Annotated in this window: 52 protein-coding genes and 4 tRNA genes (2 of these 56 cut by a window edge); 38 read left to right on the forward strand and 18 right to left on the reverse strand. The window is 71.1% G+C overall.

The genetic code is table 11. The features are described from left to right. A protein-coding gene (tig, locus tag QMG39_RS14965) for a trigger factor (protein WP_281886391.1) crosses the window boundary here: on the forward strand, nt 1-1311 show its 3' portion. Its footprint begins 135 nt before the window's first position; 1311 of the gene's 1446 nt are visible here — the last part of the coding sequence; the start codon falls outside the window, past its left edge; the stop codon is at nt 1309-1311. A gap of 70 nt (nt 1312-1381) precedes the next feature. On the opposite strand, the gene QMG39_RS14970 is transcribed toward tig, so the two are convergent. Beyond that, entirely contained in the window at nt 1382-2107 is a 726-nt protein-coding gene (locus QMG39_RS14970) for a hypothetical protein (protein ID WP_281886393.1), read from the reverse strand. A gap of 172 nt (nt 2108-2279) precedes the next feature. Between QMG39_RS14970 and QMG39_RS14975 the strand changes: the two genes are divergently transcribed. The 5 genes from QMG39_RS14975 (at nt 2280) to clpX (ending at nt 6911) form a co-directional block, all read left to right on the forward strand. Then, a complete protein-coding gene (locus tag QMG39_RS14975) occupies nt 2280-3434 on the forward strand; it encodes a sensor histidine kinase (RefSeq protein WP_281886394.1) in 1155 nt (384 codons plus the stop codon). Beyond that, nucleotides 3392-4108: a response regulator gene (locus tag QMG39_RS14980; protein ID WP_281886395.1), complete on the forward strand. Its 717-nt coding sequence runs from the start codon at nt 3392-3394 to the stop codon at nt 4106-4108. Before QMG39_RS14975 ends, QMG39_RS14980 begins: the two co-directional genes overlap by 43 nt. An 88-nt stretch (nt 4109-4196) precedes the next feature. After that, complete coding sequence (locus QMG39_RS14985) at nt 4197-4793, forward strand: ATP-dependent Clp protease proteolytic subunit (protein WP_281886396.1); 597 nt, start codon at nt 4197-4199, stop codon at nt 4791-4793. 30 nt (nt 4794-4823) lie between these two features. Further along, nucleotides 4824-5495, forward strand: a complete 672-nt coding sequence (locus QMG39_RS14990; protein ID WP_281886397.1) for an ATP-dependent Clp protease proteolytic subunit — start codon at nt 4824-4826, stop codon at nt 5493-5495. 138 nt (nt 5496-5633) lie between these two features. Then, complete coding sequence (gene clpX, locus QMG39_RS14995) at nt 5634-6911, forward strand: ATP-dependent Clp protease ATP-binding subunit ClpX (RefSeq protein WP_281886398.1); 1278 nt, start codon at nt 5634-5636, stop codon at nt 6909-6911. Here the strand turns inward: clpX and QMG39_RS15000 are convergent. From QMG39_RS15000 to sepH, 3 genes are all read right to left on the reverse strand, one after another. Continuing rightward, nucleotides 6893-7876, reverse strand: a complete 984-nt coding sequence (locus QMG39_RS15000) for a phosphotransferase (RefSeq protein WP_281886399.1) — start codon at nt 7874-7876, stop codon at nt 6893-6895. The two genes, clpX and QMG39_RS15000, sit on opposite strands and share 19 nt — an antisense overlap. 19 nt (nt 7877-7895) lie before the next feature. Next, nucleotides 7896-8180, reverse strand: a complete 285-nt coding sequence (locus tag QMG39_RS15005; protein WP_281886400.1) for a hypothetical protein — start codon at nt 8178-8180, stop codon at nt 7896-7898. A 102-nt stretch (nt 8181-8282) separates the two neighbouring features. Next, the gene (sepH, locus tag QMG39_RS15010) at nt 8283-9464 is read right to left on the reverse strand and encodes a septation protein SepH (RefSeq protein WP_281886401.1); all 1182 of its coding nucleotides are present in this window, start codon (nt 9462-9464) and stop codon (nt 8283-8285) included. Between the two features lie 198 nt (nt 9465-9662). Here sepH and QMG39_RS15015 point away from each other — a divergent pair, with 198 nt between their 5' ends. Next, nucleotides 9663-9956 (forward strand): DUF4193 domain-containing protein, encoded by a 294-nt coding sequence (locus QMG39_RS15015; protein WP_281886402.1) that lies wholly within the window; start codon nt 9663-9665, stop codon nt 9954-9956. A gap of 9 nt (nt 9957-9965) precedes the next feature. Here QMG39_RS15015 and QMG39_RS15020 read toward each other — a convergent pair whose 3' ends face one another. Continuing rightward, nucleotides 9966-10421 (reverse strand): DUF3093 domain-containing protein, encoded by a 456-nt coding sequence (locus QMG39_RS15020; protein WP_281886403.1) that lies wholly within the window; start codon nt 10419-10421, stop codon nt 9966-9968. 39 nt (nt 10422-10460) lie between these two features. On the opposite strand from QMG39_RS15020, the gene dut reads away from it, so the two are divergent. The 5 genes from dut (at nt 10461) to dxs (ending at nt 17355) form a co-directional block, all read left to right on the forward strand. Continuing rightward, entirely contained in the window at nt 10461-10937 is a 477-nt protein-coding gene (dut, locus tag QMG39_RS15025; protein ID WP_281886404.1) for a dUTP diphosphatase, read from the forward strand. Next, nucleotides 10934-11560, forward strand: a complete 627-nt coding sequence (locus tag QMG39_RS15030) for a DUF3710 domain-containing protein (RefSeq protein ID WP_281886405.1) — start codon at nt 10934-10936, stop codon at nt 11558-11560. Before dut ends, QMG39_RS15030 begins: the two co-directional genes overlap by 4 nt. Beyond that, on the forward strand, nt 11557-12327 hold the full coding sequence (locus QMG39_RS15035) for a DUF3159 domain-containing protein (RefSeq protein ID WP_281886406.1): 771 nt from the start codon (nt 11557-11559) through the stop codon (nt 12325-12327). Before QMG39_RS15030 ends, QMG39_RS15035 begins: the two co-directional genes overlap by 4 nt. 159 nt (nt 12328-12486) lie before the next feature. Further along, complete coding sequence (gene acnA / locus QMG39_RS15040; protein ID WP_281886407.1) at nt 12487-15297, forward strand: aconitate hydratase AcnA; 2811 nt, start codon at nt 12487-12489, stop codon at nt 15295-15297. A gap of 129 nt (nt 15298-15426) precedes the next feature. Further along, complete coding sequence (dxs, locus tag QMG39_RS15045) at nt 15427-17355, forward strand: 1-deoxy-D-xylulose-5-phosphate synthase (protein WP_281886408.1); 1929 nt, start codon at nt 15427-15429, stop codon at nt 17353-17355. Nucleotides 17356-17427: 72 nt separating this feature from the next. On the opposite strand, the gene QMG39_RS15050 is transcribed toward dxs, so the two are convergent. The 4 genes from QMG39_RS15050 to QMG39_RS15065 all read right to left on the reverse strand — a co-directional run bounded on the left by QMG39_RS15050 (nt 17428) and on the right by QMG39_RS15065 (nt 22648). Then, nucleotides 17428-19566, reverse strand: a complete 2139-nt coding sequence (locus QMG39_RS15050) for a 3-hydroxyacyl-CoA dehydrogenase NAD-binding domain-containing protein (RefSeq protein ID WP_281886409.1) — start codon at nt 19564-19566, stop codon at nt 17428-17430. Nucleotides 19567-19574: 8 nt separating this feature from the next. Beyond that, nucleotides 19575-20792, reverse strand: coding sequence for a thiolase family protein (locus QMG39_RS15055; protein WP_281886410.1), 1218 nt, complete (start codon nt 20790-20792; stop codon nt 19575-19577). 76 nt (nt 20793-20868) lie between these two features. Beyond that, nucleotides 20869-22065, reverse strand: a complete 1197-nt coding sequence (locus tag QMG39_RS15060) for a ribonuclease D (protein WP_281886411.1) — start codon at nt 22063-22065, stop codon at nt 20869-20871. After that, nucleotides 22058-22648: a DUF3000 domain-containing protein gene (locus tag QMG39_RS15065; RefSeq protein ID WP_281886412.1), complete on the reverse strand. Its 591-nt coding sequence runs from the start codon at nt 22646-22648 to the stop codon at nt 22058-22060. Before QMG39_RS15065 ends, QMG39_RS15060 begins: the two co-directional genes overlap by 8 nt. 79 nt (nt 22649-22727) lie before the next feature. Here QMG39_RS15065 and QMG39_RS15070 point away from each other — a divergent pair, with 79 nt between their 5' ends. Next, complete coding sequence (locus QMG39_RS15070; RefSeq protein WP_281886413.1) at nt 22728-23984, forward strand: alpha/beta hydrolase; 1257 nt, start codon at nt 22728-22730, stop codon at nt 23982-23984. Nucleotides 23985-23994: 10 nt separating this feature from the next. On the opposite strand, the gene QMG39_RS15075 is transcribed toward QMG39_RS15070, so the two are convergent. Next, nucleotides 23995-24435 (reverse strand): SufE family protein, encoded by a 441-nt coding sequence (locus tag QMG39_RS15075; protein WP_281886414.1) that lies wholly within the window; start codon nt 24433-24435, stop codon nt 23995-23997. Between the two features lie 43 nt (nt 24436-24478). Beyond that, nucleotides 24479-25378: a sulfurtransferase gene (locus QMG39_RS15080; RefSeq protein ID WP_281886415.1), complete on the reverse strand. Its 900-nt coding sequence runs from the start codon at nt 25376-25378 to the stop codon at nt 24479-24481. Nucleotides 25379-25519: 141 nt separating this feature from the next. On the opposite strand from QMG39_RS15080, the gene zapE reads away from it, so the two are divergent. The 4 genes from zapE to QMG39_RS15100 all read left to right on the forward strand — a co-directional run bounded on the left by zapE (nt 25520) and on the right by QMG39_RS15100 (nt 30272). Further along, nucleotides 25520-26572, forward strand: coding sequence for a cell division protein ZapE (gene zapE, locus QMG39_RS15085; RefSeq protein ID WP_281886416.1), 1053 nt, complete (start codon nt 25520-25522; stop codon nt 26570-26572). Between the two features lie 266 nt (nt 26573-26838). Continuing rightward, nucleotides 26839-28065 (forward strand): ammonium transporter, encoded by a 1227-nt coding sequence (locus QMG39_RS15090; protein WP_281886417.1) that lies wholly within the window; start codon nt 26839-26841, stop codon nt 28063-28065. Nucleotides 28066-28206: 141 nt separating this feature from the next. Continuing rightward, nucleotides 28207-28665, forward strand: coding sequence for an LpqB family beta-propeller domain-containing protein (locus tag QMG39_RS15095; protein WP_281886418.1), 459 nt, complete (start codon nt 28207-28209; stop codon nt 28663-28665). Next, entirely contained in the window at nt 28665-30272 is a 1608-nt protein-coding gene (locus tag QMG39_RS15100) for a DUF5671 domain-containing protein (protein WP_281886419.1), read from the forward strand. Before QMG39_RS15095 ends, QMG39_RS15100 begins: the two co-directional genes overlap by 1 nt. A gap of 5 nt (nt 30273-30277) precedes the next feature. On the opposite strand, the gene QMG39_RS15105 is transcribed toward QMG39_RS15100, so the two are convergent. Then, nucleotides 30278-30350, reverse strand: a tRNA-Val gene (locus QMG39_RS15105). Between the two features lie 157 nt (nt 30351-30507). On the opposite strand from QMG39_RS15105, the gene QMG39_RS15110 reads away from it, so the two are divergent. From QMG39_RS15110 to QMG39_RS15125, 4 genes are all read left to right on the forward strand, one after another. Then, nucleotides 30508-30580, forward strand: a tRNA-Gly gene (locus tag QMG39_RS15110). Nucleotides 30581-30633: 53 nt separating this feature from the next. Next, nucleotides 30634-30704, forward strand: a tRNA-Cys gene (locus tag QMG39_RS15115). A 27-nt stretch (nt 30705-30731) separates the two neighbouring features. Next, nucleotides 30732-30803: transfer RNA gene (locus QMG39_RS15120), tRNA-Val, on the forward strand. Nucleotides 30804-30884: 81 nt separating this feature from the next. Continuing rightward, the gene (locus QMG39_RS15125; protein ID WP_281886420.1) at nt 30885-31514 is read left to right on the forward strand and encodes a MarC family protein; all 630 of its coding nucleotides are present in this window, start codon (nt 30885-30887) and stop codon (nt 31512-31514) included. A gap of 60 nt (nt 31515-31574) precedes the next feature. Here the strand turns inward: QMG39_RS15125 and QMG39_RS15130 are convergent, their stop codons facing one another. Further along, nucleotides 31575-33638: a glycosyl hydrolase family 28-related protein gene (locus QMG39_RS15130; RefSeq protein ID WP_281886422.1), complete on the reverse strand. Its 2064-nt coding sequence runs from the start codon at nt 33636-33638 to the stop codon at nt 31575-31577. 375 nt (nt 33639-34013) lie between these two features. On the opposite strand from QMG39_RS15130, the gene thrS reads away from it, so the two are divergent. Further along, nucleotides 34014-35936 carry a threonine--tRNA ligase gene (thrS, locus tag QMG39_RS15135; protein WP_281887311.1) on the forward strand — a complete coding sequence of 641 codons (1923 nt, stop codon included), beginning with the start codon at nt 34014-34016 and terminating at the stop codon, nt 35934-35936. Then, nucleotides 35936-36502: an HIT family protein gene (locus tag QMG39_RS15140; RefSeq protein WP_281886423.1), complete on the forward strand. Its 567-nt coding sequence runs from the start codon at nt 35936-35938 to the stop codon at nt 36500-36502. Before thrS ends, QMG39_RS15140 begins: the two co-directional genes overlap by 1 nt. Nucleotides 36503-36575: 73 nt before the next feature. Here QMG39_RS15140 and pdxY read toward each other — a convergent pair whose 3' ends face one another. Together pdxY and QMG39_RS15150 are read right to left on the reverse strand one after the other, a co-directional pair. Then, on the reverse strand, nt 36576-37427 hold the full coding sequence (pdxY, locus tag QMG39_RS15145; RefSeq protein WP_281886425.1) for a pyridoxal kinase PdxY: 852 nt from the start codon (nt 37425-37427) through the stop codon (nt 36576-36578). A gap of 8 nt (nt 37428-37435) precedes the next feature. Then, nucleotides 37436-38776 (reverse strand): aminotransferase class I/II-fold pyridoxal phosphate-dependent enzyme, encoded by a 1341-nt coding sequence (locus tag QMG39_RS15150; protein WP_281886427.1) that lies wholly within the window; start codon nt 38774-38776, stop codon nt 37436-37438. Between the two features lie 123 nt (nt 38777-38899). Between QMG39_RS15150 and pdxS the strand changes: the two genes are divergently transcribed. The 11 genes from pdxS (at nt 38900) to QMG39_RS15205 (ending at nt 49741) form a co-directional block, all read left to right on the forward strand. Further along, nucleotides 38900-39790 carry a pyridoxal 5'-phosphate synthase lyase subunit PdxS gene (gene pdxS / locus QMG39_RS15155; RefSeq protein WP_281886429.1) on the forward strand — a complete coding sequence of 297 codons (891 nt, stop codon included), beginning with the start codon at nt 38900-38902 and terminating at the stop codon, nt 39788-39790. 55 nt (nt 39791-39845) lie between these two features. Further along, nucleotides 39846-40433: a pyridoxal 5'-phosphate synthase glutaminase subunit PdxT gene (gene pdxT / locus QMG39_RS15160; RefSeq protein ID WP_281886431.1), complete on the forward strand. Its 588-nt coding sequence runs from the start codon at nt 39846-39848 to the stop codon at nt 40431-40433. Nucleotides 40434-40470: 37 nt separating this feature from the next. After that, nucleotides 40471-40992: a DUF1697 domain-containing protein gene (locus tag QMG39_RS15165; protein WP_281886433.1), complete on the forward strand. Its 522-nt coding sequence runs from the start codon at nt 40471-40473 to the stop codon at nt 40990-40992. 95 nt (nt 40993-41087) lie between these two features. Then, nucleotides 41088-41849, forward strand: a complete 762-nt coding sequence (locus QMG39_RS15170) for a YebC/PmpR family DNA-binding transcriptional regulator (RefSeq protein WP_281886436.1) — start codon at nt 41088-41090, stop codon at nt 41847-41849. Between the two features lie 5 nt (nt 41850-41854). Further along, the gene (ruvC, locus tag QMG39_RS15175; protein WP_281886438.1) at nt 41855-42454 is read left to right on the forward strand and encodes a crossover junction endodeoxyribonuclease RuvC; all 600 of its coding nucleotides are present in this window, start codon (nt 41855-41857) and stop codon (nt 42452-42454) included. Beyond that, a complete protein-coding gene (gene ruvA / locus QMG39_RS15180; RefSeq protein ID WP_281886439.1) occupies nt 42451-43071 on the forward strand; it encodes a Holliday junction branch migration protein RuvA in 621 nt (206 codons plus the stop codon). Before ruvC ends, ruvA begins: the two co-directional genes overlap by 4 nt. Next, entirely contained in the window at nt 43068-44099 is a 1032-nt protein-coding gene (ruvB, locus tag QMG39_RS15185; protein ID WP_281886441.1) for a Holliday junction branch migration DNA helicase RuvB, read from the forward strand. The genes ruvA and ruvB overlap by 4 nt, the downstream gene beginning before the upstream one ends. 102 nt (nt 44100-44201) lie before the next feature. Beyond that, a complete protein-coding gene (gene yajC, locus QMG39_RS15190) occupies nt 44202-44582 on the forward strand; it encodes a preprotein translocase subunit YajC (RefSeq protein ID WP_281886443.1) in 381 nt (126 codons plus the stop codon). A gap of 60 nt (nt 44583-44642) precedes the next feature. Continuing rightward, nucleotides 44643-46382 (forward strand): protein translocase subunit SecD, encoded by a 1740-nt coding sequence (gene secD / locus QMG39_RS15195; RefSeq protein ID WP_281886445.1) that lies wholly within the window; start codon nt 44643-44645, stop codon nt 46380-46382. Next, on the forward strand, nt 46382-47398 hold the full coding sequence (gene secF, locus QMG39_RS15200; protein ID WP_281886447.1) for a protein translocase subunit SecF: 1017 nt from the start codon (nt 46382-46384) through the stop codon (nt 47396-47398). The genes secD and secF overlap by 1 nt, the downstream gene beginning before the upstream one ends. 81 nt (nt 47399-47479) lie before the next feature. Next, complete coding sequence (locus tag QMG39_RS15205; RefSeq protein WP_281886449.1) at nt 47480-49741, forward strand: RelA/SpoT family protein; 2262 nt, start codon at nt 47480-47482, stop codon at nt 49739-49741. On the opposite strand, the gene QMG39_RS15210 is transcribed toward QMG39_RS15205, so the two are convergent. From QMG39_RS15210 to QMG39_RS15220, 3 genes are all read right to left on the reverse strand, one after another. Then, nucleotides 49728-50306, reverse strand: coding sequence for a hypothetical protein (locus tag QMG39_RS15210; RefSeq protein ID WP_281886451.1), 579 nt, complete (start codon nt 50304-50306; stop codon nt 49728-49730). The two genes, QMG39_RS15205 and QMG39_RS15210, sit on opposite strands and share 14 nt — an antisense overlap. A gap of 100 nt (nt 50307-50406) precedes the next feature. Next, nucleotides 50407-51639, reverse strand: coding sequence for a DUF349 domain-containing protein (locus QMG39_RS15215; protein WP_281886452.1), 1233 nt, complete (start codon nt 51637-51639; stop codon nt 50407-50409). 89 nt (nt 51640-51728) lie between these two features. Further along, on the reverse strand, nt 51729-52514 hold the full coding sequence (locus QMG39_RS15220; protein ID WP_281886454.1) for a peptidylprolyl isomerase: 786 nt from the start codon (nt 52512-52514) through the stop codon (nt 51729-51731). Nucleotides 52515-52627: 113 nt separating this feature from the next. On the opposite strand from QMG39_RS15220, the gene QMG39_RS15225 reads away from it, so the two are divergent. From QMG39_RS15225 to alaS, 4 genes are all read left to right on the forward strand, one after another. Then, nucleotides 52628-54046, forward strand: coding sequence for a replication-associated recombination protein A (locus QMG39_RS15225; protein WP_281886456.1), 1419 nt, complete (start codon nt 52628-52630; stop codon nt 54044-54046). Between the two features lie 201 nt (nt 54047-54247). Beyond that, on the forward strand, nt 54248-54877 hold the full coding sequence (gene rpsD / locus QMG39_RS15230; protein ID WP_281886458.1) for a 30S ribosomal protein S4: 630 nt from the start codon (nt 54248-54250) through the stop codon (nt 54875-54877). Between the two features lie 169 nt (nt 54878-55046). After that, nucleotides 55047-55343 carry an ATPase gene (locus QMG39_RS15235; protein WP_281886460.1) on the forward strand — a complete coding sequence of 99 codons (297 nt, stop codon included), beginning with the start codon at nt 55047-55049 and terminating at the stop codon, nt 55341-55343. Between the two features lie 61 nt (nt 55344-55404). Further along, nucleotides 55405-56583, forward strand: partial view of an alanine--tRNA ligase gene (gene alaS / locus QMG39_RS15240; RefSeq protein ID WP_281886461.1) — the start only. It continues 1476 nt past the right edge of the window; only the first 1179 of its 2655 coding nucleotides appear in the window; it begins with the start codon at nt 55405-55407; its stop codon lies off the right edge, out of view.

Raw genomic sequence — 56583 nt, forward strand, 5'->3', positions numbered from 1 at the left:
CGCAAGGGCAAGGTTCCGCCGCCCATCATCGACCAGCGCGTCGGCAAGGGCGCCGTGCTCGAGCACGCCGTGAACGAGGGCCTCGACGGCTTCTACCGTTCCGCGATCGAGGAGCACAAGCTCCGCCCGCTCGGCCGCCCGGAGGCCGACATCGTCGAGTGGCCCAGCGACAAGGACTTCTCGGGCGACCTGCTGCTCGCCATCGAGGTCGACGTGCGCCCCGAGATCGAGCTGCCCGAGTACGCCGGCGTCGAGCTGACCGTCGACGCGGTCGAGGTCGGCGACGACGAGGTGGCCGAGGAGCTCGACCGTCTGCGCACCCGCTTCGGCACCCTCATCACGGTCGACCGTCCCGCCACCACCGGTGACTTCGTCACCCTCGACCTGGTCGCCACCATCGACGGCGCCGAGGTCGACACCGCCTCGGGCGTCTCCTACGAGATCGGCTCGGGCGAGTTGCTCGAGGGCATCGACGAGGCGCTCGACTCGCTCACCGCGGGCGAGACCACGACCTTCGAGTCGAAGCTGCTCGGCGGCGACCACCAGGGCGAGACCGCCGAGATCACCGTGAACGTCACCGCCGTGAAGGAGCGCGAGCTCCCCGAGGCCGACGACGACTTCGCGCAGATCGCGAGCGAGTTCGACACCCTCGACGAGCTCAAGGCGAGCCTCGTCGAGCAGGTCTCGAAGTCGAAGGTCTTCGGCCAGGGCACCCAGGCCCGCGACCTGCTCGTCGACAAGCTCCTCGAGCTCGTCGAGGTGCCGGTCGCCGAGTCGGTCATCGAGGACGAGGTGCACCGCCACCTCGAGGGCGAGGGTCGTCTCGAGGACGACGAGCACCGCGCCGAGGTCACCGAGTCGAGCACCAAGGCCTTCAAGACGCAGATCGTGCTCGACGCGATCGCCGAGAAGGAGTCGGTGCAGGTCAGCCAGGAGGAGCTCAGTCAGTACCTCGTCCAGGGCGCCGCGCAGTACGGCATGGACCCGAACGAGTTCGTGCAGGCGCTCAGCTCGAACGGCCAGATCCCGGCCATGGTCGGCGAGGTCGCGCGCAACAAGACGCTCGCGATCGTGCTCGGCAAGGCCGTCGTGAAGGATTCCAACGGTGCCGTCGTCGACCTGAGCGAGTTCACCGCGGTCCCCGGTCAGGACGACGAGGCGGATGCCGCTGAGGGCGACGCCGTCGTCGAGGAGACCGTCGCCGAGGAGCCGGCCGCCGCGGAGCCGGCCGCCGAGGAGGCCCCGGTCGAGGAGGCTCCCAAGAAGAAGGCGCCGGCCCGCAAGAAGGCCGCCGCGAAGGACGCCGAGTAGGCGACACCCGCACGATCGAGAGGGTCGGATGCCAGGGGGCATCCGGCCCTCTCGCCGTCTCCGGCCCCGGTCAGGCGCGTGCTGCGTCGACCCGCGCCACCGTGGAGTCGACCGACTCGTCCGCCTCGAGCGCGGTCGTCCAGGCGCCGCGGCCGCCCCGGAGGATCGCCATCGCGGCCCCGGTGAACGCGATGAGGCCGAGCACCATCGAGGCGTAGGTGATCCATACGCCCGAGAGGAAGTTCGGCAGTCCGAACTCGACGACGACCCACACGAGCAGCGCGATCGGCACCCACACGGGTGCGATGCGCGATCGGAGCATCGCGATGCCCGTGAAGACGACGCCGAGCACGGTGCCGAGCAGGCCGAACGCGAGGTAGGGCAGGAAGGCGCCGCCCTGGGAGGCATCCGCCGCGGCCACCGCCGCAGCCGTGTCGCCCGTCTCGGTGGCGTACACGGCCATCTCGCGACCCACGAGGGACGCCCCCGCGAACACCGCGTGACCGAAGGCGCCGAGACCCGAGAGCACCGCGCCGATCGTGCCGGTGACGCGGGCGCGATGCACCGTCGCATGGGCGAGTCCGACCAGTCCGATGGCCCAGCACACCTGCGACAGAGCGAACAGCTGCAGGCCGAGCGCGGCGGTGGGCGACTCCGCGAGCAGGCGGATGTACTCCGCGTTGTCGTCGGGGAACTCGGGCTGCAGCAGCAGCCCGACGAACGCCAGCACGATGCCGGCGACCAGCGAGACGGCGACGACGACTCGTCGCAGGGCGGGCAGTGCGGTGCGGGACATGAGGACCTCCTCGATCGCGGGCCGCGGCCGTTCCGCGACCCCTGACGGGAACGTAGGAGGGCCGGCGCGTCACGGTCTGCCGCGCCGCGTACCGGGCCGGTCCACCCGCGTCGACACGAGGAGTCGACCCGGGTGGATTCCCGCGCGACGCGCCGGGCGCTAGCCTCCGATCATGGAGCGTTCCCGCCATCGAGATCTCGCGGTCGACCTGGTGCTCGCGGGCATCGTCGCAGCCGCAGGTCTCGCCGAGGTGTGGGTGCCGCTCGAGTCCGTGCAGGGCACCGGCTCGCCGATCGTCAGCAGCGTCGCGATCGTCCTCGCGGGGTGCCTGCTCGCCCTGCGTCGGCGGGCCCCGATCGCGCTCGTCGGCGTACCGGCGACCTGGGTGCTCGCCGGCATCGTGACGCTCGGCGATCTCCAGATCCTGTTCTTCGGGGAGCTCGTCCCCATGTACTTCGCGCTCTACTCGGGCATCCGATTCGGCCGCCCGCGGGCAGCCGCGGCGGTTGCCGGTTCGGTGGCGCTCGCCGTCGTGATCGCGGACCTCACCATCCCGTACCTGCAGGATGCGAGCGAGCTCCTGTTCCACTGGGGAATCCTGATCGCGATCGCACTCATCGCGCTCGGCGTGCGCCGATCCGAAGCGCGGGCCGTCGCGGCGGCGCTCCGCGCCGAGCGCTCCGAGGCGGAGGCGCGCCATGCAGCCATGCTCGCCGTGGCCGAGGAACGGGCTCGCATCGCGCGCGAGCTGCACGACATCCTCGGGCACTCGATGAGCGTGGTGGTCGTGCAGGCGGGGGCCGCCGCCGAAGTGGTCGACGACGACCCGGTCGCGGTGCGCCGTGCGCTCGAGGCGATCCGCTCGATCGGGCGCGACTCGCTCGCCGAGGTGCGTCGGGTCGTCGCGCTGCTGCGCGAGGACGAGGAGGCGGGCCTCGCGCCGGTGCCGGGCATCGATCGGCTGCCCGACCTCATCGCGCAGGCCCGGGATGCGGGTCTCGACGTCACGTACTCGGTGGTCGGCAACGTCGACGCGCTCTCCGCCGGCCGGGGGCTCGCGGTCTACCGGGTCGTGCAGGAGGCGCTCACCAACGTGCGCCGACACGCGAACGCGCGGTCGGCGGCCGTGGTCGTGACCGCGACGCCGGACGCGGTGACCGTGACCGTGACGGACGACGGCGGTGGCCACGCGGCGAGCGGGGCGGCGGGCCACGGCCTGTTCGGCATGCGCGAGCGCGTCGCGATCTACGGCGGCGAACTCGAGGCGGGCCCGCAGGAGGGCGGATGGCACGTCCGCGCGGAGCTTCCGGTGCTGGGGCCGTCGTGAACGACGCCGCTGCACCCCTCCGCGTGCTGCTCGTCGACGACCAGGAGCTCGTGCGCGTCGGGTTCCGGTTGATCCTCGAGCGGGCCGGCATGGTCGTCGTGGGGGAGGCGGGCGACGGCGAGCAGGCGGTGGCCGCCGCATCCGCCCATCACCCCGACGTGGTGCTCATGGACGTGCGGATGCCGGTGGTGGACGGCATCGAGGCGACGCGCAGGATCATGGCGGGCGAGTCGCCGCCACGCGTGCTCGCACTCACGACGTTCGACCTCGACGAGTACGTGTTCGCGACCGTGCAGGCGGGGGCATCCGGGTTCCTGCTCAAGGACGCGCCGCCGGCCGACCTCGTGCACGCGGTGCGCGTGGTCGCCCGGGGAGACGCCATGCTCGCACCCACGGTCACCGCACGCCTGCTCGGGAGGTTCACGGCCCCGGCCGATGCCGATCGACCCACCGTCACGCTGCCGGCGCTCACGGAGCGCGAGCGGGAGGTCGTGCGGCTCGTCGCCCACGGCCGGTCGAACGCGGAGATCGCCGAGCGGCTCTTCCTCAGCGAGTCGACGGTGAAGACCTACGTGTCGCGGCTGTTCGCGAAGCTGGGCGTGCGCGATCGCGTGCAGGTCGCGGTGCTCGCCTACGAGAGCGGCCTGGTGCGCCCGGGCGAGCCGATCGCCTGACGCGCGCGACACGTCCTCCGCCCACGGCGAACAGCACGACCCGGCCGATTCGCAGCGGATAGATTCGATGCCGAACGCGAATACCGAAATGGAGCGACACATGGCCGAACCGGCACTGCAGCCCAGTGTTTTCGATCGACTGCTGAAGGACCGCATCATCTGGCTCGGTTCCGAGGTGCGAGACGACAACGCGAACGAGATCGCCGCGAAGCTCCTGCTCCTCGCCGCCGAGGACCCGAAGAAGGACATCTACCTCTACATCAACTCGCCCGGCGGCTCGATCACCGCGGGCATGGCGATCTACGACACCATGCAGTTCGTGCCGAACGACATCGTCACGGTCGGCATCGGCATGGCCGCCTCGATGGGGCAGCTGCTGCTCACCGCGGGCGCCAAGGGCAAGCGCTACATCACCCCGAACGCGCGCGTGCTGCTGCACCAGCCGCACGGCGGCTTCGGCGGCACCGCGAGCGACATCCAGACGCAGGCGCAGCTCATCCTCGACATGAAGCGCCGCCTCGCCGAGATCACCGCTGCGGCGACCGGCAAGACGGTCGAGCAGATCAACGCCGACGGCGACCGCGACCGCTGGTTCAACGCCGAGGAGGCCCTCGAGTACGGGTTCGTCGACGCGATCCGCGAGTCGGCGACCGACGTCTCGGGCGGCGGCGGCACGGCGGCATAGGGCAGCGAGAGAAGAGAGAACGACACCCACATGAAGACTCCCGACTTCGGCGGCACCGCGCACGGCGCCCTCGCCGCCCCCGGTTCGCGCTACATCCTCCCGAGCTTCGAGGAGCGCACGGCCTACGGCTACAAGCGCCAGGACCCGTACGCCAAGCTGTTCGAGGACCGCATCATCTTCCTCGGCGTGCAGGTCGACGACGCCTCGGCCGACGACATCATGGCCCAGCTCCTGGTGCTCGAGTCGATGGATCCCGACCGCGACATCATCCTGTACATCAACTCGCCCGGCGGCTCGTTCACGGCCATGACGGCGATCTACGACACGATGCAGTACATCCGCCCGCAGATCCAGACGGTCGTGCTCGGCCAGGCCGCGTCGGCGGCGGCGGTCATCGCGGCGGCGGGCACGCCCGGCAAGCGCCTGGCGCTGCCGAACGCGCGCGTGCTCATCCACCAGCCCGCCGTCGGCCAGGCAGGCCAGGGCCAGGCGTCCGACATCGAGATCCAGGCCGCCGAGATCATGCGCATGCGCACGTGGCTCGAGGAGACGCTCGCGCGCCACTCCAAGCGCGACCAGCAGCAGGTGCACGAGGACATCGACCGCGACAAGATCCTCTCGGCGGAGGAGTCGCTCGAGTACGGCCTCATCGACCAGGTGCTCACGAGCCGCAAGAACGCTCCGGCGTCGATCGCTCCGTAGCATCCGCTCGACGATCGAGGGCGGGAGGGCGCATGCCCCTCCCGCCCTTCGTCGTTTCGCGACATGATCGCGCGAGTTCCCTCACAGAGTCGGTGCGGCGGGTTAGGCTCGAACCGACGCACATCGAAGGAGGCTCGCATGGCCCGCATTGGCGAAAGCGCCGACCTGCTGAAGTGCTCCTTCTGCGGAAAGAGCCAGAAGCAGGTGCAGCAGCTCATCGCCGGTCCCGGCGTGTACATCTGCGACGAGTGCGTCGAGCTCTGCAACGAGATCATCGAGGAGCGCCTCGCCGAGTCGGGCGAGGAGACGCAGGGCGAGTTCGACCTCCCCAAGCCCAAGGAGATCTTCTCCTTCCTCGAGGAGTACGTCATCGGGCAGGAGCCCGCGAAGCGCGCCCTCGCCGTCGCGGTCTACAACCACTACAAGCGGGTGCGTGCACGCACGACGCTCACGTCGGCCGACCACGCGCGCGACGAGGTCGAGATCGCGAAGTCGAACATCCTGCTCATCGGGCCGACCGGCTGCGGCAAGACCTACCTCGCGCAGACGCTCGCGCGACGCCTGAACGTGCCGTTCGCCGTCGCCGACGCGACCGCCCTCACGGAGGCCGGCTACGTCGGCGAGGACGTCGAGAACATCCTGCTGAAGCTCATCCAGGCGGCCGACTTCGACGTCAAGCGCGCGGAGACCGGCATCATCTACATCGACGAGGTCGACAAGATCGCCCGCAAGGCCGAGAACCCCTCGATCACCCGCGACGTGTCGGGGGAGGGCGTGCAGCAGGCGCTGCTGAAGATCCTCGAGGGCACGACCGCCTCGGTGCCGCCGCAGGGCGGTCGCAAGCACCCGCACCAGGAGTTCATCCAGATCGACACGACGAACGTGCTGTTCATCGTCGCCGGCGCGTTCGCCGGGCTGGAGGACATCATCTCGTCCCGCGCAGGCAAGCGCGGCATCGGCTTCGGCGCCCCGCTGCACAGCAAGGACGACGAGGTCGACATCTTCAGCGAGGTGCTCCCCGAAGACCTGCACAAGTTCGGCCTGATCCCCGAGTTCATCGGCCGCCTGCCGGTCGTCACGACCGTCTCGCAGCTCGACCGCCCGGCGCTCATGCAGATCCTCACGGAGCCGAAGAACGCGCTCGTCAAGCAGTACGAGCGAATGTTCGAGCTCGACGGCGTGGAGCTCGAGTTCGACCAGGGGGCCATCGAGGCCATCGCCGACCTCGCGGTGCTCCGGCAGACCGGTGCGCGAGGGTTGCGCGCGATCCTCGAGGAGGTGCTCGGGCCGATCATGTTCGAGGTGCCCTCGAGCGAGGAGGTCGCCCGCGTGGTCGTCACGCGCGAGGCCGTGCTCGACAACGCGGCGCCCACGATCGTGCCGCACAAGCCGCGCCGTCAGGAGAAGTCGGCGTAGTCCCCTCCGGCGTGCCGCAGCACGCCCAGCAGTTCGTCGGCCGCGTAGTGCGCCCAGCGCCGGAGTTCGGGCTCGGTCATGTCGTCGATCACGCCGGTCCACGTCCCCGTGCGGTTGACGGCGTGCACGATGCGCATCGATCGCCACTCCTCGGCGGTGGGCGGGCGGAGTCCCCACGCCGCGGCCCACGCGTCGCGCACGGGTTCCCACGCGAGGTCCGGCTGACGATCGATCCAGTCGTGCGGCACCGCAAGCACCTCGAGCGCGTTCGCCCACTGCCCGTCTGCGAGGTCGAACAGCCGGACGCCGTCGGCCAGGGGGAAGGCGTTACCGGGGTGGAGATCGCCGTGGTTCCACGCCGACGGGTACGGCGAGTCGGCGAGCACGCGCACGGCGTCCGCGACCGCCGGGCCTGCGGCCCGCAGGCGCGACGCATCGGCATCCACGAGTCGCGCGGGGTGCGGCGCCGGAAGCCCCGCCAGCAGCTCGACGAGGTCCTCGAACCGGTCCTCCACCCGGATGCTGCGATCCGGCACGCCCGCACCGACCAGATCCGTGCGCCGTCCCACGAGGGAGCGCTGCAGGCGCGCCGCCTCGCCGACGAGCCGGGCCCAGACGTCGGTCGTGACCTGGCCCCGCTCGGCGACGGACGGCCCGTGGTCGGTCATGAGCAGGAGCCCGCGTCCGGCGTCGATCGCGAGCGGCGCCTGCACGGCGTCCGCCACCAGTTCCGCGAGCACCGCCTGCACGCGCGCCTCGAAGGCCATCGCCGGGTGGTTCTGCTTGCACCACACGGTGCCCGCGTCGGTGGCGATCGTGAGCTGCGTCGACCACGGCCGCACGCGGCGCCGCTCGAGCGGCCCCGTCGGGCGGACGCCGACCTCGCGCAGCATCCGCCGCACCCGGCCCTCGGTCGCGGCGAGCCACTCGGGGGAGCTCACGTGCTCGCTGAACGGGTCCGGCATGCGCACAGCCTAAGGAGTGTCAGTCGTAGGTGCCGACGACGCTCCACCGGAGCGTGGCGGGGTCGAGCACGACGTCGAAGACGAGCGAGCCCGAACCGTCGTCGGCAGTGCCCTGGAAGCGCCAGCCCGTGACGTCGAGCGGCCCGCGCACGCCCGTATCGGCGAGCGGGCGCCACCAGGGACACGTGCCCACCAGCGCGGTCGGCCGATCGCTCACGCGGTAGCGCACCTGACGCCAGACGAGTCGGCGCGGCTCGCCGTCGTCACCCGTCGAGACGACCGTCTCCTCGTCGATCGTGCGCATCGCGTCACCCTCCGTTCGAACATGTGTTCGAATGGTACGACGCGCGGGCGCGACACGCCAACGCCCGGTGGACGGGCGTCAGCGGGCGGTCGTGGCCGCTGCTCAGGCGGGGTCGTCGTCGCTGCGCGCGCCGAAGACGATCTCGTCCCAGCTCGGCATCGACGCACGGCCCTTCTTCGAGTTCGCGGTCGCGCGCGCGGGGGTGGCGGAGTCGCTCTCTCCCGAGGCGGCGACGCGGCCCCAGAGCGAGTCACCGGCCGGCTGCGCAGGAGCCGCCGGCTTCTGCGCCTCCTGCTTCTGCGGCGGCCGCTTGGCCGCGGGCTGCCGCTTCTGCGGCGACTTCCGAGGCGCGCGTGCCGGCGCCGGGGCGGGCGCCTCGTCGAACTCCTCGTCGAACGTCGACAGGGGGATGTCGAGCGACTGCTCGGTGTCGTCGGAGACCTCGGCGACGGCGGCCGACTCGCGCTCGCCACGTCGCTTCCGCAGCGCCTCGAGCAGGTCGGCGGTGTCGCTCATCGCCTGCTCGGGCTCGGCGGCGCGCTTGATCGCCGCGTTCGCCGCGGCGGGGCTCGACGTCTTCACCGTGCGCGAGTACGACAGGGGCTCGGGCTGCGGCGGGGCATCCGCCGGCTCGAGGTCGTCGTCGAACGCGAAGGCGCCGCTGTCGAACCGCGACGCGTCGGGGTCCTGCGCGCCCACCGCGCGGAGCTTGGGGATCAGCCCCTCCTTCGGCTCGCCGGGCTGCGACAGCGTCACGGCCTCGGAGTTCAGCGGCTGCAACGCGCGCTTGCGCGGCTCGAAGCCCCAGCGGGCGTCGTGGTCGATGTCGTCCGCACGGAACTCGAGCTTGACCATCCAGCCGCGGTCCTCCTCCTTCCAGCTCGCCCAGCGGCCGCGGTCGGCGCCGAGCTTGTCGAGCCGGTCGCGGATGACGCTGCCGAACGTCGGGGGAGTGTCGGGGTCGACCTCGCCCTCGATGTGCACGGGCACGGCGAGGGCGGAGTTCACGATGTGCTCGCGCTCGGCGAGCACCGGCCCCTCGAACCGGCGGATCGCCTCGAGCGACGCCCCGGTGAGGGTCGCGACCTCCTCGGCCGACAGGCCGGCGCGGATGTGCGCCTGCACCTCCCTGGGCGCGAGTCGCGGTGCGTTGGGTGATTCCGGATGCGACTGGCGGAGCTTCGACTGCACCACGTCGTCGATCGGGATCCTGAATCTCGCCCCCTCGTCGGAGGCGGCGAGCAGCGCGCCGTTCTCGACGCCGATCACCTTCAGTTCCTGCATGTCGCCGGGCCCTTCCCTGCTCACTGTTGCGAGCAAGGATGCCATGGGCCCCGGCAGGCGCAGGGGAATACCCCGGGCGTGCCGGAAGTTGCAGCGGGCAGATCGACCGGCGGCGTGGGGCGTTTGCACTTCCACCCCGGTTGATGCAGACTATGGCCGCCGATTTTCTTCGGCTGTCCCACCAAGAAATGGAACGGAATGGCAACAGATTACGACGCACCGCGGAAGAGCGACGACGACTCGGAGTCGATCGAGGCTCTCAAGGAGCGCGTACCCGACAAGAACTCGGGAATGGTCGACGCGGATGACGCCGACAACCCCGGTGGGTTCGACCTGCCGGGAGCTGATCTCTCCGACGTGGAACTCGACGTCGTGGTGCTGCCTCCGCAGGCCGACGAGTTCACGTGCGTGAGCTGCTTCCTCGTGAAGCACCGCTCGCAGATCGACCACGAGACCAAGCTCGGGCCGATCTGCCTCGAGTGCGCGGCCTGATCGGCGCCGCTACGCAGACTCCGATGGCCGTCGCGATCCGTTGATCGCGGCGGCCATCTCCGTCGGCCGGCGCGACGACACGATCCAGTAGGGGGTCGGGTCCTGCTCGTCGACGATCGGCACCTTCACGACGTGCGGCACCCAGCCGCGGATCAGCAGCCAGGCACGGGCATCCAGCCGCACGCCCCGCTCGGCCGTGGCATCCGCCCCCTCGTGCGCGGTCGCCTCGCCCGTGAGCGCGAGCGGAATGCTGGCCTTCCCCGCGCGCAGCTCGGTCCCGGTCACCTCGACGACCGGCGCCGCGGCGACGAACGCGCCGAGCGTGCCGAGGTAGAGCACGATCCCGGTCACGATGCCCGCGGGCAGGGAGACGGGCGCCAGCACGAGGATGCTCGCCGGGATCAGCAGCAGGCTGACGACGATCATCCAGGGGGTGGGCCAGAGTCGTTCTCGGTACACGTGCATGGATCCATTCGACCAGATTTCTTCGACTACCCTCGACACGTGACCGATTCCGTCGAGGTGCTCATCACCGCTGACCGCGTGCCCGCATACGCCCACCCGGGCGACGCCGGGGCCGACCTGCACGCGTCGGAGTCGCTCGTGCTCGCACCGGGGGAGCGGGCCACCGTCGGCACCGGCGTGGCGGTCGCGCTGCCCGACGGCTACGTCGGATTCGTCGTCCCGCGCAGCGGCCTGGCGTTCAAGCACGGCATCACCATCGTCAACGCCCCGGGCACGATCGACGCGGGCTACCGCGGCGAGATCAAGGTCTCGATGCTGAACACGGATGCCTCCGAGGCGTACGAGATCCGCGAGGGCGACCGCATCGCGCAGCTCGTCGTCATGCCCGTCAGCCGGGCGCGCTTCGTGCCGGTCGACCGGCTGCCCGGAAGCCATCGGGGGGAAGGCGGGTTCGGGTCGACCGGATTCGCCGCCGACGCACACCCCACACCCCAGTCAGGAGCCGCATCAGCGTGAGCGAGATCGAGAACGCCGACCGACCGGTCGACCACCCCAAGTCCGCCCCGGAGGACCGCGACACCGCGGGCCCGCTCGACGAGTCGGAGGCCAACCCGGTCCGCCCGTACGTCGACCTCGGCGGCGTGAAGGTGCTGCCGCGCGAGGGCCTGCACCTGCGCCTCGAGGTGGAGGAGTCCACCAAGCGCGTGGTGGCGATCGGGCTCGACTACGCGAACTCGACGCTGCAGGTCCAGCCGTTCGCCGCGCCGCGGTCCAGCGGCCTGTGGCACGAGATCCGCGAGCAGATCGCCACGCAGATCACCGGCCAGGGCGGCACGATCACGCCCCGCGAGGGCGCGTTCGGGCCCGAGCTGCTCGCGCAGATCCCGGTTCCGGCGACCGAGCAGCAGGCCGCGCACACGCGGCTCGCCCGCTTCGTCGGCGTCGACGGGCCGCGCTGGTTCCTGCGCGGCGTGATCGCGGGCGACGCAGCCGTCGACCCGTCGGCCGCCGCGCTGGTGGAGGACCTGTTCCGCAGCATCGTCGTGGTGCGCGGCAACACCCCGATGCCGCCCCGCGACCTCATTCCGCTGCGCATGCCCCAGGGCTCGGGCGGATCGAAGCCGCCGGCCGCCCCGTGACCACCGTGTCCGACCCCGCGCACGGCGACCGCGACGAACCCGCCGAGGGCGAGCGGGACGACGACGTCGCCGCGCACGAGACCGCGGCCGGCATCGGCGCGGGCCTCGCGCAGGCCGCCGAGCGCTCCGGGCTGGGCGGGCTCGCCCGCGACGAGGCGCTCACGGCTCGTGAACTGCTCGGCGCCCTCGGCGGCGTCCGCGGGCTGTGCGAGGCGATCCTGCCCGGGCTCGTCTTCCTCACGGTCTACGCGATCTGGGGCGAACTGGTCCCGGCGCTGGCCGGATCGGTCGGCCTCGCCGTCGTCTTCACCATCGCCCGCCTGATCGCGCGCACGCCCGTGACGCAGGCGGTCGCGGGGCTCGTGGCCGCCGGGGCATCCGCAGCCCTCGCCCTCTGGACCGGCCGCGGCGAGGACAACTTCGTGCTCGGCCTGTGGACCAACGGGGCGTACGCGGCCGCGATCCTCGTCTCGCTGCTCGTCGGCTGGCCGTTGCTCGGCCTCGCGGTCGGGTTCCTGATGGGCGACGGGCTGGAGTGGAAGCGCGACCGGCGCAAGTACCGTGCCATGCAGCTGCTCACGGTGCTCTGGCTCGGCCTGTTCGTCGGCCGGTTGGCCGTGCAGCTGCCGCTCTACCTGGCCGCCAACGTCGAGGGCCTCGCCCTCACCCGCCTGCTCATGGGCGTGCCGCTGTACGCGGTGCTGCTGGTGCTGTCGTGGCTCGTGGTGCGCGCCGTGTACCCGTCGGGCTCCGACCGGGGCGAGTGATACAGTTATCTCGACATCGAGATAAATGTACCGAGCTGGACGAGCCCGGTCCGCAGCGCGGCGATTAGGTTACCCTTGCTGGCGGGGGGCCCAGTTCGGCCGCGAGAATCACAGGCGGGCCGGTCCGCGCCGGTCGCATCGAGCGAAGGAGAGGCCAACGTGTCTGCAGTGAACAGTTTCGGGGCGAAGGACGCGCTCCGGGTCGGCGACGACTCGTACGAGATCTACCGCGTCGACACGGTTCCGGGGTACGAGAAGCTGCCGTTCAGCCTCAAGGTGCTCCTCGAGAACCTGCTGCGCACCGAGGACGGCGCGAACGTCACCAAGGCGCAGATCGAGGCGCTCGGCTCGTGGGTGCCGACGGCCGACCCCGACACCGAGATCCAGTTCAGCCCTGCGCGCGTGGTCATGCAGGACTTCACCGGCGTGCCCTGCATCGTCGACCTCGCGACCATGCGCGAGGCCGTGGTCGCCCTCGGCGGCGACCCGAGCAGGATCAACCCGCTCTCGCCGGCCGAGATGGTCATCGACCACTCCGTCATCGCCGACCTCTTCGGCACCGAGAACGCCCTCGAGCGCAACGTCGAGATCGAGTACGAGCGCAACGGCGAGCGCTACCAGTTCCTCCGCTGGGGCCAGACCGCGTTCGACGACTTCAAGGTCGTGCCGCCCGGCACCGGCATCGTCCACCAGGTGAACATCGAGCACCTGGCCAAGGTCATCTACTCGCGCGACGTCGACGGCGTCACCCGCGCCTACCCCGACACCTGCGTCGGCACCGACTCGCACACCACCATGGTCAACGGCCTCGGCGTGCTCGGCTGGGGCGTCGGCGGCATCGAGGCCGAGGCGGCCATGCTCGGCCAGCCCGTGTCGATGCTCATCCCCAAGGTCGTCGGCTTCAAGCTCTCCGGCGAGATCCCCGCCGGCGTCACCGCGACCGACGTCGTGCTCACGATCACCGACATGCTGCGCCAGCACGGCGTGGTCGGCAAGTTCGTCGAGTTCTACGGCCCCGGCGTGGCATCCGTGCCGCTCGCCAACCGCGCCACCATCGGCAACATGAGCCCCGAGTTCGGCTCGACCGCGGCGATCTTCCCGATCGACGACGTGACCCTCGACTACCTGCGCCTCACCGGCCGCACCGAGGCCGAGGTCGCGCTCGTCGAGGCGTACGCGAAGACCCAGACGCTCTGGCACGACGCCGCGAACGAGCCGTCGTTCTCCGAGTACATGGAGCTCGACCTCGGCACGGTCGTGCCGTCGATCGCCGGCCCGAAGCGCCCGCAGGACCGCATCGTGCTCTCCGAGGCCAAGACCCAGTTCGAGTCGGACCTCACCAACTACGCCGACGTCGAGCACGACCTGGTCGACCTCGAGATCGCGGAGTCCTTCCCGGCGTCCGACCCGCCCGGCAACACGCCGGAGGACGAGTTCAGCCACCACGAGCACCACCACCGGAGCCACGCGCCGAAGACGGTGTCGAAGCCGACGAAGGTGGATGCCGCGGACGGCTCGTCGTACACGCTCGACCACGGCTCGGTCACGATCGCCGCCATCACGTCGTGCACGAACACGTCGAACCCGTCGGTCATGCTCGCCGCGGGCCTGCTCGCGCGCAACGCGGTGAAGAAGGGCCTGAAGGCCAAGCCGTGGGTCAAGACCACGCTGGCGCCGGGCTCCAAGGTCGTCACCGACTACTACGAGAAGGCCGGACTCACCCAGGACCTCGAGGACCTCGGCTTCTACACGGTCGGCTACGGCTGCACCACCTGCATCGGCAACTCGGGCCCGCTCATCGAGGAGGTCTCGGCCGCGGTGCAGCAGAACGACCTCGCCGTGACCGCGGTGCTCTCGGGCAACCGCAACTTCGAGGGCCGCATCAACCCCGACGTGAAGATGAACTACCTCGCGAGCCCCCCGCTCGTGATCGCGTACTCGCTCGCCGGCTCGATGAACTTCGACTTCGAGTCCGACCCGCTCGGCACCGACACCGACGGCAACGACGTCTACCTCAAGGACATCTGGCCGGATGCCTCGGAGGTGCAGGACACCATCGACTCGTCGATCAACCAGGACATGTTCACCACGCAGTACGCGAGCGTGTTCGAGGGCGACGAGCGCTGGCGCACGCTGCCGACGCCGACCGGCGCGACCTTCGAGTGGAACCCCGAGTCGACGTACGTGCGCAAGCCCCCGTACTTCGACGGCATGACCATGGAGACGACGCCGGTCGCCGACATCGCCGGTGCACGCGTGCTCGCGAAGCTCGGCGACTCGGTCACGACCGACCACATCAGCCCCGCGGGCGCCATCAAGGGCGACAGCCCGGCCGGCAAGTACCTCGTCGAGCACGGCGTGGAGCGCAAGGACTTCAACTCCTACGGCTCGCGTCGCGGCAACCACGAGATCATGATCCGCGGCACGTTCGCGAACATCCGCCTGCGCAACCAGCTCCTCGACAACGTCGAGGGCGGGTACACGCGCGACTTCACCCAGGCCGACGCCCCGCAGTCGTTCATCTACGACGCGTCGATGAACTACCAGTCGCAGGGCATCCCGCTGGTCATCTTCGGCGGCAAGGAGTACGGCTCGGGCTCGAGCCGCGACTGGGCGGCCAAGGGCACCAACCTGCTCGGCGTGAAGGCGGTCATCACCGAGAGCTTCGAGCGCATCCACCGTTCGAACCTCATCGGCATGGGCGTCGTGCCGCTGCAGTTCCCCGCCGGCGAGTCCGCCGACTCGCTCGGGCTCGACGGCACCGAGGTGGTCTCGATCACCGGCCTCGAGGAGCTGAACTCGGGCACCACGCCGAAGACGGTGCACGTCGTCGCCGCGCCGAGCGAGCACTCGCCCGCCGGCAAGGAGACGGTCGAGTTCGACGCGGTCGTGCGCATCGACACGCCCGGTGAGGCCGACTACTACCGCAACGGCGGCATCCTCCAGTACGTGCTGCGCAGCCTCGTCTGACGCACCGTCCGTAGCACGCGAGCGACCCGGCAGTCCAGCTGCCGGGTCGCTCGTCGCTTCCCCAGACTCCCGGCGTAGACTCGGCGGACGGCGACCGCGAGGCGCCCGTGCACCGGAAAGGTACCCTGCATGACCCTGCTCGAGACGATCGACGGCCCCCGAGACCTGGACCGGCTCTCGCCCGCAGAGCTCGACCAGCTGGCGCGCGAGATCCGGGAGTACCTCGTCGCGAGCGTGTCGCAGACCGGCGGGCACCTGGGGCCGAACCTCGGCGTCGTGGAGCTGACGCTCGCGATCCACCGCGTCTTCGAGTCGCCGAAGGACGCCATCGTCTTCGACACCGGGCACCAGTCGTACGTGCACAAGATGCTCACGGGCCGGCGCGACCTCTCCAGCATCCGCACCACCGGCGGCCTCGCCGGGTACCCGCAGCGCTCCGAGTCGGAGCACGACATCGTCGAGAGCTCGCACGCGTCGAGCTCGCTGTCGTGGGCCGACGGCATCTCGCGCGCGTTCGAGATGACCGGCCAGCAGGACCGCCACGTCGTGGCCGTGGTGGGCGACGGGGCGCTCACGGGCGGCATGACGTGGGAGGCGCTCAACAACATCACCGACGACAACAACCGCAGGCTCGTCGTCGTCGTCAACGACAACGGGCGCTCGTATGCGCCGACCATCGGCGGCATGGCCCGGTTCCTCAACTCGGTGCGCACGCGTCGCGGCTATCGCGCGCTGCACCAGTCGAGCCGGAAGGCGTTCGATCGCCTCGGCGGGCCGGCCCGGGCCGTCTACCGGGGCGTCCGCGGCGGCCTGCACGGCTTCCTCAGCCGGTTCTCGAACAACGAGGCGCTCTACTCGAACCTCGACATCAAGTACATCGGCCCGGTCGACGGCCACGACGAGGGCGCCGTCGAGCGGGCGCTCGTGCAGGCGCGCGACTACGGCACCCCCGCGATCGTGCACGTGATCACCGAGAAGGGCCGCGGCTACGAGCCAGCGCTGCGCGACGTCGCCGACCAGTTCCACGCCGTCGGGCAGATCGACCCGGAGACGGGGGAGTCGCTCGTGGCCGCATCCGCCCCCTCGTGGACCAGCGTGTTCTCCGAGGAGCTCGTGCGCGTGGCCGATGCCGACGACCGCGTCGTGGGCATCACCGCGGCGATGCTGCGCCCGACCGGGCTGCACCGCATGGCCGAGCGCTACCCCGACCGCGTGCTCGACGTGGGCATCGCCGAGCAGCACGCGGTCACCAGTGCCGCCGGGCTCGCGTTCGGCGGGCTGCACCCGGTGGTCGCGGTCTACGCCACCTTCATGAACCGCGCGTTCGACCAGGTGCTGATGGACGTCGCGCTGCACCGCGCGGGCGTCACGTTCGTGCTCGACCGCGCCGGCGTCACCGGCCCCGACGGGCCCAGCCACCACGGCGTGTGGGACCTCGCGATCCTGCAGGTCGTGCCGGGCATCCGGCTCGCGGCGCCCCGCGACGCCGAGCGCCTCGCCGAGGAGCTGCACGAGGCGGTGCAGGTGCAGGACGCCCCGACGGTGCTGCGCTTCCCGAAGGGCTCGGTCGGCACCGAGTACCCCGCCGAGCGCCGCACGCCCGACGGCGTGGACGTGCTGCGCGAGACCGACCGTCGCGACGTGCTGATCGTCACCGTCGGCCCGATGGCCGGCATCGGCCTCGAGGTCGCCGAGCGGCTCGCCGACCAGGGGATCGGCGCCACCGTCGTCGACCCGCGCTGGGTCGTCCCCGTGCCGCGCAGCGTCGTCGAGCTCGCGCGCGACTACCGCATCGTCGTCAGCATCGAGGACGGCATGCGCGTGGGCGGCATCGGCACGCGCATCCGCCAGGACCTCCGCGAGGCCGACGTCGACACCGCGGTCACGGAGATCGGGCTGCCCGACGAGTTCCTCGACCACGGCTCGCGCGGCGACATCCTCGAGCGCGTCGGACTCACGCCCCAGCACATCGCGCGCGACGTGACCGCGATGGTGCTCGGCAGCAAGCTGCCGCACGCGCGGGCCGTACCTGCCGACGAGGAGGCCTCGACCCGCTGAGGCGGGCTTCTCGCACGAACGACGAACGCCCCGGAGCCGAAGCTCCGGGGCGTTCCTCGTGTCGCCGTGGCGTCAGGCGCCCACGCCCGCCACCGGCGGGTGGTGGAACGTGTCGCCGAAGGCGCGCTCGCTGGCGCCGACGCGGTCCAGGTACGGCGTGGCGCCGCCCATCTGGAACGGCCAGCCGGCGCCGAGGATCATGCACAGGTCGATGTCCTCAGGGGCGTGCACCACGTCGTCCTCGAGCATCCGGTGCATCTCGTCGGCCAGGCCGTCCTCGAGACGCGTGCGGATCTCCTCCGCGGTCATCGGGTTCGTGCCGCCGGCGACGATCTTCACCGCGCCCTTGTCGTAGCCGGTGACGTTGCCCTTGCCGTCGCGCTCGAGCAGCTTGCCGTGCTCCGCGAGGCGGTGCAGGTTGTCGCTCGCGAAGAAGCGCTCCGGGAACGCCGCGTGGTGCGTGTCGAGCACGTGCGCGCCGACCTTGAGGCCGACGAGCTCGAGCAGCTCGAACGGGCCCATCGGGAGCCCGAACGGCTTCACGGCCTCGTCCACGACCTCGAACGGCGTGCCCTCGTCGACCGCGTGCATCGTCTCGCCGAGCACCTTGGCCAGCACGCGGTTCACGACGAACCCGGGGGTGTCGCGCGTGATGACCGCGTTCTTGCGGAGCTTCGCCGCGATCACCATCGCGGTGGAGAGCGTGGCCTCGTCGGTCTTCGGGGCGTTCACGACCTCGATCAGCGGCATGACGGCCACCGGGTTGAAGAAGTGGAAGCCCACGAGCCGCTCGGGGTTGGCGAGCTTCGCGCCGATCTGCTCGACCGACAGCGACGAGGTGTTCGTGGCGAGCACGGCCTCGGGGGAGACGTGCTGCTCGATCTCGGCGAAGACGTCCTGCTTGATGCCGAGCTCCTCGAACACCGCCTCGATGACCCAGTCGCAGTCGGCGAAGTCGGCCTTGTCGGTGGTGCCGGTGACCAGCGCGCGCAGGCGGTTCGCCTCGTCGGAGGAGATGCGGCCCTTCTGCTCGAGGGTGCCGATCTCATCGCGGATGTAGGCGAGGCCCTTGTCGACGCGCGCCTGGTCGAGGTCGGTGATGACCACGGGCACCTGGAGGCGGCGCACGAACAGCAGCGCGAACTGGCTGGCCATGAGGCCGGCGCCGATCACGCCCACCTTGGTGATGCGCTTCGCGAGTGCCTTGTCGGGCGCGCCGGCCGGCTTCTTGGCGCGCTTCTGCACGAGGTTGAACGCGTAGATGCTGGCCTGCAGCTGGTCGCCGACGATGAGGTCGGCGAGCGCCTCGTCCTCGGCGGCGAAGCCGGCCTCGCGGTCGTTCGACTTGGCGCCCTTGAGCAGCTCGAGCGCGACGTACGGCGACTTCTGGACCTCGCCGATGCGGCGCTTCAGCATCTTGGTGGCGATGCCGATCGCGGCATCCCACTTCACCATGCGCTCGACCTTGCCCGGCTCGTTCGGCCGCTTCACCTTCACGCGGCCCGCGACGACGTCGTCCGCCCAGCGGATCGAGTCCTCGAGGAACGCGGCCGAGGCGAACATGCGATCGGCGATGCCGAGCTCGAGCACGTCCTTGCCCTTGAGGGTGCGGTTCTGCTTGAGCGGGTTCTCGATGACCACCTTGAGGGCGTTCTCGATGCCGATCAGGTTCGGCAGCAGGGTCGCACCGCCCCAGCCGGGGATGAGCCCGAGGAACACCTCGGGCAGCGCGACCGCCGGGGTCGAGGCGTCCACCGTGCGGTAGTCGGCGTGCAGCCCGATCTCGAGGCCGCCGCCGAGCGCGAGCCCGTTGATGAACGCGAACGTGGGCACGCCCATGGTGTGCAGCTTGCCCAGCGCGTGGTGGCCGAGCTGGCCCATGCGCAGGGCGATCTCGTGGCTCGGGATCTCGGCGACCTTGCTGAGGTCGGCGCCTGCGGCGAGGATGAACGGCTTGCCCGTGACGGCCACCGCGTCGATGTCGCCGGCCTTCGCCTGCTCGGCGAGCCGGTCGAGCGTGTCGGCGTACTCGAGCAGCGACTTCGGGCCCAGCGTGTTCGGCCGGGTGTGGTCGCGCCCGTTGTCGAGCGTCACCAGTGCGAGCACGCGCCCGTCGGAGAGCGGGACCTCGCGCACGTACGAGTGCGTGACGACCTCGTCGTCCGACAGGCCCGCGAGCTCCGTGAAGTCGATCTTCGTGTAATCGGTCATCGCGGTGCTCAGCCCTTCCTGCTCTTGCGCTCGGCCTTCTTCGACCAGTTCGGGTTCTCCCAGATCATCGTGCCGCCCTGTCCGAGGCCCACGCACATGGCGGTGATGCCGTAGCGGACGCCCGGCTGCTCCTCGAACTGGCGGGCGAGCTGGTTCATGAGGCGCACGCCCGACGAGGCGAGCGGATGCCCGACGGCGATCGCGCCGCCCCACTGGTTGACGCGCGGGTCGTCGTCGGCGATGCCGAAGTGGTCGAGGAACGAGAGGACCTGGATCGCGAACGCCTCGTTCAGCTCGAACAGGCCGATGTCGTCGATCGACAGGCCCGCCTTGCGGAGCGCCTTCTCGGTCGACGGCACGGGGCCGATGCCCATGATCTCGGGGTCGACGCCGGCGAAGCCGAAGCTCACGAGCTTCATCTTCGGGGTGAGGCCCAGCTCCTCGGCGGCCTCGCCCGACGCGAGCAGGGCGACCGTCGCGCCGTCGTTGAGGCCGGACGCGTTGCCGGCCGTGACGCGGCCGTGGGGGCGGAACGGGGTCTTGAGCCCGGCGAGGCCCTCGATCGTCGTCTCGGGGCGCGGTGCCTCGTCCTTCGTGGCGAGGCCCCAGCCCTCCTCGGTGCGGATCGCGACCGGGATGAGGTCCTGCTGGATCTTGCCCGCCTCGTAGGCCGCGGCGACCTTCTGCTGGCTGCCGAGGGCGAACCGGTCGGCGCGCTCCTTGGTCAGGTGCGGGTAGCGGTCGTGGATGCGCTCGGCGGTCGCGCCCATGACGAGGGCGTCCTCCGACACGAGCTTCTCCGCCACGAACCGCGGGTTGGGGTCGACGCCGGAGCCCATCGGGTGCCGACCCATGTGCTCGACGCCGCCGGCGATCGCGAGGTCGTACGCCCCGTAGCCGATCGAGGCGCCCATCATCGAGGCGGCGGTCATCGCGCCCGCGCACATGCGGTCGATCGAGAAGCCCGGAACCGACTTGGGGAGCCCCGCCAGGATTGCGGCACTGCGGCCGAGGGTGAGCCCCTGGTCACCGGTCTGGGTCGTCGCGGCGATGGCGACGTCGTCGATGCGGTCCTTGGGAACGTTCGGGTTGCGCTCCAGCAGTCCGATGATCGCCTTGATCACCAGGTCGTCGGCGCGGGTGTTCCAGTACATCCCCTTCTCGCCGGCGCGGCCGAACGGGGTGCGCACCCCGTCGACGAATACGACATCAGCTCTTTCGGCCACTCTGCCTCCACCTTTCGCTTCGGAACGGTCCGATCCTAGGGAGGGGGTTCGACCCGGCGGAATCGTTTGCCGGTTCCTACGAACCGGTCGTGACGCCCACGTCGTCGGCTTGGGCTGCCTCTACAAAGGCATCGGCGATTCTCTGTGCGGTTGCGTCAACCTGCCACGGTCTGGCGCCCAGATCGGCCAGTGCGGAGGCGATCGACACGGCCGTCGCGGGCTCCGGAGGGGACCAGGCGACGCGGCGCAGGTAGTCGGGCGTGAGCAGGTTCTCGACCGGCATGCCCATCGATTCCGCGACCTCGGTGAGCGCGCGGCGCGCGGGCTTCAGCCGCGCATCCGCCTCGGGATTCCGGCTCGACCAGGCGCGCACCGGGGGGAGCGTGTCCGCGGGGACCCGCACGGCGGGGAGGTCCTGCGTGGTGCGACCCTCCTCGATCGCCGCCCACCAGCGGTCGATCTCGGTGCGGCTCGCGCGCCCGGTGAAGGTGCGCAGCTCGGCGAGGGCGCGCTTGCTCTCGGGCAGCGACTTGGCGACCGCGACGATCGCGGCGTCGGGCACGAGGCGGCCCGGCGCGATGTCGGTCTCGCGCGCGTACTCGTCGCGTGCGGTCCAGAGTGCGCGGGCGATGGCGAGCGCGCGCTGGCCGCGCACGCCGTGGATGCCGGAGAGCCGGCGCCAGGGCTCCGCGGGTGCGGGCTTCGCCTCCCGCTCGAGCACGGCCCGGAACTCCTCCTCGGCGATGGCGCGCTTGTCGGCCGCGTCGAGCTCGTCGCCCATCCGCTCGCGCACGTCGACGAGGTGCTCCACGTCGAGCGCCGCGTACTGCAGCCACGACTGGGGGATGGGCCTCGTCGACCAGTCCGCGGCGGAGTGCTCCTTGGCGAGCGTGATGCCGAGGAGGTCCTCGACGACCGCGGCGAGTCCGACCTTGGGGCGACCGAGCAGCCTGGCGCCGAGCTCGGTGTCGAAGATGCGCACCGGGTCGAGGCCGACCTCGCGCAGGCACGCCAGGTCCTGGCTGGCCGCGTGGAGGATCCACTCCTCGTCGCCGATCGCGTCCTGCAGCGGCGCGAAGTCGCCGATGGGCGGCGGATCGAACAGGAACGTGCCCGCTCCCCGACGGTAGACCTGGATCAGGTAGGCGCGCTGCGAGTACCGGAAGCCGCTCGCCCGCTCCGCGTCGACGGCCACCGGGCCGGCACCGGAGGCGATCGACCCCGCGGCGGCGGCGAGGCCGTCGGGGGTGTCGATCACCTGGTAGTCAGCCACGCCGGGCCCTCTTTCGTGCGAGGAGGGTCACTCCCTCCGTCGATGGCGGAAGCCCCGCGAGCATGCAGAGCAGTTCTCCCCAGCCTTCCACATGCGCGGCGACCTCGTGGTCGAGGGGCGTCCAGGAGGCCCGCAACTCGATCTGTGCGCCGTCGCCCTGCTCGGCGAGTTCGCCGTAGCCGGTGGAGAGCACCTTGGTCGCGGTGCCGGATGCCGCGGCATAGCGTGCACCTCGCGCGTCGAGCGCGTCGACCAGCCACGACCAGGCCACGTCGGCGAGGAACGGGTCGAGCCCGATCTCCGTCTCGAGCGGCGCCTGGGCGAAGCAGATGATGCGGAACCGCCCGCCCCACTCCTCGGGCTCCTCGGGGTCGTAGAGCAGCACGAAACGACCGGTGCCGAGTTCGGAGTCGGACCCGTGCGGGGTGGGCGACACGTCGGCCGCGAGCGCGACGGCGTAGGGCGCGAGCGACGATGGCGCGGGGATCTCCGAGATCGCGAGCTCGGGCCTGGTCGACGAGCGGCGGAGCGCGTCGAGCGCGGCCGCGAACTCCGGCGGCGGAGGTGACGCTTGCTCGGGCACGTGTGCAGACTAGAGTCTCGACTAGGGAGCGCGGCAGCGGCACGCCGTCGCCGCCGGTCACGGACGTGAGGGGGATCACGTGGCGAACGGGTTGCGCAGGCGACGGTCTGCTGCGGCGACGGAGGGCGCCCGTGCGGTGTTCGGCATGGCCGCGGGCGGCGCGATCGCAGTCTCGGCGGTGCTGGCCGCGGTCGGGGCAGCGTCCTCGCTGCTCGCCTCGTTCGTCGCCCGGGCGATCGTCACGCCCTCGAGGTACAAGGTCGAGGACACGCGCGTCGTCGCGGTCGACCTCGCCCGTCACGAGATCACGCTGGGCGCGACGCCCGATGCGCGCATGCGCGGCGAGTACTCCTTCTGGTTCCATCAGGACACCGGCCACGCGCGCCTCGGCGAGGTGCTCGAGGAGACGCCCACGGTCGTGCGCCGCAGGCTGCTGGGCGTCGACTTCGGCGTGCTGGCGACGGCCCACCGCGGGCGCTTCAGCGGCTGGTTCCACCTCGGGCCGTGGGAGCTCGGGCATCCGTATCGCGACGTAGTGATCGACACCCCGGTGGGTCCCGCTCCGGCGTGGCTGGTCCCCGCCGCCGAGGATTCCGGCCGCTGGATCATCCACATCCACGGCCGCGCGGTCCGGCGCCAGGAGTGCCTGCGCGGCCTTCCGGCCGCCCACGCGGCGGGATTCACGTCCCTCGTCGTCAGCTACCGCAACGACGGTGAGGCGCCGGAGGGGCCCGACGGCCGCTACCGCCTCGGCGACACCGAGTGGCTCGACGTGAACGCGGCGATCGAGTACGCCGTCGAGCACGGCGCGAGCGAGATCGTGCTGATGGGCTGGTCGATGGGGGGCGCGATCGCGCTCCAGACGGTGCTGCGCTCGCGGCGCGCGCGTTCGACCGTCGTCGGGCTCGTGCTGGAGTCGCCGGCGATCGACTGGCACGACATCCTGTCGTACCAGGGCGCGACCTACCGCCTGCCGCCCCCGCTCACGCGCCTCGTCATCGCGATGCTCTCGAGCCGGTGGGGACGCCTCTTCACCGGGCTCGGCTCGCCGATCGGCTTCGACCGGCTCGATGTCGTGGCCCGGGCGGACGAGTTCGACCTGCCGATGCTGCTGTTCCACAGCGCGGACGACGGCTTCGTGCCGGTCGCGGGTTCGGATCGCCTCGCGGCGGCGCGACCCGACCTCATCACGTACGAGCGGTTCACCCGTGCGCGGCACACCAAGCTCTGGAACGACGACCCGGTGCGATGGAACGGCGCGCTGGCGGTCTGGCTCGGCGAGCTCGCCCGCGGAGGGACGCGGGCGGAGCGCCCGTCCGTGCCCGCGCACGGCTGAGGCGGCCCGCTCAGGCCTCGCGCGACCGCTCGAGCTGACGCTTGATGCGGGCCAGCATCGCGGTCATGCCGCGGATGCGCAGCGGGGAGACCGCCTCGGTGAGCCCGAGCGACTGGGGGTAGTCCGCGGGCACCGCGAGCACCTCGTCGACGGCGAGCCCGTCGAGCCCCTGGGCGAGGATCGACGCGAAGCCGCGGGTCGTGGGCGCCTCGACCGGCGCGGTCGCGTGCAGGTGCACGGCGCCCGAGGCATCCGTCTCAGTGAAGATGTAGACGGGCGACTGGCACTCCTCGACGCGCTCGAGCAGGTCGGGGTGGTCGCGGTACCGCTCGGGGAGGTCGGGGAGCTCCTGCGAGAACTCGAGCAGCAGCTGCAGGCGGTCGCGCAGGCCGAGCGCGAGGAAGTCCTCGCGGATCTCGGCGAGCTGGGCGGGGAGTGCGGTGGTCGTCATCCGGGCCATTCTCCCATCGACCGCCTGCGCGGGCGCTGCACGCTCACCGGCCGGGAACGGCCCCGGGCTCGGTGCCGGTCACGATCGGCACGCGCACCGCGCTGCCCCACTCGGTCCACGACCCGTCGTAGTTGCGCACGTGCTCGAAGCCGAGCAGGTGGGTCAGCACGAACCAGGTGTGGCTCGACCGCTCGCCGATCCGGCAGTAGGCGATGACCTCGTCGCCGTCGGCGAGCCCGGCCTCGCCCTTGTAGATCGCCTCGAGCTCGTCGCGCGTCTTGAAGGTGGCGTCGGGTGCCGCTGCGCGGGCCCAGGGCACGGATGCCGCCGAGGGGATGTGCCCGCCGCGCAGCGCGCTCTCGTCGGGGTACGCGGGCATGTGCGTGCGCTCGCCGCTGTACTCCTCGGGCGAGCGGACGTCGATCAACGGGCTGCCGAGGTGGGCGAGCACGTCCTCCTTGAACGCGCGGATCGTCGTATCGTCGCGCTCGACGACCGGGTACTCGACGGGCACGGGGGAGGGGACGTCGGTCGTGAGCTCGCGCCCCTCGGCGACCCAGAGGTCGCGGCCGCCGTCGAGGAGGCGCACGTCCTCGTGGCCGAAGAGCGTGAACACCCACAGCGCGTAGGCCGCCCACCAGTTGTTCTTGTCGCCGTAGACCACGATGGTCGTGTCACGTGAGATGCCCTTCGAACCGAGGAGCGCGGCGAACTGCTCGCCGTCGAGGTAGTCGCGCACGACGGGATCGTTGAGGTCGGTGTGCCAGTCGACCTTGACCGCGCCCGGGATGTGCCCGGTCTCGTAGAGCAGCACGTCCTCGTCGGACTCCACGACGACGAGGCCGGGGTCGCCCAGGTGCGCCGCGAGCCACTCGGTCGAGACCAGGCGCTCGGGATGGGCGTACGCGCGGAACTTGTCGGCGGGGTCGGCTGCGACGGACATGGTGCCTCCTGGTGTCGCCCGATGGGGCGGGGTGATGGTGGGAGCGGACTAGGCTGGTGGCCTGTTCCACTACGAATGTACGCGGAGGGTCGGTCACCGGAGGGGTGGCTGTAACCCGGTGCAACACGGGAGGCCCCCCAGGTGAGTTCGACCACGCCCGGCACGATCGTCCGTCTCGTCGACCGGGACCCGTCGATCACGGGGGCGGAGATCGCCGCCGAGCTCGTGCCGCCGCCCCAGTTCGCCCACGCGAGCTTCGAGTCGTACCGTCCCGACCTCGACTACCCGTCGCAGCAGGCGGCGGTCGATCGCCTGCAGGCGTTCTCCCGAGGGTGGACCTCGAGCCAGCGCCCGGGCGGCTTCTTCTCGTGGAACAAGAAGGCCAAGCCGGAACTGCCGGGCGTCTACCTCGACGGCGGGTTCGGCGTCGGCAAGACCCACCTGCTGGCCGCGCTGTGGCACACCGCGCCGGGCCGGAAGTACTTCGGCACCTTCATCGAGTACACGGCGCTGGTCGGCGCGCTCGGCTACGCCAACGCCGTGTCGCTGCTGCGCGGCGCCGAGCTGATCTGCATCGACGAGTTCGAGCTGGACGACCCGGGCGACACCATGCTCATGACCCGGCTCCTCGGCGAGCTCATGTCCAGCGGCACGCGCGTGGCGGCGACGTCGAACACGCCGCCGAACGCGCTGGGCGAGGGCCGGTTCGCCGCCGCGGACTTCCTGCGCGAGATCCAGGCGCTGTCGAGCAACTTCGAGACGCTGCGCATCGACGGCCTCGACTACCGACGGCGTGACACGACCGGCGAGGCGATCGCGGTCGACGGGGAGTCGCTGCGCCGGAGCGTCGCCGCGCTCGCGGACCGCGGCCACACCGTCGCCGTGGCGGGATTCGACGAGCTCATCGCGCACCTCGCGACGGTGCACCCGTCGAAGTACATCCGGATGATCGAGGGGCTCGAGGTGCTCGCGATCGAGGACGTGCGCGTGCTGCACGACCAGAACGCGGCCCTGCGGCTGGTGGCGTTCGTCGACCGCCTGTACGACGCGGAGGTGCCGATCGTCTCCACCGGGGTCGCGCTCAGCGAGGTCTTCGACGACGACATGCTGGGCGGCGGCTACCGCAAGAAGTACCTGCGCTCGATGTCGCGGCTGGTCGCGCTGACGACCGGCGAGCTGCCGCCGCACGACTGATCCGGGCGGCTGGGTCGCCCTCGCGCGGATCCGTTGCACAGCGGGGCTCGGCGGCGCGCGTCCGATGCGTGGTCTCGCGGCATCCTCCCTGCGCCACGAAACATCCTGTTTACATTCGCCCGTTCTTCGTAACAGACGCGAAACACTTTCGGCATCCTGATTGAAACGTCGCGGCACCATTCTGAAACGCGTACCCGCGCCGGAACCCGAATCCTTCGGACCTTCGCGGGGCTCCCCTGCAAATCCGAAGAGGTGTGAGGAAATCAATGGATAGCGGCAACATCGCATGGGCCGTCACAGCGTCGGCCCTGGTGCTCTTCATGACGCCGGGCGTGGCGTTCTTCTACGGCGGCTTGGTGAAGGCCAAGAGCGTCGTCAGCATGATGATGATGAGCTTCGGAGCAATGGGCCTCATCAGCGTGCTGTGGGTGCTCTACGGCTTCAACATGAGCGCGACCGAGGGCGTCTGGGACTTCTCGGGCAACCCGTTCGCGGACTTCGCGCTCGCGGACCTCGCCACCGGTGAGTCCGCGAACGGCGACCTGCTCGGCGTGATCTTCGGCGCCACGTTCGCCATCATCACCGTGGCCCTGATCTCGGGCGCCATCGCCGACCGTGCCAAGTTCGGATCGTGGATGATCTTCGCCGGCATCTGGGCGACGGTCGTCTACTTCCCGGTCGCGGCCTGGGTCTGGGGCGGCGGCTGGATCCTCAGCCTCGGTGACGAGATCGGCCTCCCCGGCGTGATCGACTACGCCGGTGGTACCGCGGTCCACATCAACGCCGGTGCTGCGGCGCTCGCTCTCGCGCTGGTCCTCGGCAAGCGCGTCGGCTTCGCCAAGGGCATGGACCAGCCGCACAACGTGCCGCTGACCCTCATCGGCGCCTCGGTGCTGTGGTTCGGCTGGTTCGGCTTCAACGCCGGCGCGGAGTTCCTCGCCGAGGGCATGCCCGGCGTCGGCCTCATCGCCGTGAACACGCTCGTCGCGACCGCTGCGGCCATCCTCGGCTGGCTCGTCGTCGAGAAGCTCAAGGACGGCAAGCCCACCGCCGTCGGCGCTGCTTCGGGTGCCGTCGCCGGTCTCGTCGCGATCACCCCGGCGTGTGCCAACCTGACCCCGGGCTGGGCGACCCTGCTCGGTGTCGTCGCCGGTGCCGTCTGCGCCCTGGCGATCGAGCTGAAGTTCAAGCTCGGCTACGACGACTCGCTCGACGTGGTGGGCATCCACCTCGTCGGTGGTCTCATCGGTACGCTCTACCTCGGCTTCTTCGCCATCGACACCGGCCTCTTCACCGGTGGCGACTTCGGCCAGCTGGCCGTCCAGGCGATCGCGGCCTTCGGCGTGCTGATCTACTCGTTCGTCGTGGCCTTCATCCTGGGCTTCGCGATCGAGAAGACCATCGGCTTCCGCGTGAAGAACGAGGACGAGCTCGCCGGCATCGACACCGCCGTGCACGGTGGCGAGGGCTACAAGCTCGAGACCTCGGTCTGAGTTCGACCCGGGTCGCGCGGCACCCTGGGCCGCGCGACCTGATCGCACCGAACGGGCGGTGGGAGTGATCCCACCGCCCGTTCGGCGTGTCATGGGACTCTGGACCTATCGGTCCGTACCGGGCCGGGCCAAGATGAGGGCATGAACGCAGCGCCGGCGCGGGCGGACCGCGCACTCATCGGCATCGGCATCGCGATCGCCCTCGTGGTCGTCGCCGCCGTCATCGCGGTGCTCGTGCGCGGCGCACCCGAGCAGCTGGACGAGTCGACGCCGGAGGGCGTCGTCCAGCGCTACAGCGCGGCCGTGATCGCCGGTGACGAGCAGGCGGCGCTGGAGTACCTCGTTCCCGAGCTCGCGGAGTCGTGCGAGCGCGTGGAGCGGTTCGACGACGAGGTCCGCGTGAGCCTCGTCGCCACGACCGAGCGGGAGTCGAGCGCGGACGTCGAGGTGGCGATCGTCACGACGTACGGCGGCGGGCTCTTCGGGCCGGACGAGTACCGATCCGACGGCAGCTTCGACCTCGTGCGCGTCGACGACGAGTGGCGCATCGAGTCGGTGCCGTGGGAGCTCGCGGTCTGCGCACCGGGCGGGGTCGGCTGATGGCGGCCACCGCGGCACAGGCGACGGTGCGTCGCGTCGTCATCGTCGTGCTGCTGGCCATCGCGGTGGGCATCGCCGCGATCGGGCTGTCGGGCCTGGTCGAGCGGATGCTCGGGCTGGCCGATCCGCTCGCAGGCAGTGACACGACCGGCCTCGCCCTCGCGCTCGCGTTCGCGCTGGTCGGCGTGCCGCTCGCGGGCGTGCTCTGGTGGCTGCTGTGGCGGCGCTTGGACGACCCGGTCGAACGGGAGGCGCCGTCGTGGGGGGTCTACCTGCTGATCGCGCGCACGGTGTCGCTGGTCGTCGCGACGATCGGCCTGCTCGAGTGGGCCGACGCGCTGGTGGGCGGGCGATGGCTCGAGGCCGAGCTCGCCACCGGGATCGTGTGGGCCGGGGTCTGGGCGTGGCACGTGTGGATGTCTCGGCACGCCGGACGATCGCCGGTGCGCCTGGCGAGCGTGCCCGCGGTGGTCGGCGCGGCGTACGGTCTCGTGCTCTGGGCGTCCGGCGGCGTGAGAGCGCTCGGCGCGCTCGTGGACGCGGCGCTGGCCGGGCAGGTCGTGGACGGGTTCGCCGGCTCGACCTGGTGGACGCCGGTCGTCGAGGCGCTGCCGTGGCTCGTGGTGGGTCTCGCCGTGTGGTGGTGGCACCTGCGCGGCGAGGGCGCGGGAGCGGCGCGGACGGTGTTCGCGGACGTGGTCACGCTCCTGGTCGGCATCGCCGCGGCGGCATCCGTCGCGCTGTACGGTGCAGGGACCCTCGTCGACGTGCTGCTGCGCCTCGCGTTCGACGCGTCGGCGACCGGCGCGGACCTGGCGGCGGACACGGGCGACGGGGTCGGCCTCCTGCTCGTCGGCGTGCTGGTCTGGCGCATCCACCACCGCATGCTCGCCGGGCGCGAACCCGCGGTGCGTTCCGCCGAGACGTTCGCCGTCTCCGGGGTCGCGGTCGTCGCCACGGCCATCGGCATCGGGGTGAGCGTCAACGGGGGGCTCGCGGCGCTCGTGCCGGCGCCGCTGGCCGGCGCCTTCGCGCCGACCGTCCTGCTCGCGGGCCTCAGCGCGCTGCTCGTCGGCGCCCCCGTCTGGTGGCTGGCGTGGCGGCCGCTGCGGCCGGTGCCGCCGGAGGAGGCGGCCTCGACGGGTCGGCGGGTGTTCCTCGTGGTGCTGTTCGGGGTCAGCGCGCTCGTGGCGCTGATCTCGCTCCTGATCATCGGCTATCGGCTGTTCGAGCACCTGCTCGAGGGCGCCGGCCCCGCCGGCGGGCTGCTCGACGCCGTACGGGCGCCGGTCGGCTGGCTGGTCGCGACCGCTGTCGTCTCCGCTTACCACTTCGCCACCTGGCGCGCCGATCGCAGGCACGCGCCGACCGCGCGACCCGATCGCCGGCGCCGATCCGTGATGCTCGTGGCCGGGGGCGACGTCGATGCGCTGGCGACCGAGCTCGGTGAGCGCACGGGGGCGAAGGTGACGGTGCTCCGTCGGATCGACGCGGAGACGGCGCCGGACGTGGCGGCGGTCATGGCCGCGGTGGAGACGTCGGACGCTGCGCGCATGCTGGTCGTCGCGGGGGAGCGGGGAGTGGAGTCCGTGCCGCTCGCGGAATGATTCGGTGGGCGATACCAGACTCGAACTGATGACCTCTTCCGTGTGAAGGAAGCGCGCTACCAACTGCGCCAATCGCCCGTCGCGGTGATCCGCAAGGCGGAACCGCGGACTCGATAGTAGCCGATGGACGGCCCGCAGCGCACATCGGGGAATGTGACACCCCGGGGCCGGCTTCAATTTGTCATCGGCGTCTGGCTTGGGTTAGAGTCTCTCTGCACGCAGCGATGCGGGCGATGCGGATGTGGCGCAGTTGGTAGCGCATCACCTTGCCAAGGTGAGGGTCGCGAGTTCGAGTCTCGTCATCCGCTCGGATGGATCGGGCGAAAGCCCGTTTCTTTCTGTGGTGAGAACCCAGGAAAACGGTGGATTGGCCGAGAGGCGAGGCAGCGGCCTGCAAAGCCGTATACACGGGTTCGAATCCCGTATCCACCTCGAACCGCTCCGAATGAGAACGGTAGCGGGCGATTGGCGCAGCGGTAGCGCGCTTCCCTGACACGGAAGAGGTCACTGGTTCGATCCCAGTATCGCCCACACACAGAGACCCCCGGCTCGCCGGGGGTTTCGTCGTTCCAGAGGTGACGTCGGCCCGGCGGCGCCGCTACCCTGTCGGGCATGAGCCTCCTGGACCTCACGGTGCAGGCCACGATCTCGCTGGTCGTGCTGGTCGATCCGATCTTCCGCGCGATCTTCTTCCGCGTGCTCACCGAGAACGAGCCCGAGAACCGGGCGAAGTACGTGCGCCGGCTCATGGTCGTGATCGCGGTCATCCTGCTGGGCAGCGCACTGGTCGGCAAGTTCCTGCTCGACCTCATCGGCATCAACCTCGGCGCCTTCGGCATCATCGGCGGGCTCGTGCTCGTGCTGATGGGCTTCGAGATGCTCTTCGCGGGGCGGCCGAGCCGGGCGCAGGGCGGTGCGGCGGCGGCCGAGGCACATCCGGTCGAGTCGGCCGCCGACCAGATCATCGTCCCCTATGCGATCCCGTTCATGGCGGGTCCGGGCGCGATCACCACGGTCATCACGATCTCGACGGCGGGGGAGGGCTTCCAGGGCACGATCGCCGCGGTCATCGCCTCGGTGATCGTCGTTGCGCTGATCCCGGTCGGTCACCTCGTGCTGGTCAACCGCATCCGCTTCAGCGAGCAGGGGCTGTCGCTCGCGCAGAAGTTCGGCGGCCTGTTCGTCGCCACCATCGGCGCCCAGCTCATGCTGAGCGGCGTGCAGACCTTCTACGGTTTCTGAGCGTGGGCGGACAGCCGACCGCGCCGCGGGCGCGCGACGCGCGCGCGCCCGCAGCGGGCGTCACCAGGCCGACGGGGCCGGGGGCGCGACGACCGGCGGGCGGTCGTCGCAGGTGATCGTGTTCGGCAGCACCCAGGGTGCCATCCAGGGGCCGGTCGTGTTCACGCCGCTCGAGTCGTTGCCGCCGAGGTCGATGAGCGAGAACTCGCTGCCGGAGGGCGGGAAGTTGAACGAGCCGCAGTTGTTCACGCCGACTGCCCCGACGTTGCGCGCGTCGACGTTCTCGAACGACGCCGAGCCCGCGACGCGTGCGCTGACGACCGACGTGCCGGTGCCGTCGACGCGCACGTCGGCCAAGTGCACGCCCGAGATCGACACCTCGTTGCGCACCGGCCAGTCCGACACCAGCATGATCGCGTTGTAGGTGCTGTCGAGGTAGTGGTCGCCGGTCACGCGCACGTCGGCCTGGTCGATCGACCGGTCGAGCGCGTAGAACCAGATCGCGCCGAGCCCGATGTTCCAGTTGAGCTCGTACGTGCCGGCCCGCACGGTCGTGTTGTCCGTGAACGCGAGCGTGCCCGTGAACGGCTCGGCGCCGAACCGTGCGCCGGCGTGCAGCGCGCTGCCCTCGCGCACGGGGTCGGCCACCAGGTTGCCGGAGACGGTGATGTCCTCGCCGCCGTAGATCGCGATGCCGTTCGCCAGCGACGGCGACTGCACGGTGTTGCCGGTGAACGCGTTGCCGGCGTTGGTGTCGCCCTGCGCCCACATCGCGAGCCCGTCGTCGCCGGTGTTGCGCACGAAGTTGCCCTCGGCCACCGAGTTCACGACGCCCGTGTGGAAGTTCAGGCCGTCGGCGATCTGGTCGACGATCACGTTGTCGCGCACGACGACGCCGTCCATCGGGCCGTCGAACCACAGCCCGACCTTCGTGTGCTCGATGTGCAGCCGCTCGATCGTCGAGTCGCTCATGGCGCCGCCGATGCCGTTCACCTGGTCGGTGTCGATGCGCTCCCGCACGTCGCCGCGGATCGCGAAGTCCGACAGGTGCACGTTCGCGCTGCCGCCGTCGGCGGCGTCCTTCCCGTAGAACCCGACCCCGGTGTGCACCGAGCCGTCGGCGGCGGGCTCCTTCAGCGCCACCTCCTCGCCGAAGACGATCGAGTGCCAGTTGCCGGCGCCGACGATGGTCACGTCGTCGACGATGAGGTGCTCGCTCACGCGGAACTCGCCCGCCGGGATGAACACGTCGACGTCGTGCCGCTTCGCCCACTTGATCGCGGTGCGGAAGGCCGGCGCCGCATCCCGCACGCCGGTCGGGTCGGCGCCGAACTTCGTCACGCTGACCGACTCGTCGGGCTGGGGGAGCGGCGGCGCCACGAGCTCCGAGTCGAGCAGGTCGATCACCGTCCAGGCGGCATCCGCCCCCACCGGTGCCGTGAGCCGCACGACCGAGCCCGCGGGGTGGGTCGCGCCCAGCAGCATCCGCTGCTCGTCGTAGAAGTGCATCGGCCGGAACGGGGTCTCCACCACGTAGTCCTCGCCGGGCACGCACCCGCACTCGGTGATCCACCAGTCGGGGTGCAGCAGCTGCGCGTTCGGGTCGTTGGTGAACGGGTACTGGTTGTAGAGCCAGGAGTACTCGGAGGTGAGTTCCATCGTCTGCGGGTCGCCGCCGTCGACGGTCACCTCGAGGGGCGAGCGGATGCCTCCGCCGTCGGGTGCGTCGGGGATGCTGTAGCGCACCGTGATGGCGTTCGCCGCCGCGGGCAGGGTGAACTCGACGTACTCGCCCGGGTCGAGTCGCACGGCGCTGCGGCCGGATGCCTCGGCGGGCAGCGTGTACGCCGTGCGATCGGGCCCGATCACCTCGCCGCTGGTCGTCGCGTGCTCGGCCTCCTGCTCCATGAACGGCACGTCGGCGCCGCGGCCCATGACGAGCGCGGGGTCGAGCGCGGCGCGCGTGACGGCGGGGTCGCCCGCGGCGGGTGCGGCCTGGGCGGCGACCGGCCCGACGATCGCGGCGCCGAGTGCGACGGCCGCCGCAGCGGTGATCGCGAGCGCGCGGCGACCGCGTGGCGGCGAGGCGGCGGGCAGGGGGACTGGTGTGCTGGAGCGGGTCATCGTCGACTCGTGTCCTCTCGGTCGTGCGCGTCATCGGGCACTGCGGGGCGTGCGGTGCCCTCGAGTGGGGCGAGGCTATTGCCGCCGACATCGAGCGAACAAGAGATCGCGGTGAAATGCCGTGGAAAAGTTTGGTTCTTGCGGAATCGAGCGCAAGAGGCTGGAAGTCGTGCGGTCGACGCGGTGACGCTTGCGCGATCGGCGCAAGCGCGGGGTGCGGACGCCGGCGCCGGGTCCGGCGGCGGCGAGCCCGGGTCGCGACTACAGTTGAGGGGTTGCGACTCCCGTTCGTGAGGGGTCGCGTCTCACACGTTCAGGGAGTGGATCCACTTGGTCGACGGCTTCGAGCTCTTCACCGATCGATCCGTTGTCGCGATGCGCGTCAACGGCGAGCTGAAGGACCTCGCGACGACGGTGACCGACGCCGACACCGTCGAGCCGGTCGCGATCGACTCGCCCGACGGGCTCGACATCCTCCGGCACTCCACGGCCCACGTGCTCGCGCAGGCCGTGCAGCAGGTGAACCCCGACGCGAAGCTCGGCATCGGCCCGCCCGTGACCGACGGCTTCTACTACGACTTCGACGTCGCCGAGCCGTTCACCCCGGAGGACCTGAAGGCCCTCGACAAGGCGATGGCGCGCATCATCCGATCCGGCCAGCGCTTCGTGCGCCGCGTCACCACCGAGGACGACGCACGCGCCGAGCTCGCCGGCGAGCCCTACAAGCTCGAGCTGATCGGCCTCAAGGGCGGGGCGGATGCCGGTGAGGACAACGAGTCGGTCGAGGTCGGCGGCAGCGAGCTCACGATCTACGACAACGTCGACCCGAAGACCGGCGAGGTGATCTGGAAGGACCTCTGCCGCGGCCCGCACCTGCCGAACACCCGCATGATCGGCAACGGCTGGGCGCTCTCCCGCGTCGCGGCCGCCTACTGGCGCGGCTCGGAGAAGAACCCGCAGCTGCAGCGCATCTACGGCACCGCGTGGCCGACGAAGGACGAGCTGCGCGCCCACCAGCAGCGCCTCGAGGAGGCCGCCAAGCGCGACCACCGCCGTCTCGGCGCGGAGCTCGACCTGTTCAGCTTCCCCGACGAGATCGGCTCGGGCCTGGCCGTCTTCCACCCGAAGGGCGGCATCATCCGCCGCGAGATGGAGGACTACTCGCGCCGCAAGCACGAGCAGGGCGGCTACGACTTCGTCTACTCGCCGCACATCACGAAGGCGAACCTCTTCGAGACCTCGGGCCACCTGGGCTGGTACGCCGACGGCATGTTCCCCCCGATGCACCTCGACGAGGCGCGCAACGAGGAGGGCGAGATCACCCGGCAGGGCGCGGACTACTACCTGAAGCCCATGAACTGCCCGTTCCACATCCTCACCTACAAGTCGAACGCGCGCTCCTACCGCGACCTGCCGCTGCGCATGTTCGAGTTCGGCACCGTGTACCGCAACGAGAAGTCGGGCGTGATCCACGGCCTGACCCGCGTGCGCGGCCTCACCATGGACGACGCGCACATCTTCACCACGCGCGAGGACATGAAGGGCGAGCTCACCCGCACCCTGCGGTTCGTGCTCGACCTGCTGAACGACTACGGCCTCACCGACTTCTACCTCGAGCTGTCGACGAAGGACCCCGAGAAGTACATCGGCGACGACGAGGTCTGGGAGGAGGCGACCCAGACCCTCGCGGAGGTCGCCGAGGAGTCGGGCCTCGAGCTCGTGCCCGACCCGGGCGGGGCAGCGTTCTACGGGCCGAAGATCTCGGTGCAGGCGCGCGACGCGATCGGCCGCACCTGGCAGATGTCGACGGTGCAGCTCGACTTCATGCTGCCCGAGCGGTTCGAGCTCGAGTACGCCGCGTCCGACGGCACGCGCAAGCGCCCGGTCATGATCCACCGCGCGCTGTTCGGTTCGATCGAGCGTTTCTTCGGCGTGCTCACCGAGCACTACGCCGGCGCCTTCCCGGTCTGGCTCGCGCCCGTGCAGGTCGTCGGCATCCCGGTCGCCGAGGAGTACGAGTCGTACCTGGGCGCCGTCATCGAGCAGCTGAGGGCCTCGGGCGTGCGCGCCGAGCTCGACACGAGCGACGACCGCATGCAGAAGAAGATCCGCACGCACACCAAGCAGAAGGTGCCCTTCCAGCTCATCGCGGGCGAGGACGACCGGTCGCAGAACACCGTGAGCTTCCGGTTCCGCGACGGCAGCCAGGAGAACGGCGTGCCGATCGACCAGGCGGTCGGGCGCATCCGCGCGGCGATCGACGAGCGCCGGCAGGTCGTGTCGCAGGGCGACTTCTGATGGCGGGTCCGTACACCCCCGAGGAGTTCGAGGGCGTGCCGACGGATGCCTCGGGCGACCTGCCCGGCGTGCCCGACGCGTTCCAGCGGCTCTGGACCCCGCACCGGATGGTCTACATCCAGCAGGGCCAGCAGCCCGAGGAGCACGCCTGCCCGTTCTGCCGCGCGCCGGAGATGGACGACGAGCAGTCGATGATCGTCGCGCGCGGCGAGCACGCGTACGCACTGCTGAACCTGTACCCGTACAACAGCGGTCACCTGCTGGTCTGCCCGTACCGGCACATCGCGACCTACGACCAGGCGACGCCCGAGGAGGTCGACGACATCGGCCGCATCACCCAGATCGCGATGCGCGTCGTGCGCGAGGTCTCGCGCTGCGACGGGTTCAACATCGGCATGAACCAGGGGCGCATCGCCGGTGCCGGCATCTCGGAGCACCTGCACCAGCACATCGTGCCGCGGTGGGCGCTCGACGCGAACTTCTTCCCGATCATCGCGAAGACCAAGGCGATCCCGCGACTGCTCGGCGACGTCCGGCAGGAGATCGCCGACGCCTGGCCGGCCTGAGCACGTCGTCGGCCTCGCCGGCCGGCTGATCGGATGCCCCGGAGCGCACGCGCGCTCCGGGGCATCCGTCGTCTCAGCGGACCTGCCGCACCTCGAACTGCATGCGCGGGTGCGCGTAGGCCTCCTGCGACTCGATGAGCTGCAGCTCGCGCTCGCCCGAGGCGTGCGTGTTCGACAGCAGGTCGAACACGCTCGAGGCGGTGCGTGCGAGGGCGTCGCCCGCGTCGCCCGTGCTGCGGTAGTGGGCGGTGAACAGGGCCGCCGTGACGTCCCCCGAGCCGTTGGCCTTCATCGGCAGGTGCGGGGTCTGCACGATCCACGCGCCACGGTCGTCGACCGCGAGCATCTCGATCGTGCCCTCGGGCCGGTCGGGGCGCTCCACGCTCGTGACCAGCACGGTGGCCGGCCCGGAGGCGCGCACGAGGTCGACCGAGGCGAGCGTCGACTCGAGGGTGTCGGGCTCGGTGCCCGTGAGGTAGCCGAGCTCGAACTGGTTCGGCGTGATGAGGTCGGCGGCGGGCACCACCCGGTCGCGCAGCAGCACCGGGATGGCGGGGGCCACGAAGCATCCGCTCTTCGCATTGCCCATGACGGGGTCGCACGCGTAGATCGCGCCGGGGTTCGCGGCCTTGACGCGGGCCACGGCGTCGAGGATCACGTCGGCGATGCCCTCGCCGCCCTGGTAGCCCGAGAGGATCACGTCGACGTCGGCGAACGCCCCGCGGTCCTCGATGCCGTCGATGACGGCGCGCACGTCGTCGGGGTCGATCATGGGCCCGCGCCAGGCGCCGTAGCCCGTGTGGTTGGAGAAGTTCACCGTGTAGACGGGCATCACCTCGACGCCGATGCGCTGGAGGGGGAACACTGCCGCGGAGTTGCCGACGTGCCCGTAGGCGACGGCGGACTGGATGGAGAGGACCTTCACCCGCTCGATCATTCCATCCCGGCGGGGGAGAGTCGTCCACCGGCGGCGCGCACGGCGGCGGCGACGTCGGCGGCGAGCCGCTCGGCGTCGTCGTCGGAGAGGTCGTGCACGGTCAGCCGCAGGCGCGGGACGGCGGGGGGCTCGCCCAGCACGAACTCGTCGCCGGCGCGTGCGAGCCAGCCGCGACGCATGAGCTGCTCCGACACGTCGCGGGCCGCGACGGGCAGCGGGATCCAGAGGTTGAGCCCGTCGCCCGCTGCGACCGGGACGCCCAGCTCGGTGAGTCGCGCGGCGAACGCGGCGTTGCGCGCGGCGTAGTGCGCGCCCGCGTCGGCGATGCCCGCGGCGACCGCCGGGTCGGTCACGAGCGACAGCGTGAGGCGCTGCAGCAGGTGGCTCACCCAGGTCGTGCCCGGGCTGAGGCGCATCGCGAGGCGGTCTGCCGTGTCGGGGTCGGAGGCGGTGACCGCGAGGCACATGTCCGGCCCGAGGAACTTCGACACCGAGCGCACGAGCGCCCAGCGACGATGGCCGGGCCCGATGATCGAGCGGAACGGGTCGCGCGAGAGCATGGAGAAGTGGTCGTCCTCGATGACGAGCACGTACGGGTGGTCGGCGAGCACCGCGCGCAGGTCGGCCGCGCGCGCCGCGCTGAGGCTCGCGCCGGTGGGGTTCTGCGCGCGCGGGGTGCAGACGACGGCGCGCACGCCGTCGTCGAGCGCGGCGCGCAGGCCGTCGACCGTCATCCCCTCGTCGTCGACGGGGACGGCGACGGGGCGGTAGCCGCCGACGCGCACGGTGTGGATGCTGGTGAGGAAGCACGGGTCCTCGAGCGCCACCGCGTCCTCGCGCACGAGGGCGAGGGCCAGCAGCCGGTCGACGGCGTCCGCGGCGCCGCTGGTGATCGTCAGCCGCAGGTCGGGCGGCGCGAGGTCCGCCGACATCCACTCGCGCGCCCAGCGCTCGAGCCCGGGATCGATCACGGGCTCGCCGTAGAGCACCGGCCGGCCCGCCATGCCCGCGAGCGCGATCGACGGGTCGGGGATGCGGTCGGGGTCGGGGTTGCCGGTCGCCACGTCGCGCAGCACGCTGTCGGCGGCGAAGCCCTCCTGGGGCACGACCTCGGGGTCGGCGACGTGCGTGCCGCCGCGTCCGCGGGTGACGACCACGCCGGCCGCCGTGAGCTGGCCGTAGGCGGCGACCACGGTGTTGCGGTTCACCCCGAGACTCCCCGCGAGGCCCCGCACGGACGGCAGCGGGTCGCCCGGTCGCAGCGTGCCGCGCTCGATGAGCGCACGCACGCTGTCGGCGATGTCCGCGGCCGAGCGGCCGGTGATCTCGATGGTCATGTCACGATCCAACACGGTTGCGTGGGCGATGTCCCGACCATGCTATCTTTTGGCCTAGGCCAAGCAAGGCGCTTGTCCGTCATGCTGCGCAGTTCGCGCGACCTCCGTCGAAGGGAAACCCCGATGAGCACTGCCGAATTCGGCTCCAGCCGCGTCAAGCGCGGACTCGCCGAGATGCTGAAGGGCGGCGTCATCATGGACGTCGTCACGGCCGAGCAGGCCCGCATCGCCGAGGACGCCGGCGCCGTCGCCGTCATGGCGCTCGAGCGCGTTCCCGCCGACATCCGCGCCCAGGGCGGCGTGGCGCGCATGAGCGACCCCGACCTCATCGAGGCGATCATCGCCGAGGTCTCGATCCCGGTCATGGCGAAGGCCCGCATCGGCCACTTCGTCGAGGCGCAGGTGCTCCAGGCGCTCGACGTCGACTACATCGACGAGTCGGAGGTGCTCTCGCCGGCCGACTACGTGAACCACATCGACAAGTGGGAGTTCAACACCCCCTTCGTGTGCGGTGCGACCAACCTCGGCGAGGCGCTGCGGCGCATCAACGAGGGTGCGGCGATGATCCGCTCGAAGGGCGAGGCCGGCACCGGCGACGTCTCCGAGGCGACCAAGCACATCCGCAAGATCACCGCCGAGATCAACGCGCTGAAGTCGATGACGAAGGACGAGCTGTACGTCGCCGCGAAGGAGCTGCAGGCCCCGTACGAGCTCGTGGCCGAGGTCGCCGAGACCGGAAAGCTCCCGGTCGTGCTCTTCACCGCGGGCGGCGTGGCCACCCCGGCGGACGCGGCGATGATGATGCAGCTCGGCGCCGACGGCGTCTTCGTCGGCTCGGGCATCTTCAAGTCGGGCAACCCGGAGGCGCGCGCCGCGGCCGTCGTCAAGGCGACGACCTTCCACGACGACCCGGCGGTCATCGCCGAGGCGTCGCGCGGGCTCGGCGAGGCCATGGTCGGCATCAACGTCGGCGACCTGCCCGCCCCGCACCGGCTCGCCGAGCGCGGCTGGTAGGCACGGGACGAACGAGCGGATGCCGCGGGCAGCGGCATCCGGAAACGGTGACGACATGACTCGAGTCGGCGTGCTCGCCCTCCAGGGCGACTTCCGCGAGCACGTGGCGGTGCTGTCCGGCCTGGGGGCCGACGTCTCGACCGTGCGTCGCCCGGCCGAGCTCGACGAGATCGACGGTCTCGTGATCCCGGGTGGCGAGTCGACCGTGATGGACAAGCTCTCGCGGGCGTTCGGGCTCGCCGAACCGCTGAAGGCCGCGATCGCCGACGGGCTGCCCGTGTACGGCACGTGCGCCGGGCTCATCATGCTCGCCGACACCGTGCTCGACGCGATCGCGGGCCAGCAGAGCCTCGGCGGGCTCGACGTCGTGGTGCGGCGCAACGCGTTCGGCTCGCAGAACCAGTCGTTCGAGACCGACCTCGACGTTCCCGCGATCGGCGACGATCCCGTGCACGCGGTGTTCATCCGCGGGCCGGTGGTCGAGTCCGTGGGCCCGGCGGCCACGCCGCTCGCGCGGCTGGACGACGGGCGGGTCGTCGCCGTCGAGCAGGGGAACCTGCTCGGCACGAGCTTCCACCCCGAGATCACGGGGGAGTACCGATTCCACGAGTACTTCCTCTCGAAGGCGCGCGCCCGCTCCTGAGCGACCGCCGTCGGCGGCCCGGCGTAGCGTGTGCGGCATGACGCGGTACATCGCACTGCTCAGGGGCGTGAACGTCGGCGGCGTCACCATCAGGTCCGCCGACCTGCGCGAGGTCTTCGCGTCGCTCGGCTTCGACGAGGTGCGCACGGTGCTCGCGAGCGGCAACGTCGTCTTCGCGGCATCCGCCCCGGGCGACCGGGTGAAGGCCGACATCGAGCGCGCGCTCGGGGAGCGCTTCGGGTACGACGCGTGGATCGTGCTCACGACCGTGGAGCGAGTGTCCGCAGTGATCGACGACTTCCCGTTCGACGCCGAGGACGACGAACGGCAGCCGTGGGTGATCTTCGCGAGCGACGCACGTGCACTGGACGAGCTCGTGACCGCAGCATCCGATCTCGATCCCGCGGTCGACCCCCTGCGGCGCGGGGACGGGGTGCTCTATTGGAACCCCGTGAAGGGCACCACGGGGGACACGCCGTTCGCCAAGCTGCTCGCGAAGGCGAGGTACCGGCCGACCACCACGAACCGCAACCTGCGCACGCTCCGACGACTGGTCTGACGGCGGGGCCTCCGGCCGGGCGCCGCGGGGCCTGCCCTACAATGGCATGTCGGCGCGGATGCATCGCGCGCGCCCAGAGACGACCCGGGAGATTCATGTCAGGCCATTCCAAGTGGGCGACGACCAAGCACAAGAAGGCGGTCATCGACGCACGCCGTGCGAAGTCGTTCGCGAAGCTCATCAAGAACATCGAGGTCGCCGCGAAGCTCGGCGGCGCCGACCTGGCGGGCAACCCGACCCTGTACGACGCCGTGCAGAAGGCCAAGAAGACCTCGGTGCCGAACGACAACATCGACCGCGCGATCAAGCGCGGCGCCGGCATCTCCGGCGAGTCGATCGAGTACACGACGATCATGTACGAGGGCTACGCGCCGAACGGCGTCGCACTGCTCGTCGAGTGCCTCACCGACAACAAGAACCGTGCCGCCGCCGAGGTGCGCACGGCCATGACCCGCAACGGCGGCACCATGGCCGACCCGGGCAGCGTCGCGTACAACTTCAACCGCAAGGGCCTCATCGTCGTGGGCGCCGCCGACGGGCTCACCGAGGACGACGTGCTCACCGCGGTGCTCGACGCGGGCGCCGAGGAGGTCACCGACGAGGGCGAGAGCTTCGAGGTCATCACCGAGGCCACCGACCTCGTGCAGACCCGCACCGCGCTGCAGGACGCGGGCATCGACTACGACTCGGCCGACGTCGCCTTCGTGCCGTCGCTCAAGGTGGAGATCGACGCCGAGACGGCGCGCAAGGTCTTCCGCCTCATCGACGCGCTCGAGGACTCGGACGACGTGCAGAACGTCTACAGCAACTACGACGTCAGCGCCGAGGTGCTGGCGGAGCTCGAGGCGGACGAGTAACGACCATGCGCGTGCTCGGCATCGACCCGGGGCTCACCCGGTGCGGTGTCGGCGTGGTCGACGTCGCCCCCGACCGGAGCGCGACGCTCGTCGACGTGGTCGTGCTGCGGTCGCCGGCCGACCTGGCGATCGAGCGGCGGCTGCTGCGCATCGCCGAGGGGCTCGAGGCGATCCTCGAGGAGCACCGCCCGCAGGCGGTCGCGCTCGAGCGCGTGTTCGCGCGCAGCGACGTGTCGACGATCATGGGCACGGCCCAGATCTCGGGCGTCGCGATGCACCTCGCGGCGCGCCGCGAGCTCACCGTCGCGCTGCACACCCCGAGCGAGGTGAAGGCGGCGATCACCGGGTACGGCCGTGCCGACAAGAAGCAGGTCGGCGCGATGGTGGCGCGCATCCTGGGGCTGGAGACGCCGCCGAAGCCCGCGGACGCCGCGGACGCGCTCGCGCTGGCGATCTGCCACGCGTGGCGGTCGGGACCGGCATCTGGGGCCGTTCACGGTGGCGCGGGCGACATCGACGCCGGGGCGACCCCGGCCCAGAAGGCATGGCTCGCCGCGGAGCGTGCCGCGAAGACGTCGGGGGCCGCACGTAGTCTGAAGCCGTGATCTCCTCGCTCAGTGGAACGGTGCTCGCGGCATCGGGCGGAACGGTCGTGATCGACGTCGGCGGCGTCGGGTTCTCCGTGGCGACCACCCCGGCCCTCGCCCTCGCGGCGCGCGAGGGGGAGACGCTCCGCGTGCACACCGCGCTCATCGTTCGCGAGGACGCGCTGTCGCTGTTCGGGTTCGGCACGACCGAGGAGCTGCGCGTGTTCGACCTGCTGATCGGCGTCACCGGCGTCGGGCCGAAGTCCGCGCTCGGCGTGCTCTCGTCGCTCTCACCCGAGCAGGTGGCGCACGCGGTCGCGAACGAGGACGACGCGGCGTTCCGCAAGGTCAGCGGCATCGGCCCGAAGACCGCCAAGCTCATCGTGGTGTCGCTCACGGGCAAGCTCGTGGTGACCGCGCCGCCGGTCGCGGCCGTGCCGTCCGTGCGGGCGAACGCGGGCGACGACGTGCTCGCTGCGCTCACCGGGCTCGGCTGGCCCGAGAAGGCCGCGCAGCAGGCGCTCACCGAGACGCTGGCCGAGGCATCCGGCACCGACGCCGCATCCGTTCCCGTGCTGCTGCGGCTCACGCTCGCCCGGCTCGGTCCGGCCCAGCACGCCGGGAGGGCCTCGTGAGCGACCCGGGAGTCGACCTGACGAATCCGGAGCTCGCCAACGAGGCCGAGCTCGCGTTCGAGGGCGCGCTGCGCCCGCGCAGCCTCGGCGAGTTCGTCGGGCAGGCGCGCGTGCGCGGCCAGCTCCAGCTGCTGCTCACCGCGGCGCAGATGCAGCAGCGCACGCCCGACCACATCCTGCTCGCCGGCCCGCCCGGGCTCGGCAAGACGACCCTGGCCATGATCGTCGCCCACGAGGGCGGCAGGCCGCTGCGCATGTCGAGCGGGCCGGCGATCCAGCACGCCGGCGACCTCGCGGCGATCCTGTCGTCGCTCGTGCCGGGCGAGGTGCTCTTCATCGACGAGATCCATCGCATGGCGCGCTCGGCCGAGGAGATGCTCTACCTCGCGATGGAGGACTTCCGCATCGACATCATGGTCGGGAAGGGCGCCGGTGCGACCAGCGTGCCCCTCGACCTCGCGCCGTTCACGCTGGTCGGCGCGACCACGCGGTCCGGGCTCCTGCCGAACCCGCTCCGCGACCGGTTCGGGTTCACCGCGCACCTCGAGTTCTACGGCGAGGACGAGCTGCGGGAGGTGCTCGGCCGCGCGGCGCGCATGCTCGGGCTCGACGTCGACGGCGAGGCGCTGGCGGAGATCGCCGGCCGCTGCCGGGGCACCCCGCGCATCGCGAACCGCCTGCTGCGACGCGTGCGCGACTACGCGCTCGTGCACGGCGGGCGCGCCGACCTCGACGCGGTGCGCGCCGCGCTGGAGCTCTACGACGTGGACGAGCTCGGGCTCGACCGGCTCGACCGCGCGGTCATCGAGGCGATCCTCACGCGGTTCGGCGGCGGCCCCGTGGGGCTCAACACGCTCGCGGTCTCGGTCGGCGAGGAGGCGGAGACGATCGAGTCGGTCGTCGAGCCGTTCCTGGTGCGCATCGGCCTGCTCACGCGCACGCCGCGCGGTCGCGTGGCGAGCCCGGAGGCGTGGCGGCACCTCGGTCTGCGCAGCCCGGCATCCGGGCTGCCCCTCGATGACCTATAATCCTTGGAGGCTTCGGCCCACCCCACCAGCGCGCAGGCCCGGAACGGCCGCGCACCCCAGACTTGGCACGACCGCGTCGTCGTGCACCGGAGGCACCCCCAGATGGATCCGTTCACACTCATCATGCTCGCCGTCCTGGCGCTGCTCATCTTCTTCATGTTCCGCAACTCGCGCAAGCGCGCGGCGGAGCAGCGTGAGCTGCAGTCGAAGGTCGCGACCGGTGCGACGGTGATGACGAACTTCGGGGTGTTCGGCACGATCCTGTCCATCGACGAGGAGGAGAACCAGGTCCTGCTCGAGTCGAGCCCGGGCACGGTCCTCACGGTGCACCGCCAGACCATCAACCGCGTCGTCACGCCGGCGCCGGGCTCGGAGGACGAGTTCGAGGAGCCGGCGGACGCCGAGCCGGAGTACGGCGAGCGGGTCGACGAGTCGGACGCGGCGCCCGAGACGGGCACCGAGCCGAAGAAGTCGGACGACTAGGACCCCTCGACACCACACGTCCGCGTCGGGTGACGCGGACGTGCAGAGAAAGCGGAATTCGTGGCTGCACCCTCCAAGCGGTCGTCCCGACCCACCACCGTCAAGAAGGCCTGGCGCTCCCTCAGCTGGCTCGGCGCCCTGATCGTCGCACTGATCGCGATCAACACCGCCGGCGTGCTCTGGGCGGGCGGCTCGTGGACGCCGAAGCTCGCCCTCGACCTCGAGGGCGGCACGCAGATCATCCTCGCCCCCGAGCTCGCCGAGGGGCAGAGCGTCACCGGCGAGCAGCTCGACCAGGCGGTCTCCATCCTCCGCCAGCGCGTCGACGCGTCGGGCGTGTCCGAGGCTGAGATCACCACGCAGGGCGACCGCAACATCGTCGTCGCCATCCCGGGTGAGCTCGACGACGAGACGCGGCAGCGCATCGAGTCGTCGGCCAAGCTCGAGCTGCGCCCCGTGATCCTCGCGGGCGTGGCGTCGACCGAGACTGCCGAGCCGACCGACGAGGCGGACGAGGAGGCGACCGACGAGGCGGAGGCGACCGAGACGCCCGAGCCCACCGACGCCAGCGACTTCGCGTGGATCACCGACGAGCTGCAGGCGGAGTACGACGCGTTCGACTGCGCCTCGATCGACGAGGCCGAGGCGAACCGGCACCCCGCCGACGAGCCGCTCATCACCTGCGACACCACGAACACGTTCAAGTACGCGCTCGGCCCGGTCGAGGTCAGCGGCGAGAACATCACGGACGCCACCAACGGCATGGTGCAGAGCTCGTCCGGCGTGTCGACCGGCACCTGGGCCGTCAACCTGCGGTTCGACGACCAGGGCACCGAGGACTTCGCCGCGGTCAGCACGCGACTCTTCGGCCTCGAGGAGCCCCGCAACCAGTTCGCGTTCGTGCTCGACGGGCGGATCATCTCCGCGCCGAGCATGAACGGCATCATCACCGACGGTCGCCCGCAGATCACCGGCAGCTTCACCCAGGAGTCGTCGAAGGCGCTGGCCGACCAGCTGAAGTTCGGTGCGCTGCCGATCAGCTTCACGGTGCAGAGCTCGGACACGATCTCGGCGACGCTCGGCTCCTCGCAGCTGCAGAGCGGCCTCATCGCCGGCCTCATCGGCCTGATCCTGGTCGTGATCTACACGCTCTTCCAATACCGGGCGCTCGCGTCGGTGACGATCGCCTCGCTCGTCGTGGCCGGCGTCATCACCTACCTCTCGATCACGATCCTGTCCTGGTACCAGGGGTACCGGCTCTCCCTCGCGGGCGTCGCGGCACTGATCGTCGCGATCGGCTTCACGGCCGACTCGTTCATCGTGTACTTCGAACGCGTGCGCGACGAGCTGCGCGACGGCCGTGCGCTCGTCGGCGCGGTCGAGGCGGGCTGGAAGCGCGCGCTGCGCACCGTCATCGCCTCGAAGACGGTCAACCTGCTCGCCGCCATCGTGCTGTTCATCTTCGCGGTCGGCAGCGTGCGCGGGTTCGCGTTCACACTCGGTCTCACGACCGTGATCGACGTGATCGTGGTCATCCTGTTCACCCACCCGATGCTGCAGCTGCTCGCGCAGACGCGGTTCTTCTCCAGCGGCCACCCGTGGTCGGGCCTCGACCCGACGGCGCTCGGCGCCGTGTACCGCGGCCGTGCGGAGTTCCGCAAGCCCGCCGCGAACGTGACGAAGACCAAGGTCGCGTCGAGCTCGCGCGAGGCGCAGCGCCGGCAGACCATCGCCGAGCGCAAGGCTGCGGAGCTCGCCGCCGTCGGCGACACGCCCTCGAACGAGGGGAAGGACTCCTGATGGCCAGTCGGCTCACCACCTTCGGCAACGACCTCTACACGGGCAAGCGCTCGTTCAACTTCGTCGGCGGACGCCGCAAGTGGTACGCGATCGCCGCGGTGCTGATCATCCTGTCGGTGCTCGTGCCCGTGTTCCGCGGCTTCAACTTCGGCATCGAGTTCCGCGGGGGCTCCCAGTTCCTGATCTCGAACGTCGCCGAGGCGACCCAGGAGCCCGCGATCGACGCGGTCGCCGAGGTCGTGCCCGACGCCGTCGCGCGAGTGACGATCGTCGGCGACGACGGCGTGCGCGTCCAGACCGACCAGCTCGAGGCCGCCGAGACCCGTGAGGTGACCACGGCCCTCGCCGAGGCGTATGGCGTGCCCGAGTCGGAGATCACGTCGAGCTTCGTCGGCGCGAGCTGGGGCGAGGACGTCACGCGGCAGGCCATCATCGGCCTCATCGCGTTCCTGCTCTTCGCCGCGGTCTTCATGGCGCTGTACTTCCGCACCTGGAAGATGTCCGCGGCCGCGATCCTGTCGCTGTTCGCCGACCTCGTCGTGACGGCGGGCATCTACGCCGCCAGCGGATTCGAGGTCTCGCCGGCGGCGATGATCGGCCTCCTGACGATCCTCAGCTACTCGCTCTACGACACCGTCGTGGTGTTCGACAAGATCCGCGAGAACACCTCGTGGGAGGGCGACGAGTCGAGGCGTACCTTCCCCGAGTCGGTGAACCTCGCCGTGAACCAGACCCTCGTCCGGTCGATCAACACGAGCGTGGTCGCCGCACTCCCGGTCGCCGCGATCCTCTTCATCGGCGCGTTCGTGCTCGGCGCGGACACCCTGCGCGACATCTCGCTGGCGCTGCTCATCGGCATCCTCGTCGGCACGTGGTCGACCGTGTTCATCGCGGCGCCCATGTACTCGCAGTTCCGCGAGGGCGAGCCGGCCATCAAGCGCCACGACGAGCGTGTGCTGAAGGAGCGCGACCAGGCGGCATCGACCTCGGAGGCGCCCGCCGAGGTGGGTTCCTGATCGGCGCCGCCGACGCGGGCCGCTGGCCCGCGTTCGCCGTCTCCGCCGACGAGCGGCGATAATGAAGGCGGAGGTGGTGCGATGGTGAGCGAGTCACCCGTCGCGACGGGCAATCCGTCGCTGCGCCGCCTCGTGCCGCGCATCTTCTCGAAGGCGCAGCCCTCGGGGGCGGTCGACACGCTGCTGCGCACGGTGCGCATGCACCATCCGAAGGCCGACCTGGCGGTGATCGAGCGCGCGCACGCGGTCGCCGAGCGGGCCCACGAGGGCCAGAAGCGCAAGAGCGGCGAGCCGTACATCACGCACCCGATCGCGGTCGCGCAGATCCTCGCCGACCTCGGGATCGGCTCGAAGACCGTCGCGGCGGCGCTGCTGCACGACACCGTCGAGGACACCGAGTATCGGCTCGACGAGCTCCGCGACGACTTCGGCGACGAGATCGCGATGCTCGTCGACGGCGTGACCAAGCTCGACAAGGTCAAGTACGGCGACTCCACCCAGGCCGAGACCGTGCGCAAGATGATCGTCGCGATGTCGAAGGACATCCGCGTGCTCATCATCAAGCTGGCCGACCGCCTGCACAATGCGCGCACGTGGGGCTTCGTGCCCGCGGCATCCGCCACCCGCAAGGCGACCGAGACGCTCGAGATCTACGCGCCGCTCGCGCACCGGCTCGGCATCCAGACCATCAAGTGGGAGCTCGAGGACCTGAGCTTCGCGGTGCTCTACCCCAAGCTGTACGCCGAGATCGAGAGCCTCGTGCGCCAGCGCACGCCGCAGCGCGAGGAGTTCGTGCAGACGGTCATCGACCTGGTGAACGACGACCTCAAGGCGGCCCGCATCCGCGGCAAGGTGGTCGGCCGCCCGAAGCAGTACTACTCGATCTACCAGAAGATGATCGTGCGCGGACGCGAGTTCGACGAGATCTACGACCTCGTGGGCATCCGCGTGCTCGTGAACTCGGTGCGCGACTGCTACGCGGTGCTCGGCGCCATCCACGCGCGCTGGACCCCGCTGCCCGGTCGGTTCAAGGACTACATCGCGACGCCCAAGTTCAACCTGTACCAGTCGCTGCACACCACCGTGATCGGGCCCAAGGGCCGCGCGGTGGAGATCCAGATCCGCACGCACGAGATGCACCAGCGCGCCGAGTACGGCGTCGCTGCGCACTGGAAGTACAAGGAGCAGGTCAACGGCAAGGCCAACGACCAGAAGGCGGTCGGCGACGCCGACATGGCCTGGCTCGCGCACATCTCCGACTGGCAGGCGGAGACCGCCGACCCGGGTGAGTTCCTCGACTCGCTGCGCTACGAGATCGGCGCGAAGGAGGTCTACGTCTTCACCCCGAAGGGCCGGGTCATCGGCCTGCCGGCGGGTGCGACGCCGATCGACTTCGCCTACGCGGTGCACACCGAGGTCGGCCACCGCACGATGGGCGCGAAGGTCAACGGGCGCCTCGTGCCGCTCGAGACCCAGCTCACCAGCGGCGACGTCGTCGAGGTGTTCACGTCGAAGAACCCCGACTCGGGGCCCAGCCAGGACTGGCTGAACTTCGTGAAGTCCCCGCGGGCGCGCAACAAGATCCGCCAGTGGTTCACCAAGGAGCGGCGCGACGAGGCGATCGAGCAGGGTCGCGACTCGATCGCGCGGGCGATGCGCAAGCAGAACCTGCCGCTGCAGAAGCTCATGGGCCAGGACTCGTTCGCCGAGGTGGCGGCGCAGTTGCGCTATGAGGACGTGAGCTCGCTCTACGCGGCGGTGGGCGAGGGGCACATCTCGACCCAGTCGGTGCTCGAGAAGGTCATCTCGCTGGTGCGCGACGAGGACGAGGACGAGGCGACGGATGTCCCGCTGGCGAACATGCCGCGGCCCTCATCGGTGTCGCGGAGCTCGGACTCCGGCGTGCTCGTGCGCGGCGCCCCCGACATCCTCGTGAAGCTCGCGCGGTGCTGCACGCCCGTGCCGGGCGACGAGATCGTGGGCTTCATCACCCGCGGCTCGGGCGTCTCGGTCCACCAGGCCTCGTGCCACAACGTGCAGGGCCTGCTCCGCGAGCCCGAGCGCATGATCGACGTCGAGTGGGCGCCGAGCTCGAAGGGCGTCTTCCTGGTGCAGATCCAGATCGAGGCGCTCGACCGGGGCGGCCTGCTCTCCGACGTCACCCGCGTGCTGAGCGAGCACCACGTGAACATCCTCTCGGCGACGGTGTCGACGTCGACGGACCGCCTCGCGATCAGCAAGTTCGTGTTCGAGATGGGGGACACGACGCATCTCGACCGCGTCCTCAACGCCGTGCGGCGCATCGACGCGGTCTACGACGTCTACCGCGTCAGCGACGGCTGACGAGGCTCGTCGCACCGCCGGTGGAGGCGATCTCGTCGTCGAGCCGGTCGAGCACGGCCCGCTTGCCGGGGAGCCGGCGATGTCCGGACACCCGGTCCCGGAACTCGGCGAGGCCGATGCCCGCATCGGCGAGCAGCCGGAGTGCGGCGACCCGGTGATCATGCGCGACCGAGGCCGCACGGAGCAGGTCGAACGCGGTGCGGGCAGGGGTGGTCGCGGCGGCCGGACCCCACCGCTCGATCTCCGCCTCGTCGAGCTGCAGCTCGCTGAGCTCGCAGCGCACGGTCGGGTCGATGCCGCGGCGGGCGCCGATGCGCACGCACACCTGCGGCACCGGGGGAGCGGCAGCGACCGCGCCGTGCACCCACGCCGCGGTCATGCGCGCCGCGATCACGTCGCGTCCGACCGCGAGGCGCACCGACCGTGCGCGCTGCTCGGGCCGGTCGGGCTCGTCGATCGGCGCCCAGCCCGCGGGCAGTGCCATCACCTCGCCGTCGATGCGCAGCGCGCACAGCTCCGCGAGCGGGAGGTCGTGGGCGGACAGCAGCGAGGGAAGCCGGCTCATGTCGACATCGTGGCCCGCCGCATCCGCTCAGCGCAGGGGGGCGCGTCACCTGTGGACAGCCGACCTGCACCCGCCCTGTGGAGGACGGAGCTCGCCGGCGTCAGCCCGAGATCGCCTTGAGCCACGCCTTGCGCGCGGCGAGGGCCTCCTCGGCCTCGGTGACGGCCTTCGTGTCCTTGCGGGCACGAGCGTCGGCCAGGTCGGACTCGAGCTGCTCGATGGCCTCCTCGAGCTGGCCGGCCAGCCCCTCGGAGCGCGCCTTCTTCTCGGGGTCCTCGCGCTCCCAGCGCTCGTCCTCGAGTGCGCGCACGGCGTTCTCGATCTTCCGCAGCCGGTCCTCGACGGTGCGCAGCTGCGCCCGCGGCACCTTGCCGATCTCGTCCCAGCGGCGCTGGAGGTCCGTGAGGGTCGCGCGTGCCTTCGCGGCATCCTTGGCCTTCAGCAGCGGCTCCGCCTCATCGAGCAGCGCGAGCTTGGCGGTGAGGTTCTCCTCGAACTCGGCGTTCTCGGCCGCATCGACCTCGGCCTTCGCCTGGAACAGCACGTCGCCGGCGGCCTTGAACCGCGCCCACAGCGCGTCGTCCTGCTTCTTGCCGGCCCGGCCGGCGCGCTTCCAGTCGTCGAGCAGTCCGCGGTACTCGGGGATGCCATCGGCGCCGCGCGGTGCGAGCTGCTCGGCGCGCTCGATCAGGCGCTGCTTGGCGGCGCGCACCTCGCGGTGCGAGGCGTCGAGCTCGGCGAAGAACGCCTTGCGGTGCGTCTCGACGGTCGAGCGCGCGGTGCGGAACCGCTTCCAGAGCTCGTTGGCCTGGCCCTTCGGCAGGCGCGGGCCCTCCTGCTGGTGCTTCTGCCAGCGCGCGAAGAGCCCGTCGAGCGTGGCGGTCGCCTGCTTCCACTGCGTCTTGGCGGGGTCGGCCGCGGCGAGGGCCTCGGCCTCCTCGACGATCGCGGTGCGCTCGGCGATCGCGGCCTCGAGTGCCTGGGCGGCCTCGGCCTTCTGCTGCTCGGTCTGCTCGCCGACGGTGCCCGACAGGGCCTCGAGCCGGCTGCGCAGCGTGGCGAGGTCGCCGACCGCGTTCGCCTCGGCGACGGTCTCCTGGAGGTGCGCGACGGCCTTCGCGACGTCGGCCGCCGACGCGCCCGCGCGCGAGCGCTGCTCGAGCAGCGTCACCTGGCCGGCGAGGTCCGCGTACTTGCGCTCGAAGTAGGCGAGCGCCTCCTCGGGGGTGCCGTCGGGGTACTGGCCGACGGCGCGCTCGCCGTCACCGTCCGTGACGTACACGGTGCCGGTCTCGTCGACGCGACCCCACTGCTGCTGATCTGATTGAGACACGGCCTCACCTTGTCGGAACTTCCCGGCGCCGTCGAACGGGCGACGCCGCCCCCAAGCCTATTGCACCGCCACCGGGCGGTTTTCCCGCGTTACTCGATCGTGAACGCGGTGATCGTCGTGGGCACCGCGGGCGCCCCGTCGGTCGCCCCGCCCTCGACGCCCGCGTCGGTGATCGATGCGCGCAGGTCGTCGAGGCCGTCGGTCACCTGCCCGATGACCGTGTAGCCGCCGGCCTCGTCGGGCGTGAGCGTCGTGTCCTCGTAGACGATGAAGAACTGGCTGCCGTGGCTGTACGCGTCGAACGACTGGCGGGCCATCGCGATCGTGCCGGCCGGGTAGAGGTCGTCCTCCGGTGCGTTCTCGATCGGACCGTAGCTGTACCCGGGGCCGCCGGTGCCGTCGCCGATCGGGTCGCCGCACTGGAGCACCCAGATCGTGCCGTCGGTGAGGCGGTGGCAGCTGACGCCGTCGTAGAAGCCGGCCTGGATGAGCGAGACCTCGGACGCCACGGCCTGCGGTGCGGCCGCGCCGTCGAGCTCGACCGCGAGCTCCACGTCGTCGTTGAGCGAGAGCACGCCGGTCCATGTGCGGTCCTCGGCGAGCTCGGGCGCGGGCACGTCGCCCTGGTTCTCGCCCTCGGCGGCCGTGGCGGCGGGCGTCTCGGTGGCCTCCGCCTCGACCGGCGCGCCGGGACCCGCGGAGAAGTAGGCGATCTGCACGACGGTCGCGATGACGAGCACCAGCACCAGCACGGCGCCGGCGATCCAGTTGTCGCGCACGCGGCGGCGTTCCTTGTGCTCGTGGACGTGCCTCCGGGCGCGGTACGCGCGCAGGCGCTCCCGCTCGACGCGTTCCTGCGTGTTCTTCGCTGCCACGGCGCTCCTCGTGCTCGTCGGTCCGGATGCACTCTAGGCGAGGCGTCCGCGCCGGTCCAAGCGGGCCGCGGCGGGCCGCGACCGGCGTCGGACCCCGCCGTTACGCTGGGAGCATGGTCGAGTCCGCCCCGGGGCTGCGCTCCGGCGCGACGCCCCTCGCCGTGCGCATGCGTCCGACGAGCCTCGACGAGGTCGCCGGCCAGCGGCACCTGCTGACGCCCGGGTCGCCGCTCGTCGCGCTCGCGGGCGACGCGTCCGGCAGGTCGGGCTCCGTGTCGGTCATCCTCTGGGGGCCGCCGGGCACCGGCAAGACCACGCTCGCCCAGGCCATCGCGCGCTCCTCGGGCCGTCGGTTCGTCGAGCTGTCGGCCGTCTCCGCCGGCGTGAAGGACGTGCGGCAGGTCATGGAGGAGGCGCGCTCGAGCCGCGACCTCTACGGCGTCTCGACGGTGCTGTTCCTCGACGAGATCCACCGCTTCACCAAGGCGCAGCAGGACGCGCTGCTGCCCGGCGTCGAGAACGGCTGGGTGATCCTCGTCGCCGCCACCACCGAGAACCCGTCGTTCTCGGTCGTCTCGCCGCTGCTGTCGCGCTCGCTCCTGCTCACCCTCGAGCCGCTCGACGACGACGACCTCGGCGTGCTGGTCGACCGGGCCGTGGCCGACCCGCGGGGCCTCGGGGACGCGGTGGTGCTCGAGGCCGACGCGCGGGCTGCGCTCATCCGGCTCGCGTCGGGCGACGCGCGTCGCGCACTGACGGCGCTCGAGGCGGCGTCGGTCACGGCCGCGAGCGAGCGGCCCGACGAGGCATCCGGTGCCGACGGCGTCGACGACGCGGCCGAGGGTGAGACGGATGCCCCTGAGCCGGCCGACTCCGACGCAGCCGCCGCCGAGACCAAGCCGGTCATCACCGCCGAGCTCGTCGCTCGCGCGGTCGATCGCGCGCTGCTGCGCTACGACCGGAACGGCGACGAGCACTACGACGTGATCAGCGCCTTCATCAAGTCGGTGCGCGGGTCCGACGTCGACGCCGCGCTGCACTACCTCGCGCGCATGATCGAGGCGGGGGAGGACCCGCGGTTCATCGCGCGGCGCATCATCGTGCTCGCCTCGGAGGACATCGGGATGGCCGACCCGCAGGCGCTCCAGGTCGCGGTCGCCGCGGCCGACGCCGTGCAGTACATCGGGATGCCCGAAGGGCGCATCCCGCTCGCGCAGGCCGTCGTGCACCTCGCGACGGCGCCGAAGTCCAACGCGGCCTACCTGGGCATCGACAGGGCGATCGCCGACGTGCGCGCGGGCCACGCCGGCCCGGTGCCGAAGCACCTGCGCGACGCGCACTACCCCGGGGCGAAGCGGCTCGGCCACGGGAAGGGGTACGCGTACCCGCACGACGACCCCGTGGGAGTCGTGCGCCAGGACTACCTGCCCGAGGGCCTGGAGCGCGCCCGCTACTACCTGCCGGGCGACCACGGGAACGAGCGCGAGATCGCCGCGCGCCTGGAGCGCCTGCTGAAGATCGTCCGGGGATGACGGGCCGGGTTCGGCCGGGGCATCCGCTTCGTGCTACCATCGATGCGGCCTGAAGCCAGGTCTCAGCGAGCGGCTGCGCAGAGATCCACGGCGAACGGATGCGACCTGTAGCCGGTCGCCCCCAGGCATATCCCTCATACTTCCTCCCGTGCGTCGCGCCCGGGAGTCCACACGTACGAGCATCCCCTCCGAAAGGAACCCGTGTCCACCACGTCACGCACCCGTAGCAAGACCCGCCTGTCGCGCGCCCTCGGCATCCCGCTGACCCCGAAGGCCGCGCGCCACATGGAGAAGCGCCCCTACGCACCGGGCGAGCACGGCCGCACCAAGCGCAAGGCCGACTCCGACTACGCCATCCGCCTCCGCGAGAAGCAGCGCCTCCGGGCCCAGTACGGCATCCGCGAGAAGCAGCTCCGCATCGCCTACAACGAGGCGAAGCGCACCGAGGGCGCCACCGGCGAGAACCTCGTCGAGCTCCTCGAGATGCGCCTCGACGCCCTCGTGCTGCGCGCCGGCTTCGCCCGCACCATGGCGCAGGCCCGCCAGTTCGTCGTGCACCGTCACATCCTCGTCGACGGCAAGCTCGTCGACCGCCCCTCGTTCCGCGTCAAGCCGGGCCAGACCATCGGCGTCAAGACCCGCTCCGAGGGCACCGAGCCCTTCCAGGTCGCGGCCGCCGGCGGTCACGTCGACGTGCTCCCCAAGACCCCGGGCTACCTCGAGGTCGAGCTCGACAAGCTCCAGGCGAAGCTCGTGCGTCGCCCGAAGCGCGCCGAGGTCCCCGTGACCTGCGAGGTCCAGCTGGTCGTCGAGTACTACGCGGCTCGCTGACGAACCCGTCTCCCGAAGGGGGTCGTGGCATCTGCCACGGCCCCCTTCGTCGTCTCGCTATCCCATCGATTGCGGGTGTGCAACCGGGCCGACAGGCGGATCGACGCCACTAGACTGGTCCTCGGCGCGCCGCGTCGCAGGCACACGAGCAGCAGTGAAGGAGACCGTAATGAAGAACATCCTCTGGTTCACCGTCGGCGTCGCGGCCGGGTTCGTCGCCGCGCACCAGGTCAACAAGACCCAGCAGGGCCAGCAGTTCTTCGCGACCGTGGATGCACGGGCGAAGGAGTTCGGCAAGGCCGTGGCCGACGGCTACCACGCTCGCGAGGCCGAGCTGCGCGCGATGGTGGACGACGTCATGTCGACCGCCAAGGACGCCGCGGCCGAGGCCGCCGAGGAGGTCGCGGACGCGGCCGAGGATGTCGTCGAGGCCGCCGAGGACGCCGCCGAGGACGCCAAGTCCTAGACGCGCGACGCCGCACCACCACGCCCGCTCGCGCGGGTGACGATCATCCCTGAACGGAACCATGCAGACTGCCGACATCCGCCAGCGCTGGCTGGACTTCTTCGCCCAGCGCGGCCACACCGTCGTCCCCTCCGCGTCCCTCGTGAGCGACGACCCGACACTCATGTTCACCGTGGCCGGCATGGTGCCGTTCGTTCCGTACCTCACCGGCGTGGTGCCGGCGCCGTTCCCGCGCGCGACCAGCGTGCAGAAGTGCATCCGCACGAACGACATCGAGGAGGTCGGGCGCACGCCGCGCCACGGCACCTTCTTCCAGATGAACGGCAACTTCTCGTTCGGCGACTATTTCAAGGAAGGCGCGATCGGGTACGCCTGGGAGCTGCTGACCTCGTCGGAGTCCGACGGCGGGTACGGGTTCGACGAGCGCGACCTGTGGGTGACCGTCTACAAGGACGACGACGAGGCCATCGACCTCTGGAAGAAGATCGCCGGCCTGCCCGACGAGCGCATCCAGCGACTCGACAAGGACACGAACTACTGGTCGACCGGCCAGCCGGGCCCGGCTGGCCCCTGCTCGGAGATCTTCTTCGACCGCGGGCCCGCGTACGGCGTCGACGGCGGCCCGGCCACCGACGACGACCGGTACGTCGAGATCTGGAACCTCGTCTTCATGCAGTACCTCATCGAGGACGTGCGGTCGAAGACGGACTTCCGCATCGTCGGCGAGCTGCCGAAGAAGAACATCGACACCGGCATGGGCCTCGAGCGCGTCGCGTTCCTGAAGCAGGGCGTCGACAACATGTACGAGATCGACCAGGTGCGCCCGGTGCTCGATGCCGCCGCGGAGCTCTCCGGCCGCCGGTACGGCGCCGACCACGAGGACGACGTGCGGATGCGCGTGATCGCGGACCACGTGCGCTCCTCGCTCATGCTCATGAGCGATGGCGTCGCGCCGTCGAACGAGGGCCGCGGGTACATCCTGCGGCGCCTGCTGCGCCGGTCGATCCGCGCGATGCGACTGCTCGGCGTCGACGGGCCGACGTTCGGCACGCTGTTCGGCGCGTCGCGCGACGCCATGAAGGCCGCGTACCCCGAGGTCGAGCACGACTACGGGCAGATCTCGCAGCTCGCCCTCGGCGAGGAGGAGACCTTCCTGCGTACGCTCTCCGCCGGCACGTCGATCCTCGACCTCGCGGTCGGCTCGACCAAGGAGGCGGGCAGCACCGCGCTGCCGGGCGAC

It is taken from the genome of Agromyces rhizosphaerae, assembly GCF_027925245.1.
GTDB classification, from domain to species: domain Bacteria; phylum Actinomycetota; class Actinomycetes; order Actinomycetales; family Microbacteriaceae; genus Agromyces; species Agromyces rhizosphaerae.

What these genes read in the sequence shown, in the direction of transcription:
- QMG39_RS14970 (WP_281886393.1), bottom strand. Translation starts at nt 2,107, where the DNA reads ATGTCCCGCACCGCACTGCCCGCCCTGCGACGAGTCGTCGTCGCCGTC.
- QMG39_RS14975 (WP_281886394.1), top strand. Translation starts at nt 2,280, where the DNA reads ATGGAGCGTTCCCGCCATCGAGATCTCGCGGTCGACCTGGTGCTCGCG.
- QMG39_RS14980 (WP_281886395.1), top strand. Translation starts at nt 3,392, where the DNA reads ATGGCACGTCCGCGCGGAGCTTCCGGTGCTGGGGCCGTCGTGAACGAC.
- QMG39_RS14985 (WP_281886396.1), top strand. Translation starts at nt 4,197, where the DNA reads ATGGAGCGACACATGGCCGAACCGGCACTGCAGCCCAGTGTTTTCGAT.
- QMG39_RS14990 (WP_281886397.1), top strand. Translation starts at nt 4,824, where the DNA reads ATGAAGACTCCCGACTTCGGCGGCACCGCGCACGGCGCCCTCGCCGCC.
- clpX (WP_281886398.1), top strand. Translation starts at nt 5,634, where the DNA reads ATGGCCCGCATTGGCGAAAGCGCCGACCTGCTGAAGTGCTCCTTCTGC.
- QMG39_RS15000 (WP_281886399.1), bottom strand. Translation starts at nt 7,876, where the DNA reads ATGCCGGACCCGTTCAGCGAGCACGTGAGCTCCCCCGAGTGGCTCGCC.
- QMG39_RS15005 (WP_281886400.1), bottom strand. Translation starts at nt 8,180, where the DNA reads ATGCGCACGATCGACGAGGAGACGGTCGTCTCGACGGGTGACGACGGC.
- sepH (WP_281886401.1), bottom strand. Translation starts at nt 9,464, where the DNA reads ATGCAGGAACTGAAGGTGATCGGCGTCGAGAACGGCGCGCTGCTCGCC.
- QMG39_RS15015 (WP_281886402.1), top strand. Translation starts at nt 9,663, where the DNA reads ATGGCAACAGATTACGACGCACCGCGGAAGAGCGACGACGACTCGGAG.
- QMG39_RS15020 (WP_281886403.1), bottom strand. Translation starts at nt 10,421, where the DNA reads ATGCACGTGTACCGAGAACGACTCTGGCCCACCCCCTGGATGATCGTC.
- dxs (WP_281886408.1), top strand. Translation starts at nt 15,427, where the DNA reads ATGACCCTGCTCGAGACGATCGACGGCCCCCGAGACCTGGACCGGCTC.
- QMG39_RS15050 (WP_281886409.1), bottom strand. Translation starts at nt 19,566, where the DNA reads ATGACCGATTACACGAAGATCGACTTCACGGAGCTCGCGGGCCTGTCG.
- QMG39_RS15075 (WP_281886414.1), bottom strand. Translation starts at nt 24,435, where the DNA reads ATGACGACCACCGCACTCCCCGCCCAGCTCGCCGAGATCCGCGAGGAC.
- QMG39_RS15080 (WP_281886415.1), bottom strand. Translation starts at nt 25,378, where the DNA reads ATGTCCGTCGCAGCCGACCCCGCCGACAAGTTCCGCGCGTACGCCCAT.
- QMG39_RS15090 (WP_281886417.1), top strand. Translation starts at nt 26,839, where the DNA reads ATGGATAGCGGCAACATCGCATGGGCCGTCACAGCGTCGGCCCTGGTG.
- QMG39_RS15095 (WP_281886418.1), top strand. Translation starts at nt 28,207, where the DNA reads ATGAACGCAGCGCCGGCGCGGGCGGACCGCGCACTCATCGGCATCGGC.
- QMG39_RS15100 (WP_281886419.1), top strand. Translation starts at nt 28,665, where the DNA reads ATGGCGGCCACCGCGGCACAGGCGACGGTGCGTCGCGTCGTCATCGTC.
- QMG39_RS15125 (WP_281886420.1), top strand. Translation starts at nt 30,885, where the DNA reads ATGAGCCTCCTGGACCTCACGGTGCAGGCCACGATCTCGCTGGTCGTG.
- QMG39_RS15130 (WP_281886422.1), bottom strand. Translation starts at nt 33,638, where the DNA reads ATGACCCGCTCCAGCACACCAGTCCCCCTGCCCGCCGCCTCGCCGCCA.
- thrS (WP_281887311.1), top strand. Translation starts at nt 34,014, where the DNA reads ATGCGCGTCAACGGCGAGCTGAAGGACCTCGCGACGACGGTGACCGAC.
- QMG39_RS15140 (WP_281886423.1), top strand. Translation starts at nt 35,936, where the DNA reads ATGGCGGGTCCGTACACCCCCGAGGAGTTCGAGGGCGTGCCGACGGAT.
- QMG39_RS15150 (WP_281886427.1), bottom strand. Translation starts at nt 38,776, where the DNA reads ATGACCATCGAGATCACCGGCCGCTCGGCCGCGGACATCGCCGACAGC.
- pdxS (WP_281886429.1), top strand. Translation starts at nt 38,900, where the DNA reads ATGAGCACTGCCGAATTCGGCTCCAGCCGCGTCAAGCGCGGACTCGCC.
- pdxT (WP_281886431.1), top strand. Translation starts at nt 39,846, where the DNA reads ATGACTCGAGTCGGCGTGCTCGCCCTCCAGGGCGACTTCCGCGAGCAC.
- QMG39_RS15165 (WP_281886433.1), top strand. Translation starts at nt 40,471, where the DNA reads ATGACGCGGTACATCGCACTGCTCAGGGGCGTGAACGTCGGCGGCGTC.
- QMG39_RS15170 (WP_281886436.1), top strand. Translation starts at nt 41,088, where the DNA reads ATGTCAGGCCATTCCAAGTGGGCGACGACCAAGCACAAGAAGGCGGTC.
- ruvC (WP_281886438.1), top strand. Translation starts at nt 41,855, where the DNA reads ATGCGCGTGCTCGGCATCGACCCGGGGCTCACCCGGTGCGGTGTCGGC.
- yajC (WP_281886443.1), top strand. Translation starts at nt 44,202, where the DNA reads ATGGATCCGTTCACACTCATCATGCTCGCCGTCCTGGCGCTGCTCATC.
- secF (WP_281886447.1), top strand. Translation starts at nt 46,382, where the DNA reads ATGGCCAGTCGGCTCACCACCTTCGGCAACGACCTCTACACGGGCAAG.
- QMG39_RS15205 (WP_281886449.1), top strand. Translation starts at nt 47,480, where the DNA reads ATGGTGAGCGAGTCACCCGTCGCGACGGGCAATCCGTCGCTGCGCCGC.
- QMG39_RS15210 (WP_281886451.1), bottom strand. Translation starts at nt 50,306, where the DNA reads ATGAGCCGGCTTCCCTCGCTGCTGTCCGCCCACGACCTCCCGCTCGCG.
- QMG39_RS15225 (WP_281886456.1), top strand. Translation starts at nt 52,628, where the DNA reads ATGGTCGAGTCCGCCCCGGGGCTGCGCTCCGGCGCGACGCCCCTCGCC.
- QMG39_RS15235 (WP_281886460.1), top strand. Translation starts at nt 55,047, where the DNA reads ATGAAGAACATCCTCTGGTTCACCGTCGGCGTCGCGGCCGGGTTCGTC.